We start from the raw sequence: 57671 nt of genomic DNA on the forward strand, positions 1-57671 counted from the left end.
AAAGGTATTCTAAGTGATGATGATTTAACTCGTGTTCAATATCGTGTTCTATTAAACGGTGGAAACTACTACCCTTCCGATGGAAGCTTTACAAAACTTGGTGCATCACCTCAGAATATCGAACTAGCAATTGGTAGTAAAGATATTAAGATTGATGATTGGAATACGCTTAAAGTAGAGTTCCAAGACTCTTTTGGTACTACTGATTATTGGTCAAGACAATTCATGGGAACATATTCAGGTCTTATGTTCAAAGATATATATGGTCAATACTTCTCTAATGAAATCGGTGAGGTTCTACAATACCTTGATTTTGGTATCATTATTGCAGGTCAAACTACACTTGAACATGAGGTCGTACTAAAAAACCAATATGGATACGATGTAAAAGATATTCATTTGTATGCAAATACAGCAAACTTCCCGACAGGAATGACTTGTGAGTTTAGTACAAGCTCTTCCCCTTTCACACCTCAACCTGATTTAAGACTAAGTGGTGTGCTAAAAAACAACGAAGAAATGCCATTCTTCATTCGACTAAAATCTGAATTAGGCGCAACACCTGACGCAAACGGTTCTTTTGATATTATCGTGAGAGCAGATAAAGCCTAATCACAAAAGGTTACGCAAAACAAACTTGCCAACATTGATTACATCACAATCAAAGAAGACAAAGGTAAGTTCTACTTCTAAACATGCACATATGCAAACGAAGCTTCCGCTAAACAAAAGATGAAAGACTTGAAAATTCTTTGGGTTGACTCAATAATAAAGCATAAATTAATTGAAATTTAAAAATCTCCTTAACGCTTTTGTTAAGGAGATTTTTTGTTTATTTGACAGAACCACTTGTAAAGACATTATCAGGATAATACATATTTTTCACAATTATATTAGAACCTAAACATTTTACAGCAGGACAATGACAATTAATACTATTAGAAATATTTGTATCCAACCATCTATTATAAATATTCTCCAATGATTCTGTTTTGATATTACCTAATGCAGAGCCATCATCTGAGAAATCTGATACTGATATATCACCTGTGAATATATTCAAGTTCATTCGAGAGCGACCATCCACATCATTTCTTACTGTGATATTTGGTGTTTTATTAATCTTTTCTAATAAAGCTAAATCACGTTGATCAGAGCTACAAGCATAGAAAGGCAATGTGCCAAATAGTACCCATATATCCTCATTTCTAAAATCAAGTATATTGTTCACTACTTCTCTATATTCATCAAGAATTATTGTTTCTAAATTACTTGCAAAATCACTAGAATACATAGGATGAATCTCATGTCGCTTACAAAGCATTTCATTAGCAACCTCATTATGAATCTTTTCAATGTAAGGAACCGTGTTGCGATTTAACATTGTTTCTGCGGATACAAACATACCACCCTTTGAAAGTTCTCTAGCATTATCAAAAATATTTCTATATAGTTCTGCTCTTTGTTGAACTGTTGGTTTTCTTTCCATTATCGCGAAACCTGTTTCAACAAACTCTTTTTCATCACACCAATTATGTGAAATGTGCATAACATCTAAGTATGGTGCAACCATTTCATAATGCTCCATAGGCAAAGTTAAATTAGAATTTATTTGAGTTTTAATTCCTCTACTTTTTGCATATTTAAGAAGTGGAAGTAAATTGTTTCTTATCCCACGTTTTGTTAATAAAGGTTCTCCACCTGTAAAACTCATTACTCTAAGTGTTTCTACAGTATCTAAATGTTTTATCAACTCTGATGTAGGAATAGCTTCATCTTCTTTTGTTTGCAATGTATAACCTACTGCACAATGAGCGCAACGCATATTACAAAGATTAGTTGTTGTAAATTCAATATTTGATAAAGTTAGTTTTCCATGCTTATCAATATCATGATAGCTTTCCCATTCATCATATGGTTTCTCTAGTGTTTTCATAAAAAAAAATCTCCCTTTCTATCCTATGATTTTCTCATAGATAAAGGAGATTTTAAAGTGCTAGTCTATATTATCTTCTTTTCCCTAAAATTTATATTGTATTTCAAAAGTTCCTTCTGTATCAATCACTTTAATATTATTTATTAATTTATTTGCTTCTTCTCTATTCATTAACCTAATACCTATTTTAAACACTTCATTAACAATATCTTTTTCTCTTATATGTTTACTACTATAAATATACACTTTCCTTTAGTAATCTTATCTTTGAATAAATTATATTTGTCCTCAGCTTTCAATTTTGCTCTCCACATATGAATTAAAATTGTCTCAATGGCTTCAAACCATAGTTTCAATTCCTAATAGTCTGTGACGTCTATAGTTATCAAAAGAGTAAAATGATAGTTCATAAACCTCAGTTTCATAAATAAAATTGATTCCCATGTATTAAATGCTGCGCGTAAGTTTTCGCTTTCATCGTTACATACAAGTTTAATTAAAAAAGCCATGTTCATTTACTTGAACATGACTTCTTTTTAATCCATATATACAAGGTGTCTTGATTATTTGCAGTACTTCTTTTTACGTAAATTCATAGAATTTATTCCCTAGTAATTTCGGAGCTACACTTGTTGATAAGTAGATTCAAATATAATACTAAAGCTAAGGTGTTCTTATTAACTCCTTTGCCATTAACTTAAAAGTATTTAAGCGACTTTCTAGTGCGTATTGGTTGCAGTTTAGCATCACTTCGTCAAATCTATATTGCTCTTGCTCTGCTACTAAAAATTCAGCGACTTCCTTCGGTGTTCCGACCAGATTGGCTTTTCGATTATTGGCGATTGTCATTTTATCCAACTCCGTAAGTGGGTAATCCTTTGCTTCCTCGGGTGACATCGCTTGAATAATTTGACCCTTCATGAGATGAAGACGTGTAATATCAATCGGTTTCGCCAAATATTCCGCTTCCTCTAACGTATCTGCAACCGTCGCAGCATAAGTAACGATAATTTGTGGCTTCTCCATATAATAGGAAGGTATAAAGTAATCTCTATACGTATCAAATATATCCTTTGACATATTGCCAGTGAAAAATTGTGCATATGAATAACCTACACCAAATCGACCTGCCTGCATAGCGCTTTGACCACTTGACCCAAGTAACCAAGCTTCAGGCAATTGGATATTCACTGGTGCCGCAATTACTTGATCATAGACATCTTCCCCTGTTTTTTGATTATTCATCAGCTTTAAAATAATCTCAAGCTTATCGTATTGCTCTGTAAATCGTTGTCTTCGTCCCTCTGCTAGTGCATAAATAGAGGCATGGTCACCACCAGGGGCTCTGCCGACGCCAAAATCAATACGATTCGGTGCTAAGCCACTTAATGTTTTAAAGACCTCTGCCAGCTTATATGGAGAATAATGCATCATCATTACGCCTCCAGTACCGATGCGAAGATGTTTTGTTTTCGCCGCTAGGAAAGCAGCTGTAACCTCTGGAGCTGAACTTGCCAGTGAATGGCTATTATGGTGCTCCGCTAACCACATTCGATGATAGCCAAGCTCTTCACCTAAAAGCGCTATTTGTTCTGTACGCTGAAAGGCCTCCTCAGCAGTATGACCTTTTGGTATAGGCATTTGATCTAATATACTTAATCTCATTGAAAACACCCTCTCTATCTAAGCACCCCTCTCTACTGTAATATAGTAAGCTCTTTATACAAAGTAAAAGACCTTACTCATAGGCAAGCCGCTTTGTATGCCATATGTCATAAACCATGCCAATAAGGAACCGTTTTTGTTCGGGACTCAATACAACATCATTAAATTTCATTGCATAAATAGAAAATTGATTTGTTTGTTCGTCCACTACGAACTGTAAAATAGCATGTCCTTTTTCATTTTCAAATGTAATATCACCTGATAATTCGACAACATGCTCGCCAGTTTTTGCCTGGTAATAGCGCCAATATGGTTCAAAAAATGCGTAATTAAATGCATTTCGAACAGATACATCTGAAAAATCCCCTAAATACCCTTCTTTTACAGTATCGATAAACTCATGATCAGTTATATCTTTTTTGGCATTATACACACATCCGACAAGTAGCCCCATACATACAACACAAACAAGTACTCTTACATGATTTCCTAAACTCAAATGTCATCACGTCCCCTTTACGCAAAAAACACTATCACCTACATAATACATCAAAATACATACATAAAGTAGAATATTTAAGCTTTTTGTAGAATTTAAAAATATCAAAAGAGATTGAATCCTCGAAATTAACAGAAAAAAATTATTGGAGCTATTTACAGTTACTTTTCATTTCGCTACTATCAAATTATTATTATAGAAAAGAGATGAACTGCTGTGCCTTTTGATTTAGATGTAGACATTTTACTCATCCTTATTTTTTTTGGCTTTCTAGCCGCATTTATTGATTCTGTTGTAGGAGGCGGCGGGCTTATTTCTTTACCAGCTCTTATGTTTGTTGGTCTTCCACCATCTACAGCCGTGGCTACGAACAAGTTAGCAGGCACTATGGGGTCATTAACGAGCACCATAACATTTTATCGCTCTGGTAAATTGGATATTAAAGCCGTTTACAAACTGTTCCCTTTTGTTTTTATAGGCTCCATGATCGGTGCATGGATTGTCCATCTTATGGATCCTAGTCTTCTAAAACCACTTATGCTTGTCATGCTAGCAGCTGTGGCTATTTATACTATTTTCAAGAAAGACTGGGGTAGCATTTCTACCTATAAAAAATTAACACCTAAACGTTACGCATTTTTTGTGGCGATTATTACATTAATCGGCTTCTATGATGGCTTTTTAGGTCCGGGGACAGGCTCATTTCTACTGTTTGCCTTTTTAATAGTTGGCTTCGACTTTTTAAAATCGGCAGGGAATGCTAAATTTTTAAATTTCGGAAGTAATATCGCAGCCCTTCTTATGTTTATATACTTAGGGCAAATAAATTATGCCTATGGTTTACCTATGGGACTTGCACAAATTGCTGGGGCAATAGTTGGTTCTAAATTTGCCATTAAACGTGGCAGCGGGTATGTACGTAAATTATTTATCGTTGTGACAATTTTATTACTTTTGAAAAATACATATGACTATTTTTCATGATTGATTCATTATATCTACAAATTTATTAATGTAGATCCATTATGCTCGGCATAATTGTTGCTGTCGCTTCACTAATTCGCACAGATAAACAATGCGTCTAGAATCCGCTTTGTGCTTATGCATGCAGATGTTTGGACAGCCATTGAAAGAAGTTATAATGAAGTCTCGTACTTATCAATATATCGACTAAATAGAAGCATGCTAAAAATACTGCATGCTTCTAAAATAATTTTGTTATCCAAACTTCCCCGTCTATAATTATTCTTGCTTACTAAAAATTCCGTAAGCAATAACTCCAAATAAATAGCCTATTCCAGCCCCTATAACAATTGTAAATACTAGAAAGTTTGGTTTGAAAAACATGCCAAAAACCACACCGAGAGCACTTCCAAAAATCATTCCCAATGGAATTAAACTATCTATTAAATCTTTAGCGTCGCTTGACTTTTTCATACCTAATGCTCCTTTCTGCTTTTATAATTGCGAAAAAATTTATCTTTTCCAGAGCCAAGATGGTGCTGCTCTATATCGAAGAACGGCGCCATTTAATTGTGTTTTCCACTCCCCTTTTCAATAGGCATTCCTCCTCTTCAAATCTGATTATAAGAAGTATAGCTTACTTGCTTGTATTTTCAATCTACTATATGTATGGGATAGTTCATGTAGAAAAAGGTCCATTGACACTTTCTCAGTTCGATACTATTTTAGGATATTTTCTTCGATTGCAATGCCAGTTATTTAGATCCTCCTCCGGGCAATTTTATTTGTAATTGTGACCAATTTACTTTTTCCCCTTTCTAAGCAATTGTAAAAGGTTTATAATTTGCTATGCTTTTTCATCACAATAAAATGTACAGAAAAGCGTAACTTTACAAGTGGAGGATTTCTTCATCCCCGCTGATGATTATCACAGAAGTTAATATAGGGTAAATTACCAATTGCCAATGACTTATCTTTGAAATTAACAGAAAAAGATAAGTTTTTTATGCTATCAACTTTTTTTCCCCTTTCATACGTCTATTAGTTGTATACAATTTGAAAATGTTAAAAAGGAGCTTCTTTGGACATGAAAACAAGAAATGCATTTCAACATGAAGAGGTGTTTGTCCAGTTAATTCGTGAACAGAAAGAGCGTTTTTATTTGCTCGCGTATAGCTATACGAAAAATGAACAGGACGCACTTGATGTTGTACAAGACAGTATTCAAAAAGCAATGCTTTCTCTAGATCGACTAGAAAATGTCGAGTATATGAAAAGCTGGTTTTATAAAATCGTCGTACGTACATCCATAGATTTTTTACGTAAGCATAAACGCTTACACGTGACAGACGATGATACATTGCAATATTTAACTCCTGCACAAGAGGATATTTACGAAAACGTTGATTTAGAGCATGCGTTAGATGAATTACCAATTATGTATCGTGAAGTTGTCATTTTACACTATTTTGAAGACTTAAAGCTCGCTGATGTTGCAAATATCCTTAACATTAAGCTGAGTACCGCTAAATCACGTCTTTATAAAGCGCTAAAGCTATTGAAAATACAATTAGAAGATGTGAAGGGAGAAACAGCACATGGATGAAAAAATAAAAGAATTAGAAAAACAATATAATGAGGTATCTATTCCAAAGGAGCTTGACTTTGTGGTTGAAAACGCATTAAAACAAGGTAAAAAGAAAAGAAAAAAACGAGCTCCACAATGGTTGCTAGGATCTGCGGCAGCTGCAATGCTTTTTACAGCTGGTTTAAATGTCAGTCCTGCAATGGCACGAACACTATCAGATATTCCTGTTGTTGGTAGTGTCGTAAAAGTCTTAACATGGACTGAATATAAAGTAGCAGATGACTCATATGATGCTGACATAAAAGTACCTTCTATCGAAAACCTAGACAATAAAGATCTTGCTACTACTTTAAATGAAAAATACCGTTCAGAAGGAAAAGCTCTTTATGATGACTTTATTGCCGAAGTAGGTGATTTAAAAGCTAAAGGTGGCGGTCATTTGGGCGTAGATAGTGGCTACGAAGTGAAAACAGATAATGATCAGATCTTATCGATTGGTCGTTATATCGTCAATACTGTTGGATCTTCTTCTACAGTAATGCACTACGACACAATTGATAAAAAAAATGATATTTTAATTACATTACCGATGCTATTTAAAGATGATACTTATCTTAAAACGATCAGTGAAAACATTAAGGAACAAATGCGCGAACAAGCTGCTGCATCTAACCAAGAAAAGGTGTACTGGTTAAAAGGAGCAGGTCTTCCTGATGAAGAAGTTTCAGATGAATTTACAGCTGTTAAAGCTGATCAACAATTCTATATTTCCAATGAAGGTAAGCTTGTTATCTCCTTCGATAAATACGAAGTTGCTCCTGGCTATATGGGTGTCGTGGAATTTAAAATCCCAACAGATGTCTTGAAAAATGACCTTGTAAGCTCTATGTATATTCATTAATCATTTGTAATGTAAAACTATAATCCGTAGGGGTTTTCTTTATCCTCTACGGATTATTCGTCTTTCCCAATCGGGTTTTTACAACATGCCATTATGATTCGAAAATATATTTCCAAAAGCGAGTTATTTGACATCTCATTCGTCAAATAACTCGCTTTTTTCGGCGATAAATTTTTCATGAATGTGATGGAATACGGATTTAAATTCTTCTTTTACAAGTAGTTGTTCATACTTATAATCCTCTCACTTTTTGTCTAAGCTAAAGTGTATCAATTAACGTTAGAGGGTTTTCATATGAAAGGTGTAGGATCAATTAGTATTTTACATGTTATTTTCTTATCTATGACTGTTATTGGCTTAAAAAATCACGTGACCATTATTCCCCCGCTACTAGATGTTGTAGGGAGAGATGGTTGGGTATCTGTCATAATGGCTGCAGTAATTCTATTCTTCTGGCTATTTTTGTTAGTTTATATTCAAAAAAAGACGAATCAGGAGCCTATTCGGGACTGGTTAGATGGGAAAATTGGAAAAACTGGCTCTACAATTGTCATATATATTATAGCTATATTTTTATTCATTCTCGCTGCCTTTACGATGGTTGAAACATTGCAATGGGTAAACACAACATTTTTACCTCAAACACCGGCCACTATATTATTACTCATTTATACAGTTCTTTGTATTTTTCTCGTTACAACAAGTTTACAAACCATCGTTATTTTAAATGTCTTTGTCTTATTTGGCGTAATAGTCTTTGGTTTTTTTGTAGCATTTACAAATATACAGGTAAAAGACTACGAGCTACTACGTCCTTTTTTCGAGCATGGCTTCCAACCTGTTATAAAAGGGATGGTTTATCCTGCATCAGGATTTATTGAATTAATAATACTTTTATTTTTACAGCATCAATTTAAAGATCGCATTCGTTGGTATCATTTTGGCATTATGCTTTTCATATTAATGGGGCTTACGCTAGGACCACTCATGGGCGCAATTGCAGAATTTGGTCCAACCGAAGCTGCAAAGCAAAGATATCCTGCCTATGAGGAATGGGGATTAGTATCGATTGGTCGCTATATTGAGCATCTTGACTTTTTCTCAATTTACCAATGGCTAACAGGTACATTTATACGAGTTAGCTTCCTCTTATATGTGATAGCAGATTTGTTCAAAATGACTGGTGATCCAAAGCAAATATGGAGAATGATCGCTCCACCCTTCTTTCTTCTATGTCTGCCGCTAATTATTTTAAATGAAAACATATTTTTGAAGGTGAAAGGGAACTATATATTAACAGTTACTTTTGTTTTCTTTTTTCTTTTGACAATTTTTTTCTTACTAGTAGCTTTCTTTTCAGGTAAATCTTCCAAAAAGGGGAAATCTGAAAAACAAGACATGGAAAGTGGTGAATCATAATGCCTCAGCAGGAGAAGGCGATCGACCTAAACACTTTAAAAAAACTATTTCAAAAATCAGCAGATATCCAATTTCAGGAGTATGTTTTTAATCAAAAAAAGGTTCATTTCATTACCTGTGATGCGATGATAGACCAGCAAATGCTCAACGAAGTCATTATTCGGCGTATTCAATTTCTTTATGATCATTTAGATGAACCTTCCTTTGAAGAAAATATTACAAATCAGCTTCACATCCCGACTCTCCAAAAGGTCAAAGATAAAGAAGAAGCCATTACCTTTGTCTATACTGGTTTCCTACTGCTTTATTTTGAAGAAGACGGACTTTTATATGCTAGTAATATCGCTAAAAAGCCTAATCGAAATCCTGAAGAAACTAGGATGGAAGTCCTCGTTAAGGGGCCTAGGGATAACTTTATTGAAGATATTCGCGTCAACATTGCACTATTGCGAAAACGTTTACCTACGAATTCATTTTGTGTTGAGAAAGTGGAGTTAGGAAAACGTTCAAAAACAACCGTTGCTATTCTTTATTTTGACGATATTGTCGATATGGATATTTTACACGGAATAAAAAAACAACTTGCTGCAGTCGATACAGATATTGTCTTTAGCGGGGACGTTTTAATGGAGAGAATTAATAAAAACTCTAAGCTCTTCCCAAAATTCGATTACACCGGACGACCAGATTATGCTATTCAAGCGCTAATTAGAGGACGTTTTCTCATGTTCGTCGACGGAGTAGCTTATGCCATGATCACACCGGTCAATTTATTTTTATTATTAAAATCCGCTGAAGATAATGAATATCCTATCATTTTCAGTTCTATAGAACGACTTTTGAGGATCCTTGGCATTTTAATTGGGTTGCTATTGCCTGCATTTTGGCTCTCACTGACGACCTATCACCAGAATCAGCTACCATTCCAACTTTTAGCAACAGTTGTCCAAGCAAAAACAGGTTTACCTCTCCCCTCCTCTCTGGAGATGCTAATAATGCTACTAATGTTTGAATTGTTTCGAGAAGCTGGCTTACGTCTGCCTTCCGTTATTGGAGGAACGATAAGCGTTGTTGGCGGTTTAATTATTGGTGATGCGGCCATTCGCGCAGGTGTAACAAGTCCAGAAATGATTGTAGTTATTGCGATTTCTACAATTGCATCATTTACTCTTGTGAATCAATCCCTTGTCACAACCATCAGTTTATTGCGCATTACATTCATTCTTGCCAGTGCTTTTTTTGGTTTATTTGGATTTTTCATCTCACTATACTTTACACTGCTTTACTTATGTAACATCCGGATCTATGGTTACTCTTACATGAATCTTGCAACAGATTTAAATTGGATGACTATTAAAAAATCGATATTCCGCTTATCACCAAAAGGTTACACTGAACGTAATAAAGAACTTGCACCCCAAGATAACACTCGTACTTCTATGAGTAAGAAGAAGAAGCAATGAAGATAAAAATTATTTTACTATCAAGCTTAGCTACTTCACTACTTCTTTCGGGGTGTTGGGATGCTACCGAACCTCAAAAAATGTATTATGTTGATGGACTTGGTATCGATTATAAAGATGGTCAGTACGAAATCTACTTGCAATTAATTAATTTCACCGATGTTGCAAAAACCGAATATCCTAACCCTCAGGTGGCACCAGCTGAGGTTGGACAATCTAAGGGAAAGACGTTGGAAGAAGCACTCTTTAAATTATTTCGTTCCATCGACCAAAACATATTTTGGGGGCATATGACCTATATTATTTTCTCTGAAGAAGCAATGAAAGATAAAAATACTGTCCCCATTATAGACAGTGTGTTGAGATATAGGGAAACAAGGTATCAAATATGGACCTATTGTACACAAGACCCTATTAAAGACATTCTTCTAGTAACGCCAGTTTTGAATAAGCCGCTTACAACGTCAAAGCTTAGTAATCCTTTAAATACAGAAGATAAAGAAACATTCGTCAAACCCATTAATCTCCGAAATCTAGTTATTGGCTTAAATGAACCGAACTACGAAATTGGCATCCCTTATGTAACCATTAACAAAAACTGGGGAACGGAAAATCGTCAAGAACAGGAAACTGCCTTTATAGGGATCGGCGTACTTTCCAAAGATGGGTTTAAAGGCTTTATTAAGAATGATGATGCTAGAGGAACGCAATGGATGCATGATAGAACGCAAAGAGGTGAAACTACCTTTAAGCTAGATGAAAATGATTATTTAACGACAACATTGGAAAAAATCAAGGTAGATATCAAACCAATTGTTAAAAAGGATCAAGTAACATTTGATGTAGAGATAACATTAAATGCAAGGATAAACGGTTTCAAAACTAATGTTTCAGAAGAAGAAATAAGAAAAAAATTAATAAAAGAAGTGAAAAAAGAAATTAGAACAACATATAACGAAGCACTTGCGAAAGATATTGATATTTATCGCCTTTCTGAACATCTATATCGGAAAAATGTGAAAGTATGGAAAAAGCTTGAGAAGGATGGGAAGATCCCATTAACACCTAGTTCTATTAGTAAATTAGATATAAACATTAACCAATTAAAATCCGGTCGTAAAACATTTACACGAACAATAAATCATTAAAATTAAAATATCCCTCAAAGGGGTCACTACCTATTTGAGAGGATATTTTAATTTATCGATTAAATCTGAATAGAAATTTATTCATTCTCATATTTCAAGGGTAGCATCTGTGACGCTATTCTCCAAGGGGTTGACCAGCCTCTACCACTATTAACTTATATAAGGAATACGTTTTACAAATGGCATTTTAAATTCCACTTTTGTTTATCTATGCCTTTTTGAATATCCTACCTATTTTCTTAGTTTGTTTCTTTACAATGCTCAAAAAAATATTTGAATAGTATACCTGTAGAATAGCTCAAATAGTCTTGCCCTGAGATCAATCATCAAATTTTTTTAACATAGCCTCACATTTTTATTTGCAATCGACAACCAGCATGTTATAATCCATGTATAAAGAATTGAATAGCTTTTGACAATTTTGTCAAAGGGGAGTAGCTAGCAGATGTGAACGAGCATCTGATTTCACATTCGTCATTACATGGTTATTTACCATCGGGTGTGAAGGCATATCTTGGCGAACAAGATATTTTCTGTATAACAGTTATCGCTTAGCAAGACCTTTGCCTATTTTTAGGCAGGGGTCTTTTTATTTTGCCTAAATAGCAAAGACTAAGTTAAAAGCAGTATGTTCATTTCTGTTCTAAGTATAAAGGAGGAAATAAATTTGGAGGCAATTTTATTAGAATACGCATGGGTACTCGTCGTATTAATTGTTCTAGAAGGTTTATTAGCTGCCGATAATGCAGTTGTTATGGCCGTTATGGTTAAGCATTTACCAAAGGCACAACAGCAGAAAGCACTGTTATATGGTTTAGTGGGCGCATTTGTTTTCCGCTTTGCTGCATTATTTCTTATTACTACGCTCGTTAATTTCTGGCAAATTCAAGCTCTTGGTGCTGCATACTTATTAATCATGTCTGGTAAGCATATTTATGATTCGCGGAAGGCTGCAGAAAATCCCGAAGAAATTCATGAGACTAAAAAACAATCTGGCTTCTGGATGACCGTCATCAAAGTAGAACTAGCCGATATTGCCTTTGCTGTAGATTCAATTTTAGCAGCTGTTGCCATCGCAGTGACACTACCTCATATTGGAAATTTTGATGTTGGCGGCATTAATGCAGGTCAATTCTCAGTGATGTTCCTAGGAGGTCTTATCGGTGTTGTTATGATGCGTTTTGCTGCTCGTTGGTTCGTAAAAGTTCTCGATAAATTCCCATCACTTGAAACAGCTGCCTTCTTAATCGTTGGTTGGGTTGGTGTAAAGCTAGCTGTTTTAACATTAGCACACGAAAAATTAGGCATAATCCCACATGAATTCCCACATTCAACGATATGGAAGGCTATTTTCTGGATTGTCTTAATTGGAATTGCCCTTGGTGGTTATTTAGTTGGTGTGAAAAACCAAAGAAAAAATGTCGAATAATCTGAAAAACATTACCTGGTCCTAGCGAAGACCAGGTTTTTTGTATGACCAAATCGAGGATAACTCGGCACCTAGTCAAGGAAATTCGAACCCACATTATGTTAATAATACAAATTTTTTATAATTGAATCTTTTTCTAAATTGAAACGTATGTTACTATATAAAAGTTATTTTAAAAAAGAAAGGATTATTTTCTATATGGCTTATGCTAAAAATCAAAACTTAAACAAAATTTTAAAACACTTTGCTTTTATGTGGGTGTTGACGGTTGTCGGAATGTACATAGCAACATTATTACCACCAGCGGTTGTCATGCCGCTATCTATTATTACTCTTATACTTCTTATCATCGCCTGCTTTGTGCGAAGTCTGAAGCTTGCTAATTCCATTATGTATGCAATCCCCTTTTTAATGGGAATTTTACTATTTTGGTCAACACAATTTTACATTGCGGAGCTAGGACAACAGCTTGTTTTACTTGTCTTCGTAGCGACAGTTGCTATTTTCATTGTACTAGCACTGATCGGTATAATGATGAATAAAGATATTTCTAATTGGGGAAGCTATTTATTCACTGTGTTAATCGTCGTAATTATATTTTCACTAGTCTTTATGTTCATCCCTGTTAGCAACATAGTCGGATTGATTATTGCGGGAATTACTGTACTACTTTTTAGTCTCTATACGGTTTATGACTTTAATAAAATTCGACATAATCACGTTTCAGATGCTGAAGTCGTTGGTATGGCTTTAAATCTATACTTAGATTTCATTAATTTATTTGTCAATCTTTTAGAAGTCATTTGGCGTTTAAAGAATGAATTTGATTAAACCCCCTAATTGAGAATAAAAATCAATTAAGCTTTGCCATACTGCCATTCTTCGCTGTATACTATAGGAGAAGCAGTAAATATTTACTGTAAAGGGAGGAAAATATTTATGTTATCTGAAAAACTACACACAGCACTAAACGATCAAATGAATTTTGAATTCTACTCTGCGCATGCTTATATGGCGATGGCGGCATATTGCACAGATCAAGATTACGATGGCTTTGCCAACTTCTTTTTAGTACAGGCTGAAGAAGAACGCTTCCATGCGATGAAATTTTATAATTTCCTAAGTGATATGGGCTACCGTGCAACAATCCATGGCTTCGATAGTCCAGATAATCATTTCGAGTCTATTTTACATGCCTTCAAAACTGGCCTTTCACATGAGAAAGAAGTAACGCGCCGTATTTATCATTTATCGGATATCGCTTTAGATGAACGCGAGCACGCGACTATGGCTTTCTTAAAATGGTTCATTGACGAACAAGTAGAGGAAGAATCAACGTTTGACACGTTAATTCGAAAAATCGAACGCATTGAAAATGACTCCAACGCAATCTTTATGCTTGACGCAGAATTAGCGACACGTTCATTTTCACCTGATGCTGAAGCATAAAATATAATTTTAAACAAAAAAGAATCTGTATGAGCAGATTCTTTTTTGTTTATTTCAGTGGAAAATCATTTTTTTGAGTTCCATCTATTAAAATTCCATATTTTTAGTCTTCGATAAGCAGCTTCTTGTACCGCTTTGCTTTCACTACAAAAAACATGTAGCAAGAAAAGAGAAACGCCGGCATTCAACGTTTCTCTTTTCTTTTATAATGGCTGAGGTTCTCGAACTTCTCCATCAAATGCAGCACGATAAATAGTATAGATGTCTGTTCGCTTAAGTGGCATCGGACTACGTGCTAGAATTCTTGTTTGCTTTGTCGCATCATCCGTTAGTAGTTCCAGTGCTATTTCAGGTATATTAAATCCCTTTAATGTTGACGGAATATTAACATCATGCACAAGTTGCTTCAATGCATCTACACATTTATAAGAAGCCTCTTCTTGCGATAAATACGCAGATGAAATACCCATTGCATCTAAAATATCTTTCATTCGTTTTTCACAACTTTGGCGAATATAGCCCATGACATAAGGTAATAATACTGCGTTCGAATCTCCATGAGCAATATGGAACTGTCCACCAAGAGGATAAGCTAAAGCATGTACTCCTGCAACACCAGCATTGAAAAAGGCTAATCCCGCCAAATAACTACCATAACTCATATCCGAGCGTGCCTGCTTATTTTGACCATCATGCACAGCAGCTCGGATAGAGCCACTAATTAATTTAATAGCTTGTAGTGCAAGTGCATTAGTTACTTCGTTTGCATTTACAGAAACATAGGCCTCAATTGCATGTGTTAAAGCATCTACACCTGTAGCAGCAGTCACTTTTGGTGGTAAGGAAATTGTTAACGCAGGATCTACAATAGCGACATCTGCTAATAAGTAATCATGTGTCACAACATCCTTCGTCGTTTCAAGTGACAGTACTGAAATATTTGTCACTTCTGAGCCTGTTCCAGATGTAGTTGGAATTAAAATTTTAGGTAATCCTTTATTTTCAAGATTTTTTGTTCCCGTTAAATTTAAGTAATCTGCCACTTTCCCATTATGTGTTGCTAAAACCGCAGCAAGTTTCGCTAAGTCTAATGCACTTCCTCCCCCTAAACCAATCACTAAATCAAAATGATGATTTCTAGTAAATTCAACTAGTTTTTCACCAATTGCGAGCGGTGGCTCAGGGGCAATATCGGTATAAATAGTTGTAGCGTAGCCATTTTCAAGTAAAGGCTTTTCAAGATGGTCTGTTAAACCTAACTCTTTTAAAAATGGATCTGTGATGATTAAAATATTATTTGCTTTCAATTTTTCTACTTCCGGTAGTAGCTGATTCAAGCAACCCCAACCTGTATAACTCGCAGGAGTAAAGGTTAATTTATGCATAATTGTTATACTCCTATCTATTCATAATAGCCTTCTGTCGATTTTCTAAATGACTTAAATTGGACTGGATCATGGCCAAACCACACTTGCGAATTTGTTTCATTTGCTAATCTTCTAATTCGTTCGACTGTAGAATTATAGCCAACAGAATCATATAGTATACCAGGCGGCTTGACAGGTGGACCAAAGCTTTCGGCACTGTAAATGGCATCCGAAGCTAATATAATCCCCCCGGTTTCTGGCATATTAATATGCAAACCTAGCATTCCCCAAGCATGACCGCTTCCAAAATTCAAAACTTGGATTCCTTCTGCAAGTTTTACATTATCCTCACCACGTTTAATTAATCGCCATTGTAAATTGTTTTTTATCCACATTTCAATGTCACCCCAAATATAGGCACCTTCTTTTACATTTCTTGCGTATGTTTGTAAAGTTCCATTGAATTCATCTTCCTGTACAATAATCGTTGCATTCGTAAAAAGCTCTAAACAGCCTGCATGATCTAAATGTAAATGTGAAGCTACAACATATTTAATATCTTCTGGACGCACATTTAACTCTTCTAATCGATGATGTAAATAGCATTCTTCTGGCATATTAATTGGAAATGCTTTCTGAGTAAATTCACCCCAACGTCCTTCAGATCCCATTGAATTTGGGTTACATGCTGTATCAAATAATATTTTCCCTTCTGGATGATCAATTAATACTGTATAAACTGGAAACTCTACAAATTCATTTGGCTTGTTTGGATAATCAATCGTTGCAGGATTATGCATGGCAATCATAAAGTTTTTATCCATTCGCATTGTTCCATTGTCCATAACATACAATTTCGGGTGTTGTTTGATAGTGTTCATTTACAACCATCTCCATTCGTGATTAATTATGCCTCGGCATAATTACGTCAGGAATCGGCTTTGTGCTTAGGCCTGCGTGAGGGGCGACACGATGTCGGTATTGCCACAGGACGTGGCGTTTTTACCGATGCAGGTCAGTTAGCCGTTATCGCATGGATGCGATGATTTTAGGCTAACATCCTATATGAACGCCATTCCGATTCCGTGACATCCGCCGAAGGCTTTAGGCCAACAAATGTTTTCTGTGCGAAAGCGTAGTGCAACGTAGCGGCAGCAGAGGGTTTTGTTTGTGCGAAAGCGCAGCGACAGCAACAATATGAAGGTGGTCACTCAGTCGTTGCCACAGGACGTGGCGTTCTTAAACTGAGTCCCTCTATTTTAGCGGGTGTCGAAACAACCGCTGAAAGAAGTTAATTATTATTCCAAATCACTAGCTTCATTTCTGTCATTTCCTCAACTGCATATTTGATTCCTTCACGACCGGTTCCGCTTTCTTTAACGCCACCATATGGCATTTGATCTACACGATATGTCGGAACGTCATTTATAATGACACCTCCAACTTGTAATTTCTTTGAAGCTTTAAAGGCCGTCTCGATGGAAGGTGTAAATATCCCTGCCTGTAAGCCATAATTTGAGTCATTAACAGCATCAATGGCTTCTTCTACTGATGAAACAGTATTGACAATAACTACTGGTGCAAATATTTCCTCACAAGATACACGGCTAGTAGAAGATACATTCAATAACACTGTTGGAAGTAAAATATTATTTTCAATACGGCCACCTGTCAGTACCTCCGCACCTTCTGCTACCGCCTCTTCAATCCATGTGACAGCACGCTGTTGCTCAGTTTCTGAAATCATCATCGCTAAATCTGTTGTTGCATCAAGTGGGTCCCCGATTGTTAAGCGCTCTACTTTTTCTTTTAGCTGCTCTAAAAATTCATCCATTATTTTTTCTTTTACATATATACGCTGTAGTGAGATGCAAACTTGACCTTGATTTGAAAAAGCACCCATAACAATGCGGTCCATAATTTTATCGAGTTGAACCCCTTCATCCACAATAACACCAGCATTCGAACCAAGTTCTAATGTGACTTTCTTTAAGCCAGCGCGATTGCGAAGGGAAATACCTACAGCTGGGCTCCCGGTAAACGTAATCATTTTCACTTTTGGATGTGCTAAAAATGCATCCCCTATTAGTTTTCCTTGCCCAGTAACTAAGTTAAATGCACCTGTTGGTAGATTTGTTTGTGCCAATAAGTTTGCTAGAAAATGAGCAGATAAAGCTGTTTGTGTCGCGGGTTTCAAAACAATCGTATTACCAGCTGCTAACGCCGGTCCAACTTTATGGGCTACTAAATTTTGCGGAAAATTAAAAGGTGTAATGGCCGCAATAACGCCCAATGGTTCACGTATTGTATAACCAAATCTACCTTCTCCGCTTTTAGATGCATCCATCGGAATCATTTCACCAGATAGTCGCTTCGCTTCTTCTGCTGCAAATTTGTAAGTTTCAATCGTTCGATCAATTTCAGCATAGGCATACTTTAACGGCTTTGCTGATTCTAGCGAAATAATGCTAGCTGCCTCATCTCGATTTTCTGTAAATAGATCAGATAACCGTTCTAAAATCTCTGCTCTTTGAAATGCTGTTAATGCTGCCATTTCGGATTCTGCTGCATAAGCACTTTCAATTGCATGCTGTACATCATCTTCAGTTGCCATCGCAAATTGTGCTACAACCTCTTTTGAGTAAGGGGCTTGAACCTCCATATACTCTTCTGTCATTTGCCATTGTCCATTAATAAATAAGCCCTTTTTCAAGACCTCACTCACTCCTCTCTCCAAATGGTTACGTATTCATTTTAGAAAATAAAAAAATGAATACGTAACCATTTTTGAGTAAAAAACAAACTGATGTACATCAGTTCATTTTTCACTCGTAGTATTTCTTGGGAAAAGTTTAACAGATTCTGTTTGTTGGATGCAAGTGCTTTTTTTCTCCATTACCTCAAATAATTTTTCAATAGCAATAAATCCGAGACTTTTCTCGGATTCTAAGCCTACTGTTGTTAATGCAATCGAATGGTGTTTACTAAGCTCCACATTATCAATGCCAATAACATTAAAATCTTTAGGAACTTGAAAGCCTCGTTCTAAACAAAGATTTAATATTTCAATGGCAATTGCGTCTGTTGCAGCACAAATAGCTGTAGGTTTTTTAGGAAGCTCAAGTATTTCTTCAAATGCTCGTTTAATATCGTTTTTGTTAGTATTTGTTAAAAACGCTGGGACTGTTTTCACATCTATACCGCTGTCCTTTAATGCATTTTTAAAGCCTTTGTACCTTCCATAAAAAGTACTTATTTCATGTGGACCACCAATCCAGCATATATCTTGATGACCTAAAGATAAAATATGATTCGTCGCTATATAACCAGCTTTCACATTATCAATTTCTACAAAATGCCTATTTTCCTGATGCTTGCGATTATACATAATAAATGGGATACCTAATTTTTCAAGCTTAAAAAATAAGTCATCTTCATATAACATAGACGATAAAATAATCGCATCAGCCTTCGTTTCCAAAACAGCAGTATAAATAGAATCTAAATTATCCTCCGTACCAAAATAAACATTTACTTTATAGCCTCGAGCATTAACATAATTAACGATTGCAGTTGTTGTATCGACAAAAAAAGGATTATGTAATGGCCCCGAAATCAATGTAATAATGCCTGTTTTTTTCTGAACAAGTGACCTTGCAATATCATTTGGAATATAGTTTAACTCTTCAATCGCCTTCATCACTTTTTCAATTGTTTTCGGCTTTACGAGTTCAGGCGTATTTAATACTCTTGAAACTGTTGTTTGAGAGACACCCGCATACTTTCCCACATCTTTTGAAGATACCAAAAAAACCACCCATTTCATCTTTGTAAGCCTATTTTATACTATTACAGATATTATGTTAATAGATAAGGATAAGTGCAAGTATCACTAATTTCTATTATTAGGAATTATTTTTCCGCTCATATGGCTTAGCTGCTTCACTAGCTTTGAAATTATAAACGGGTGTAATCACTTTTAATATATCCGCAGTTTCCTCTAGAACAGATGTAATTTCTGACATCGGTTTATATGCCATTGGGGCTTCGTCCAATGTTTCTTCGTTTACGGATGTTGTCCAAATACCTTGCATCGTTTCTTTAAAATCTTCCATATTTAGAGCTTCTTTTGCAGCACGTCGAGAATACATACGACCTGCCCCATGTGGTGCTGAGTAATTCCAATCTGCATTCCCTTTCCCCATACAAATGAGCGAACCATCTCGCATATTCATAGGAATAACGAGCTTCTCCCCTTTATTCGCTCGAACGGCGCCTTTTCTTAACGTCATTGTTTCCGTATCTATATAGTTATGGATCGTATCAAACGTTTCACTAAAATGCCAGTTCATATGCTTGGCAATTGTCCAGCGATTCATCCGAGCATATTGCTGAGCGATTTTCATATCGTGAATATAATCATGGAAATATTCGCCCTCTAAATAGGCTAAATCTTTTGGTACAATTGGATTTTGCTCTTTATGAGCTTTAATCATCGCTTGAATTTCTTTTTCGCGCCCCTGATCTTTCAGTTCGGCTATTTTTACTTTTAAAACTTCCCGTTGCAATGTTTCAAAAGCTCTTTTTTGATGCCAATTTGCTACCTTAGCTCCGACGTAACGCGAGCCAGTATGGATAAGTAAGTATTGTATACCTGCTTTATCTTTTGCAAGCTCTATAAAATGGTTGCCTCCCCCAAGTGTGCCAAGCGATAAATTTGTATAGTCATCCTTTAAGCCACTTGCTACAAACTGTCTCCCCTCGAATTCAGCAAAATAGCGTGCAGGAGATACTTCCTGATGGATATCCTTCCCGCTTGTATATGTGCTCGAATTGTAGCATCGAGTTTAGAAAAATCTATATCCACTTCATTTAACTCAGCTACAAATACCCCGCAACCAACATCAATGCCCACAAGGTTAGGCACTACACGATTTTGAAGCTGAATCGTTGTGCCAATAACACAGCCCTTACCTGCATGATAATCTGGCATAATCCGTACTTTTGTTCCTTCCATAAAAGCCTGATTTGCCAATTCTTTAATTTGATCGATAGCTGATTGTAATGCTGTATTTGAATAAATTTTCGCTTCCGTAAAACGTCCGTTAATTCGTATCATTTATATCCCTCCTTCTATTTGTACGAAAAAACATTTCATTTCGTTTCAATTTAATCCCAATTTTTAAAAATCAAAGGGTATCAATATTACTTGTTGTTGATTTCCATTCCGACTGAGCGCTTTCCTGAGGACGTCCGATGTGCCCCAAGGAGCCGTACAACCGCCACCCACTTTGTATACAAAGTATACGTCTTAATGTCATTCACAACTTTGGATGATGAGCCCAAAAAACGAAATACTAAAAAATGCTCTAAAAGTATAAATTACTTTTAGAACATTTCCTTTATTGTTTAATCTTCATACTGAATATCTAATTTTTTCGGAATTTCTGGTATATCGTTTGATTTTACATCTACTTCTGCTAAAGCTAACGGATAAAATGGATATTTTTTCTGAACATCGAAAGGAATTACAGCATTCTCCATTTTATTGTTCATCTGACTACGTGCAAGTAGGCCATTATTCGACAGATCAATGCTCATAATACTGTTAACCGTTTCTTTTAGCATTTCAATATCCTTTGCTTTAAGCGGCATTTGTTCGTCCATTAAAAACGGTTGAATATTGTCTTTAATATAGCCCTGCGCCTCCATCAAACAAGAAAATTCATTCAATTTATTTGCGTATAATTGTAATTGGGATTTTTCTTTTGAACGTTGTTGATTTAGCTCTAGTACTTTTTCCTCAATACGTGCTAAACGTATTTTCGTTAACTCCATAAGATAACTTTGTATGGAATGAATGGAATGAAGCATTAATTCCTCCGCTTCTTGCACTTTTTCATATTGCGCAATACAAGCCAATTGCTGCTCATTTAACTTGTTAACACGTTCCTTGAAAAATCCATTTTGTGTATGCTGACCAAAGATAGCCTTCATAAGACCTTTTCCGTGAATTTTTTTATGCTGCGCATCCAATCGATCATATTCACGTAAATATTCACTATGCATATTTCGATATTCTCGTAACATTTGTTGATACGATACAGCCTTTTCTGTAAAGCCTTCTACAATTTCATCCTGCAAATAATCAGTTTGTGAAATGATTTGTAAAAGTTGGTATAATGTTTGAACATTTTTAAATACATTGGCAACCTGTTCGTATTCTTGCTCATATTCGGTCACAATCGCTAAATCACGTTGATAGCGCGAAAATTCGTATTGTGTATCGCCTGTATACTTTTCAATGTTCTTAACAGCAGATTGGAATGGGTCTCTTTGTGGAATAACAGCTAATTCGAAGCGGAAGCGTTCAAGCCATTGCATGAAGCGAATTAAAATGCCATACGTTTTCTTATCACTATTTTCTGCAACTCGATGAATCTCTGAAATTAATTGCTCGTACTCACTTTTTTGCCAAAGCTCATCACTATTAATCTGTTTAGCTTCAATTGCTTCTCTTGCAGAGATCGCAACAAAATCACTTATTAAATGACCAAATCGTTCTCTCTCAGCATCAATAAACGCCTTCGTATTTTCATTTGAATCTATGGCATTAATGACACAAAGAGGCTCAACACCTTTGTTTTTTAACGTTTCCATTAATAATATTTCTGGATAAATAGCCATCGAACCTGAACGCAGCACCCAAAATATTTCGTCCACACGGTTCATCAATGCTTCTGGGAAGTAGGCCATTTCTCCTCCCCCTGCTTCCAATGAAACAGAATCAATAATTGTCACTGATTTTAATAAATCATTTTTTAAATATACTTCTAGATAATCTAAATGTTCTCGTAGTATTTGAGAGGCGAACGTATCGCCAGTCGTCAATAATTCTAGCTTACTCATATCGAATACGGCTATAACACCATCTAAAAAGTACGCCTTTATTTCCTCATGTTCACCGTATCGCAAAAATGTATTTACCCCAGTTGGATGCTGCTCACTAACAGGCAAAACTTGACGCCCTAGTAATCCATTTACCAATGTTGTTTTTCCGACACGCTCTTTCCCAACAATAAGAATCATTGTTTCGTTGTCAGCATCTTGAATGATACGATTTAAGTGTTTAGCTGTATCTTTTACATATGTATTTTGTACAATAATGCCATGTAATTGTCGCAAATGATCAACAAGCTGTGGCAAAATATTATTCGCTGAGGCTGTATATTCGATCGGCACATTATCAATATCTGTCATCCTCAATACCTCTTTTCTATGTATCTAAAGTTATTATAAATGAAAAGATTCCTTTATTAATACATAGTACTAAGAATTAATGATAAAAAAGGACAATATACTTAAATACAGCCGTCACAAATAGGTAAAAAATCTTATTCTATAAAACCTTCTATCGCAGATATTATTCCTCATTCAGACTAAAAGAAATAATAATTATAAGTATTTATTTGTAGTGAGTTGATCTTCTCTTTATTCTTCAACTCCAGCCATACGTGCATAAACTGCTCCAAGTGTTGGCATACCACCTTGTGCGCCGAATTTCTCCACTGATAACGAAGCAGCAATATTTGCAAAATACACTGCCTGATCTAATGATTGCCCTTCAACTAAAGCATAAGCGAGTGCACCGTTAAACGTATCACCTGCTCCTGTTGTATCTACCGCTCTCGTCATATAACCCGGAATATGAATAGGATATTCACCATCAAAATAGCGTGCGCCATCACTACCTAGCGTCATAATCATTTTATTAGGATATTTTTCTAAAACCTGCTCTATATTATCTCCAAAAATTTCGGCACACTCCGTTTCATTCGGTGTGATATAAGTAATATCCTCCATCCATTGCACATCAAAATTTGTGGCTGGTGCTGGATTTAATAAAACAGGTACATTTGCTTCTTTACAAAGTTGTATTGCATACGCGGTCGTTTCCCTTGGAATTTCTAGCTGCATAATGACCATCTGACTTTTTTGTATGACTTCTTTCGCTGCCTCTATATGTGCAGGCTTTAATTCATAATTAGCGCCAGGCACTACAATGATACGGTTATCATTATTATAGAGTAAAATATTAGCAATCCCAGTAGGTGCCGATACACTTGTAATAGCTTCAGTTTGAACATGCTCTTGTTGTAAAACAGTGCGCAATGTTTCACCAAAACTATCGGAGCCCACACAGCCGATCATTGTGACTTCACTTCCAAGACGTGCTGCAGCTATTGCCTGATTAGCCCCTTTTCCCCCTGGAATCGTTTGAAAATCTTTACCGAGGATCGTTTCTCCCTGCTTTGGAAAAATCCCCATTTGTACAACTAAATCCATATTTATGCTACCGATAACTGTAATCATTTTTATACCCTGCCTTCCATCTTATTTTTTCATTTTAACTGAGAAATCCGTAGAATGACAGGGCATACCATTAGGAAATTATGGAGTACTAATCTTCTTATAGATGTTCACCAATTGAGCACAAGCTTCAATTTAAAGTTTTCCCAATAAACCTTTCCTTGACTCCAATTCAATTTTTCTATCACAATCTTCACAAGAAAATTTGCCTTCCATATTTTGTTTATACAGTCTATATTTCTTTGATCCTTCTACAACCTCAAATGTTTTCTTACAAAAAATACAACGCAGCGAATAGCTAATCATACTATTTCCTCCTTTAAGCCGATATAGTTTTTTTGAGAATATAGAACAAAATATAATGAAATCGAAAATAAAATACTAATAATACCGAAAATAATTGCAGTCATTTGAAGCGTAAATAATTCTGCAAACAGTCCTAATAATAAGGTTAAGGAGATATGCAAAATATTTTGAAATATATTCGCAAAACTACCGAATCTACCCATTATTTCAGGCGGTACATTTTGCTGATAAAATGTTTCATAACCAGAATTACTAAATGCCATAAAAAATCCTAGAAAAACTAAACTTACAAATGCCAAAATACTTGATGTCGAGGCATAAAAGGCAGTGTAAAATAGCATTGTCAGAAACAAACCAAAAGCTATATATGATCGAGTGGACCATTTTTTGGCGAAGCTTGCGGCAACTATCCCACCGAAAACCGCTCCTGCTCCTGCACTACTCACAAAGGCCCCATATAAGCTATCAGATAAAGCTAAATCTTGCTTGATAAATGTGGCTTCTTGAGAATCTAACGCAAATGCAATCATTAATGCACTTTGAAAGAGTAAATATATCGTTATAAATAATAAATTTTGTCGAATGAAAGCTAGTACAGCTAGATAGTCACTTTTTAATAGTTGCCACGTAATACGTTGCCGTGAAATTTCCTTCAAATCATCTACATCTGGTAAAAAGGAGATGATCAAAGCACAAACCAAAAATGTAAAGCTATTGAGCCAAATCGTCACTGTTGTATTAAAAAGAATGATGAGGAGCCCTGCTAGTGCTGGACCTATTAAAAACGAGCCTGAATTGAACGTGCCAAGTATTGCGTGAAAACGTTGTCTATCTTTCGAAGGAACAAACTTTGTAATATAATATGTACTACTAGGTCCAAAGAAACTACTTGCTATATTCGCAATAAATAACAGCGTATAGATGAGCCAAATAGATTCCAGAAACGGCATACAAAAAACAATCAAGCCTCTGATAATATCCGTTGTAATCATCAACTTGCGTTTATTCATACGATCAATGAAAGAACCAGCTACCAAACTTGTTAAAACTCTTGCAATTGGTCCGACAATAAAGATTCCAGCCATCGCTGCCGGCGATTGTGTTAAATGCCAGACAAATAAATTGATCGCTACAAGATAAATCCAGTCCCCTAATTTAGAAAAACCTAAGCCCACAATTAACAAGCTGTATTTTCGAATGAGTTTTATGCTATTCCCCCCCTTATGTTAACTACTCATTATTACTCGAACCTTTTCACTTGCCATAAATGCCTTTCATAACAATTACTTGCTTGTTTATATGCAAGAAGAGTTCTATAAAGTTCAGCAAATAATGGTGCATAAAACAAAATTAAAGAATAATATTTTTGTTGTTCAAAATAACATAATGTTTTTTCTTCTAATGCTTTTAATGACAATTGTTCAATTTTCTCGTTAGAAATAAAACTAAGTACTTCAAATTGATATTTTTCATGCCTCTTTTGAAAAGATAAATCTTTAAAACATTCAATCATTTGCTTCATCTTTTCAAGGTTATTATGACGATATAAAGTTCGAATATAATTTACAACAGTAAGTGACTGACATTCAAAAATTAAAGATTTTTCATAATTCTCGATGGCTTGTTCAAATAATTCCTGGCATTCGTAGCAATAACCTAAATTATTATAAATAGAACTCATTTGATTTGGTGTTTGTAAATCTACAACATGTTCAACTAAATCTAAACTAGCTTCATATTCTTTAATTGCTTTTTCAAATTGATATAGTGAATTTAAAATAACTGCATTCATTAAATATAAATTCAATTGAAATAATGGTGCGTAATAATGTGTAAATACATTACTCGCAGCTTCAATATAATTAAGTGCTTCCTGATTTTGATATTCTCGGTTATAAGCAAACGCTAAATTATATAAACAATAGGCATGCTCGAAGCTTTTTCCATTTTTATAATATTGCTCGACATCAAACTGTTGATTCATGTTAATTAGTTCTGCATATAGTTCAGTTTTTAAATAATAATTACCGATTGTTAAAATATACATTTGCGTGATGCGATTGGATTCCCAATCAATAAACGGCATAATTTTTTCTAAAAGCTTTTCGGCTTCCATCATCTTGTTGTCAAAAAGGAAATAACGACAAAGTACAATTGCATATTTTAGTTGTATTTCATCTATATACTCAGTTTTTGGATATGCAATTATCTTCTCATATTCTTTTGAAGTTAATGGTCGATGAAGAATGATTTTCTCCCAAATCAGCTCCAACTGTTCATTTATCTGTTCTTGGTTTTCGGTATGTTGATGTAAATCAATATTTAATCGTTGTAGTAACAATTCATAAATTGCTTTATCAGCAACCACTAGACCATTTTCAATACGACTCAAATACGAAGATGTACATATACCTATTGCCAGATCATCTTGTTTAATCTGCTGTTTTTTTCGTTGATGTTTAATTAACTGCCCTATATTTCTAAAAAAGCTATCATTCATTTCCCCCACCTCTAATTTTATTTTATCAAAATATTGCATCAATTTATTGTGTAATTTTACTAAAAATAAACATTCGAATATTTAATATTTGAAACATATACACAAGAATATCGGTACTGGAGGGGAAGTGATATTTTCTTGGCCTCTTAATGTTTGTCCTTCGAATCATAATTCCTTTTCTCAGCATAAAAAAAACTGAAGACAACTAGTATGTCTTCAGTCTAAAACTCATCGCTACATCAATTAAAAAGCAATACGTTTTGCTTCATAAGCAGCGATTTGTTCTTCGTATTTAAAGGTAAGAGCAATCTCATCCCAACCATTCAGCAATGTTTTCTTATAGTAAGGATCGATGTTAAATTTATAAACTACACCATCTTCACCCGTTACTGTTTGTGCTTCCAGATTGACTTCCATCGTGTATGGTTTTTCTAAGCCTTTTGTTAAAATTTCATCACACTCTGCTTCAGTTAATTTGATTGGTAATATCCCATTTTTGAAGCAGTTATTATGGAAAATATCTGCGAATGATGGTGCAATCACTACATTGAAGCCGTAATCTAAGATTGCCCACGGTGCATGTTCACGAGAAGAACCACAGCCGAAGTTATCTTGTGCTACTAAAATCTTAGAGTTTTTGAATTCAGGTTTGTTTAACACAAAGTCTTTTATTTCATTACCCTCTGCGTCGAAGCGCCAATGGTAAAATAAATACTGTCCAAACCCTGTACGCTCAATACGCTTTAAAAACTCTTTCGAAATAATTTGGTCTGTATCTACATTTTTACGATCAAGTGGTGTTATCACACTTTTTACGATATTAATTGGTTCCATTTGCAATCATCCCTTCCGTGTAAATGGAATTTACACAGTTTCCTTTACGAATTCACGAACATCCACGAAATGACCAGCAATTGCTGCCGCTGCTGCCATTGGCGGTGAAACTAAGTGTGTACGAGAACCCGCTCCCTGGCGTCCTTCAAAGTTGCGGTTTGATGTTGATGCACATCGTTCACCAGCTGGTACTACATCATCATTCATCGCCAGACACATAGAGCAACCTGTCTCACGCCATTCAAATCCAGCATCTGTAAAGACTTTATCTAATCCTTCTGCTTCTGCTTGTTGTTTCGTCGAATAGGAGCCAGGTACAACAATCGCTGTTACATTTTCATGTACCTTACGTCCTTTGATGACATCTGCTGCTGCACGTAAATCACTAATGCGTGAATTTGTGCAGGAACCGATAAATACGTGTTGAATATCGATTGATGTTAATGGTTGACCTTCCTCTAAGCCCATATAAGAAAGTGCTTTTCGAAGAGCAGCTTTATCTGATTCATCCTCATAATCTGTTTGTGTTGGAACATGACTTGACACACCTGAACCCATTGACGGATTCGTTCCCCAAGTAATGATTGGCTCTATGTCTTCTGCTTGAATGATTCGAACTGTATCATATGTCGCATCTTCATCGGATGCTAAGCTTAACCAATAATTTGCCGCTTCCTCAAACTTTTCTCCTTGAGGTGCATGTTTACGTCCACGGATATAATCAACAGTCGTTTCGTCAGGAGAAATTAACCCTACCTTTGCACCCGCCTCAATCGACATATTACAAATTGTCATCCGTTCTTCCATAGAAAGATTGTGGATAGCCTCTCCAGTGAATTCCACAATATGTCCTGTGCCTACACCGATACCGAATTTAGAAATAATCGCTAGAATAATATCTTTTGCAGCTACACCTACTGGAAGCTCACCTTCAACACGAATTTCCATTGTTTTTGGCTTGTTTTGCCATAGGGTTTGTGTTGACAATACATGCTCTACCTCAGATGTACCAATACCGAAGGCAATCGCTCCGAACGCTCCATGTGTAGACGTATGAGAGTCCCCACAAACAATCGTTTTGCCAGGTTGAGTTAAACCTAGCTCAGGTCCAATTACGTGAACAATACCTTGGTCAGGGTGCCCCATTCCCGCAAGCTCGACGCCAAATTCTTCAGCGTTTTTAGCTAACGTCTCAATTTGATTACGTGCAATTGGATCATGAATCGTCGGTAGATTTTTTGTAGGCACGTTATGATCCATTGTCGCAAAGCTTAAATCTGTACGACGCACTTGACGTCCGTTCAAACGTAAACCTTCAAAAGCTTGCGGAGAAGTGACTTCATGAATTAAATGGAGATCTATATATAACAGGTCCGGTTTGCCCTCTTCCTGATAAACGACGTGTTTATCCCAAATCTTTTCAATTATATTTTTTCCCATTATCTTCACTCATTTCTTAAATGTATGTTGTCATAATGCTTTCTGAAACAAAGCTTGTATCTATTTCGTTAATTACTTTATCTGTCCATTCATTTGTCGACATTATACGAGCGCCGTCACGTGCAAGATCTGCAGTGAAATAACCATCATCAAATACTGCACTTACAGCACGTTCAATTTCTGCTGCTTCTTCTTTTAAGCCAAATGAATATTGTAGCATCATAGCAACTGAAAGAATTGTTGCTGCTGGGTTAGCGACACCTTGACCTGCAATTTCTGGTGCTGAGCCATGTACTGGTTCATATAGACCAAAATTATCTCCGCGAATGGACGCAGAAGGTAGTACGCCTAAAGAGCCTGTAATAACAGATGCTTCATCACTTAAAATATCTCCAAACATATTTTCAGTAACTACCACATCATATTGACTAGGATTTGTAATTAATTTCATAGCAACTGAGTCAACTAAATTATGCTCTACATGCACATCTGGATAATCCTTTTTCTTCGCTTCTACTACTTCGCGCCATAAACGACTTGTTTCAAGTACATTTGCTTTATCAACAGAGCATAATTTGCCTCCACGTAAACGTGCTAATTCAAAGGCATTTTCAACGATACGCTCAACTTCTGCAGTTGAGTAAACCGTTGTATCAATCGCGCCATTTTCAGTACGCATACGTGGTTCCCCGAAGTATACGCCGCCTGTTAATTCACGTACAATTATTAAATCGACATTTTCAGCTACTTCACGCTTTAATGGGGAAGCATCTAGTAAACTCGGGAACGCCTTTACTGGACGAAGATTTGCGAATAAGTCAAAATGTTTGCGAATACGTAGCAAACCTTTTTCTGGACGTAATTCAGGTGGGTTGTTATCCCATTTCGGACCACCTACCGCTCCAAGTAAAACTGCATCACTGTTTTCGCACATCTCAATTGTTTCATCTGGTAGTGGATTATTGTGTTGGTCGATGGCAGCGCCTCCGATTGTTGCATAACCTAAATGGAATGTATGGTTGAATCGCTTACCAATCACCTGTAATACACGTACAGCAGAAGCAACAACCTCTGGCCCAATTCCGTCACCAGGAAGTACTGTAATTTTTTTCTCCATCGTCAAAACACCTTTCTTTGTATAGCGTTGACTACGCTATTTTAGTAAGACTCCCACCTATTTTAATAGGTGAGGTCATCAATATTACGACTACACGTTATTGGCATAATTGCGTTTGAAATGTGCATTATGCTGATTCCATACACTACCATCAAAACCTGCGATATTTACACAGAAGCTTGAAGATCGATTAACTTACAGGCTGTGCACGAAGGCTTTGTATCAAATGACGGTTAATGGCATTTAAAAAAGCTTTTGCCGATTGCTTCCCAAATTTGTGCCGATATCTTTTTGTACACAGCAGGCTAATCCTGGTACGGTAGAGTTTTTCACTGTTCCTGCAATACGATGTACCGCATCAAAGTCACCGGGTGACGAAGCAGGAAAACCTGCTTCAATAATTGTCACTCCTAGGTGCTTCAGTTACTTGGCTATTTGTGTTGTATCGAAAATATTAATTTTTCGCACTTGTAGCCACTTCTCTCACAACTTTTTCTTTACCTTCATTGATGAATGGCATCATAGCACGTAGTTTAGCCCCAACTTCTTCGATTTGGTGATTTGCACCAGCTTCTTTGAATTTTGTATAGTCTGGACGACCGTTTTCGTTTTCTTGAATCCAGCGACGAGCGAATGTACCATCTTGGATATCCGTTAAAACATCTTTCATACGAGCTTTTACGGAGTCGTCGATAATACGTGGTCCTGCAACATAGTCACCCCACTCAGCTGTATCTGATACTGAGTAACGCATTGTTGCCATACCACCTTCAAACATTAGGTCAACAATTAATTTTAGTTCGTGAAGTGTTTCAAAGTAAGCTAACTCTGGTTGGTAGCCTGCCTCTACTAATGTTTCAAAACCTGCTCTTACTAATTGTGTAGCACCACCGCAAAGTACTGCTTGCTCACCGAATAAATCAGTTTCAGTTTCTTCTTTGAATGATGTTTCAAGTAAACCGCCACGAGCTGCACCGATTCCTTTACCGTAAGCTAGAGCTAAATCTTTTGCTTGACCAGTTGCATCTTGATGGATTGCGAATAAGCCTGGTACACCAGCACCTTCTTGGAACTGACGACGAACTAAGTGTCCCGGACCTTTCGGTGCAACTAAGAATACGTCCACATCTGCTGGTGGTGTAATTTGACCGAAGTGAATGTTGAAGCCATGTGCAAACATAAGTGCTTTACCTGCTTCAAGATGTGGAGCGATTTCAGCCTCATATACGGCTTTTTGACGCTCATCCGGAAGTAAAATTTGGATAACATCTGCTTCTTGCGCTGCTTCAGCAACAGTCTTTACATCTACTCCATCCGCTTTTGCTGCATCGAAAGATCCGCCTGGACGAACTCCTACTACTACATCGAATCCTGATTCTTTAAGATTTAAGGCATGTGCATGACCTTGTGAACCGTAACCGATGATTGCGATTTTCTTCCCTTTTAATACTTCCTCGTTGATGTTTTGATCATAATACATAGTAGCCATTGTTGTTTCCTCCTAATTTTTGTTTTGTTTTTTTAAACTTCGGATGCCAGTAAACCACTAAGGGCTATGTATCCAAAGCTTTCATTTTATATGCAAACTATTTTAAAATAGAGAGCTGCGAATTTGAGATTTTTTGTGTTTCACGAACAGATGCAGTAGCCCCTGTACGCGTTAATTCTTTAATACCATAAGGTCGAATAAGTTCAATAAAAGCATCAATCTTATCTGGATCTCCTACAACTTGATAGGTGACAACATTTTTCGCTGTATCAATAATTTGTGGACGGAATGGTTCAACAATTGAATTCATTTCCAGTCGTAAATTTGGTGGTGAAATTACCTTTACAAGCGCTAACTCACGTAGCACGATTGATTTATCTGTTATGTCATTGACCTTTAACACATCAATTTGCTTTGATAATTGCTTCACTAGCTGTTCAATTTTACGCTCATCCTCTACGTTTACAACAAAGGTCATTTTCGAAAAGTTTGGCTGTTCAGTATGACCAACTGTGATTGATTCAATATTGAATTGACGCTTCATAAGTAAACCTGTTACACGGTTTAAAACACCGCTTTGGTTAATCACTGTTACTGTAATTACTCGTTTCAATTCTTTTTCACCCCAATCATTTCATGTAAGCCTTTGCCTGGTGCTACCATTGGGTATACACATTGAAGTTGTTTTACACGACAATCAATTAACGCCGGCTCATCAGAAAGTAGTGCCTCGCGGAAAATACTTTCAGCTTCATCTATTGTGTTAATTCGATAGCCCTTCAAATTATATGCATCAGCTAATTTAACAAAATCTGGTTGAATCGGCATAAGTGAAGATGAATAGCGCTCCTCATAAAATGTTTCTTGCCATTGGCGAACCATTCCTAAACAGCTGTTATTTATAATCACAATTTTTACCGGTAAGTTGAATTCTTGCAGGATAGAAAGCTCTTGCGCAGTCATTTGGAATCCTGCATCACCTACAATGGAAACAACTTTTTTGTCTGGCTTCGCAAACTGGGCGCCAATTGCAGCTGGGAAGCCGAAGCCCATCGTACCAAGTCCACCAGACGTTACCCATCCATGATCATTGTTTAATCGATAATATTGTGCAGCCCACATTTGATGCTGACCAACATCTGTCGTGACAATTGCATCACCTTCAGTAATTTTATGCACAAGCTCTAATGCTTCCTGCGGTAATACTTCTTTGTCCCCCGGCTCCTTGCTGTACCATAATGGATATTCCTTTGTATGATTATTTAAGAATGTTAACCATTCTGCTGTATCCGGACCATCGAAGTCTTTTTTCAATAATGCTTTTAAAGCTTCTTTAGCATCTGCAACGATTGGAATGTCTGTCGGCACGTTTTTTCCAATTTCCGCTGGATCAATATCGATGTGTATGATTGTCGCATTTGGAGCAAATGTCGCCAAATTACCAGTTAAACGGTCATCAAAGCGAGCTCCGATATTCAACAATAAGTCTGATTTTGTAATAGCTGTATTCGCTGTTACAGTTCCATGCATTCCTGCCATACCGATGAATAATTCATGCTCTCCATGGATTGAACCAAGTCCCAGTAAAGTGTTTGCTACTGGAATTTCGTATTTTTCAGCGAATGCTGTTAACTCTTCTTTGGCATCTGCAAAAAGAACACCAGCTCCAGCTAAAATAACTGGTTTTTTGGCCAATGAAATCGCCTGTTTAGCCTTTTGAATTTGTAAATAATTTGGTTTGTACGTTGGCTGATAACCTGGTAAATATATTTCTTCCGGAGCCTGTGGTGGTGTCTCTACATCAAATAGCATTTGAGATACGTTTTTCGGAAAATCAACTACAACAGGACCCTTTCGACCAGTACTTGCAATATGGAATGCCTCTTTAACAATACGCGGGATATCATTAACATCCTGCACCTGATAATTGTGCTTCGTAATCGGTGTCGTAATCCCCATAATATCCGCTTCTTGGAAAGCATCTGTACCAATTACAGCCGTTGAAACTTGACCTGTGAAAACAACTAATGGAATAGAATCAATCATCGCATCGGCAATACCAGTTACTAAGTTCGTTGCCCCTGGTCCACTAGTTGCAATAACAACACCAGGTTTATTGGAAACTCGTGCATAACCTTCCGCAGCATGAATTGCACCTTGTTCATGTCTAGTTAAAATATGACGAATCGGATTTTTATAAATGGCATCATAAATTGGTAGTACCGCTCCACCTGGGTAACCAAAAATAATTTCAACACCTTGCTCATGGAGTGCCTGAACTAATACGTCGGCACCATCTTTCGCTTGATAGGTTTGTTCAGCTTTTGCTGATGTTGCTAATTCTTCTTTTTCATTGATAGAAACATTCGTACTCATCAAATATGCCTCCTTCTTATCATTCAATTTCACATCAGTAATGCGCATCATTGAAGTGTTACTAGCTGGTTCTCTCCTTGAAAAGAGATGACAGACTCTTTCAAACGTCGTTTAAAAAAATAAAAAGCCCTTTTCTCCACACGCAAAGAACTACCTTGCGTAGGGATGAAAAAGACTTTCCATGGTACCACCCTTTTTTATAGCAAATAATTGCTACCTCGCGAATAAATGTAACTATTTATGCACCCATGCGAAATCACTCGCATCCAAGACGATGTCATAAATCATTTATTCATTAATAACGAGCACTTTCGATTATGCCCGGAGCTATCTAATTGCGTACACGCGTTTAATAGCTCACTCCGAGGGGATGTCGGATCTAGTTGTATCGCCGGCTTCCAGCACGACCGGCTCTCTGGTAAATACAAGGCTCTAGAACCTTTAACCTCATCAACGTTTTAACTTTTTAAATTTTCATAACGCCACCTGTAGAGGCGCTTGTTACTAATTTTGAATATCTTGCTAGCCAACCACGCTTAATTTTCGGCTCAAATACCGGTAATTTTGCACGGCGCTCCGCTAATACTTCATCTGAAACTTCTAAATTGATCGTACGATTTGGTAGATCAATTGTGATCACATCGCCATTCTCTACTAAAGCGATAGGACCGCCTTCTGCTGCCTCTGGTGAAATATGTCCGATTGAAATACCGCGAGATGCACCAGAGAAGCGTCCATCCGTAATTAACGCAACCTTTGTACCAAGACCGCGACCTTGAATTGCAGAGGTTGGTGCTAGCATTTCAGGCATCCCAGGGCCACCTTTTGGTCCTTCGTAGCGAATGACGACTACATGACCCTCTTTTACAGTTCCGTTATCAATATTTTCCTGTGCAGCATCTTGTGAATCAAAGATGATTGCTTCACCTTTGAATACTTTGATAGAAGGGTCTACAGCTCCTACTTTAATAACTGAACCGTCTGGCGCGATATTACCAAATAAAACCGATAAACCACCAACTGGGCTATAAGGATTATCTTTCGTACGAATTACTTCATCATTTGTAATATGATAATCCTTTACAAGTTCGCCCATTGTCACTCCTGCAACTGTTGGTCGATCTGGGTGAATAGCACCTGGAATAGATACTAATTCATTAATAATGGCACTAACGCCACCCGCTTTATTTATATCATCCATTGAAATATCTGAAGCAGGCATAATTTTCGCTAGATACGGAACACGCTCTGCTACTTTATTAATATCTTCAATGTTATAATCGATTTCAGCTTCATTGGCGATTGCTAATGTATGGAGGACTGTATTTGTCGAACCACCCATCGCCATATCAAGTGCAAATGCATCATCAATTGCTTCTTTAGTAATAATGTCTCGAGGCTTGATGTCCTCTTTGATCATATGGACTAATTGTTTAGCAGCTTCTTTAATAAGCTTATGGCGCTCATCAGAAGTAGCTAGGATTGTTCCATTACCAGGTAAAGCTACTCCTAGCATTTCCATTAAGCAGTTCATAGAGTTTGCAGTAAACATTCCTGAACATGAACCACATGTTGGGCATGCATTGTTTTCAATATCTAACAGCTCTTCAGATGACATTTTGCCTGATTTAAGAGCTCCTACACCTTCAAAAACTGAAGTTAATGAAAGTTGCTTGCCAGTAGCAGAAGTACCTGCCTCCATTGGACCACCAGATACGAAAATTGATGGTACGTTAGTACGAACTGCTGCCATTAACATCCCCGGTGTGATTTTGTCACAGTTAGGAATATAAAATACGCCATCAAACCAGTGTGCATTAATAACTGTTTCAGCAGAGTCTGCGATAATTTCACGGCTTGGTAACGAGTAACGCATACCAATGTGCCCCATTGCAATACCATCATCTACACCGATTGTGTTAAATTCGAATGGAATTCCACCCGCTTCAATAATGGCCTCTTTGACAACATCAGCAAATGTACGTAAATGAACGTGACCTGGTATAATGTCGATATAAGAATTACAAACCCCGATAAATGGCTTGCCTAAATCTTTCGCTTTTACTTTGCCTGTTGCATATAAAAGACTTCGATGTGGCGCACGATCTACGCCTACTTTAATCATGTCACTTCTCATTTTAAACGCCCCTCATTTATTGCTATGTTCGTTGCTATATACGAAATGTTCTGTCTATTTTATTTTTGCGTATATGTTAATCGCCTAAGGCAACTAATTGATGTAACGAACTTGTTAAATTGTTGTTATCATAGTACGAAAAAAAGGTCTCGTCAACAGTATTTTTTGAATTATCTAAACAATTTAAATAATACACAAAATTTGAAATCGTTTTCATGCTGACTAATTGTCGTTTTTATCTCGCTTCCGTGAATATTTTGACATTTCGTTCAAATTTTAATTTTTTTAATAATCTTTTAACACTTTTGCTTAATCTATCAAAAGAGATGAACTGCAATTAAAGAAATAGCGCTTATAATGTAAATAATTTTCTTAAGTACCCTGTCAAAAACACATTATCAGGATCACATTGACTTCGAATGGCTAAAAATTTTTCAACATCCGGGTATAGCTCGTATACATAATTAGCAGCTAAATGATTTAGTTTGCCCCAATGTGGTCGCCCCTTATATTTCTTCATCATCGTATGGACCCATTCAAAATAAGGCCCTTCCTGCATTCCTTTATACATATGAAAGGCAATAAACGCTGATTCTTGACCTTGGGTAGGACTTAAAAAACCTGCTTCACCTGCTGTTGTACGACATTCTAACGGAAAATGCACATTAAAAATTCCACTTTTAAAAGTTGCATGGATCTCCTCCATACATGACTCAAATTGCATTAATGGAATAGCATATTCACTTTCTTGAAACTTTACGCTACGTGGAGACGGATAAATTTCATAGCTTATCCCCATTTTCTCCCCTTCTACAACATTTGCTGCAGCTAACTTACTCATAGCACCACTAAACGATGGTTTCCATTTACAAAGTTCTGACATAGCAAAAAAAGCACCGTTCTCTACTATTTGAAGTTTCAATGTTTCAATTCTTTTACTCCATTCACTCTGATAAACAGGCTCTATAGCGTTCATACGCTTTACTTGAATTGTTTCACTACTAGGGAAATAAAACCACTCAACATGTCGATGCAGTCGAATATCTTCAGCAAATTTCGCCAGCCCATTTGCTAAAGTATCTCTTGTGCTTACATAATGTAAACTGTAAAGAGGGATTACTTTGATCGTCACTTTCACAAGCACACCAAGCATCCCTAATGAAACATGTAAAGCTTCAGATAAATCATCCATTCCTCTCATATGTTCCCTATAAGTACCTGTACCATCTACAAAACCCCACTTTATTACAGCTGAGGATAACGAGCCGAGTGTTACACCAGTTCCATGGGTCCCTGTTGACACTGCTCCTGCAATCGTTTGCTCTTGAATATCGCCCATATTTATTAGAGCAAAGCCATGCTTCGCAAGTAATGGGCCTATTTCATATAAATATGTTCCGGCCCAAAGAGTCGCTTCTTGTTTCTCCTCATTCACCGCTATAAGCCCACGCATATTATGTAAAGACAATGCTATATGCTCAGGCATCGCAACAGCACTAAAGGAGTGAGCTGCACCTGTGACACGAATCGTTTTTCCAAATTCACGTGCATGCCCCACGATATTTGTAACCTCTTCAATCGATCGTGGTAAGTACATCTCAGATGGATAAGAGATTACATTACCTGCCCAGTTTGTCCACTTCTCACCATTTTTCCACTTATCTATAGAAAACACTGTCCATCCCCCCTATAGGTTGTATAAGCTCCTACATACTTGTCTCCTCTAACTCCATGTAGTTCTTGAAATCTTTCGCAAAGTTCTCCAGCCTTCGCGTGCCGGAAATAAAGCGTGTCCCCTACATGAACATTTTTATGTTTTACCTTAACGGGTGTCTGAACTTCTCCTGCGCCTTCTAGGTTAAGATATGAAAAAAAGGTTGGGTCATAGAATACCGGTAAGCGATCAGCACTAATTGCCCCTGACGCCGTATAGCCTCCGCCGTGACAAACAACAATATTTTTTTCTGGCTTTCTTGTGACACTTAAAGCAAATCCAGCTGCCTTTTCCAGCTGTAAATGCGAAAATTGATCGAATAAAGCAGGTGCATAAAATGCAGAGCCAACCGTAATTTCTGTTACCTCCTTTTGTTGTGCTGTGTATGCCATACTTCCTGAACCGCCACCATTTACTAAGTGCAAGCTTGGAAAATATGCTTTTATATGTGCAATGGCTAATCTACGAAACTGAGTAACTTGCTTTTTAGCTTGCAATTGCATAGCTTCAATAAATTTTCCTTTCACAGCATTAGCTGGACGATTACCAACTCCTGCAATTTGAGCCTCGTAGCCCATCGCTCCAACTACTTCAATAAAAGCTTGATTTTTAATATATTCGAGGAATGGTGTTAGTGTCTCAAGTGAATGGAGCGAAGAGCGTTTTGTACCAAAATAAAGCATCTTAAAATCAGTGGATACATTAATATCAATACATACTCGCACACGAACGCCAAGCTCTCGCCCTAGTTCCGCCAAAAATCGGACATGTTCCCATCTATCGACCATAAAAGTGACAGTTTTTTCTGCTTTTACGAAGTGCAATAACTGACGTACAGCAGCCTCTTCCATCACCGGATATCCGAGCAGTAAATCATCAAAATGCTGTTGAAGTAAAAATATTGTTTCTGACGCAGTAAATGTCATAAATCCCTTCACATTGGGGAGATTATTTTGTATATAGCGTAATATCTCGATAGAACGAATCGATTTCGTAGCAATACGTATATTTTTCTGTCCACAGGAGTCATGAACAGTCGCTATATTGTGATCCAGTGCATCAAAGTCCAACCAAGCAAAAGGGCGCTCTAGCTCATGGAACGCTCGATCAAATCTAATGGTCATCCTACCCCTCCTTTGTTTGTATTTTGTCTTTGACATTTACCGTAGAAATTCCATTTAATTCTATGCAAATTCTATGAGAACAAATAAAAAACAACCGTGGACATGTAATAAAATATGCCTTCACGGTTGTTTTAATAATGGACAAGCATTTAACTCACCTTTCTATTTTTTAAGAGATTACGAGGAGAATATAAAATCCGCTGCTAAATTTAATAACACTAGCAGATGCAAGCCTGCAATAAGAAATCCTTGGCGATTTAAACGTTTCATAGCTGTCATATTCATATAGACCACTCTCCTTTTTTCACATTATACGCTCAGAAAAATCAATTTTCAAACTATTCGTAATATTAAATTTGATTCATTTTTCTGACAAACAGGCCCAAATATGGCATGATAATAAGTGAAATTATACCTATAAGGAGTGTGAAAAGGTTGAAAAAGGCTTTATTAGTAATTGATTATACGTATGATTTTGTCGCTTCTGATGGAAAACTAACATGTGGAGAGCCCGGTCAAGCATTAGATCAAAAAATTTCTTCTTTAATTCAACAATTTATTGCTGAAAAAGAATTTGTTGTTTTTGCGAATGATTTACATGAGGAAGATGACCCATTCCACCCTGAAACCAAACTCTTTCCTCCTCATAATATTCGTGGCTCTAAAGGACGCCATTTATACGGGCAAGTTGGTGAACTGTATAACCTTCACAAAGATAAAGTGATGTGGCTCGATAAAACGCGTTATAGCGCATTTGCCGGAACCAATTTATCGATTTTATTGAATGAGCGAGGGATTAAAGAAATTCATTTAGTTGGTGTTTGTACTGATATTTGTATTTTACACACTGCGGTTGATGCTTATAATTTGGGCATTTCAACGATCATTTATGCAGATGGTGTTGCAAGTTTTGATGCTGCAGGTCATGAATGGGCATTGCGTCATTTTGAATATACATTAGGTACAACTGTTATTAAGTAATCCATTTCGCGTTAGCGTAATTGTAGTTTCTTCGCTACAGAAAACACTTACAAATGTTTTTTGCACAAAAATGAGGTATCAGCATAAGCTAAATAGAGATAAAACCTTCTTGTGAATTTGTAATAATTACTAAAGAAGCGAGGCGCGTTTAATATACTCCATTCAGGGCATAACTAAGCAATCGCCATTATATCTTAGTTTAAGGAGATGAAAAAAATGATTAGCTTCATTTGGTATTTAATCATCGGCGGAGTTTTAGGTTGGTTAGCTGGCGTAATTTTAGGTAAAGATGTACCTGGCGGCATTATTGGAAATATTGTTGCAGGGGTTGTCGGTTCGTGGATCGGTAGTATGGTTCTTGGCAACTGGGGTTGGCGAGTTAGTAATTTTTACGTATTCCCAGCATTAATTGGTGCTGTCGTGCTGATCTTCATCGTAAGCCTTATTTTAAAAGGTATGCGTAAAGCAACCTAAATATGTAATAAAGAGCCATCATTTTTGATGGCTCTTTACTTGTTGTAAAAAAACATTTCGGAGGTAAATGTTGTGGTTGATTGGAGTGGAGACTGCACGACTCCTTGGGGATCAGCAATAGAGGAACGGAAATCAACCATTCATTTTGCCGAAAGAATAAAGCCATTATATACGAGCAGTTACTTTTCTTTATATAGGACTACTTCTTTAAGCTCATCATGATAATCATTATACAAATTGAAATAATGTAACACCTTATCAACATATTCCTCACTGTGATTGTATGTATAGACCGCCTGCTGAATATGACCATCTGCTGCACCATTTTTCGATAAATAATTCGCGGCACTAAATATAGCGTCCTCAATATCATAAGGATCTGCTATACCATCTCCATTTGCATCTACTCCGTATCCACCATATTTTTGAATGATTTCTGGATTCATTAATTCAGACTTCGAAATATCCCCTTTCCCTAACCCCGAGCAGGATGAATGTTTCCAGCCGACAAATGTACAAGGCATAAATTGCAAATGCCCTTCTGCACCAGCTGATGAAACGAGCGATTTCATAGTAGAGAAGCGTGTTTCAATTCTATGATGGGCGGCCAGCAACGTCCAAGGCACACCGTATTTCTCTTCCGCTGCTACATAGATGGGAATATATTTCTCAGGAATGTTCAGATCGAAATTTTGTTGAATTTCTTCTAGTTCTTTTTGCTTTGCTAATTTTTCAAATATAGTTAATGTTTGTAGCTCCTTCCATGCAAAAAAGGCGAAAACACAAACAGTTATCGCAATTGGTATTAGTAAAGCTATCATGCCTAATTGAACGGAAGGCGATAGCTTCGGTTGTTTTTTCTTCTTTTTATTCGCCATATGTCACACCTAATCTCTCTAATACTATTTCTATTTTACCAAAATTACCGTTATATGTAGTAGATTTTTCCGAATATATTTACCACTATTTTAGTAGTTGAAAAGATAGGGAAAAATATAGTAAAATATAATTCGATTAATTTTATGGATAATTATAGGGAGGAATTTGTTTTGTGGAAAGACTTTAAAGAGTTTGCTATGAAAGGCAATATTGTCGATCTAGCAGTGGCAGTAGTAATCGGTGGTGCTTTCGGTAAAATTGTTACCTCCTTAGTTGAAAATATCATTATGCCATTAGTCGGTATCTTAACTGGTGGTATTGATTTAACAAAAAGCTTTAAGTATGGTTCAGGTGAAGCTCAAATTCAGTTAGGCGTATTTTTACAGTCGATTCTTGACTTTTTAATTATCGCCTTTGCAATTTTCATGGCATTACGAATTATGACCAAACTATCTCGCAAAAAAGAAGAGGCTGTTGTGGAAGAGCCAGCACCAGAATTAGATTCTAAAGAAGAGCTTCTAAAAGAAATTCGAGATTTATTAAAAAAAGAACAAGCTTAAACCATATTCAAAAAAATCTGCCCATTACCACGGATAAGCCGAGGTAATGGGCAGATTCTTTTTTATTGAAGAGATTTATTTATGGACGCAAACTCCATGGTTCAAATACGCCCACATGTTTTTCCGGTATTTCTTGTTTTATTGCATCAATAATTCCTTTTGCAATTTCACTATTTGTTAGCCATCTTGAAGAGTTGTTCTTTTCTATGACAAATCCAAGTTTCACTTCTCGATAAACCATGGTAAATAACTTTTTATACCGTCATTTTTTATGAAAGAGCTACTGCCTTTTATATGGTATAAAATCTTATTTTTTGTAGTAGGAATTGCTTCTAAAAGTGACTCCCACACTCTTTTATCAGAGCCATGAATCCAAGCAATAATACAATCAAAAGATCCATTATTTTACTGAGACTCTGTTAAGAAGGCCAATTTAAAGCGATTGTAATTCGTATAATCAACTAATATGGCTGACAATTTCGAACCATTTTTATTTTCATCTATCAAATTTTGCATTTTCTTTTGTTGTCTCCCGATAACGGTTACATGATTACCTTGCTGTATAAGCCATAAAGAAACATCCTTTAGCATTCCTGTCCCACCTATCACTAACCATTTTTTCATTTTATTTTCCTCCCTCACTTATCTCCTACTATTCCTAGATGATTAAATTTAAATAATCTCTCTAATTTTCTGAAATCATCTTGTTCTTCTTTAGTATACATGTTAAATTGGTAACTATTATTGAGAATATTGGGACAAGAAGTTCTAATCTTTTAGATATTTTGACTCCCCATTATTATGATGAAGAAAAGAGTGACGACATGACAAACAGCAGAAGTATTGAAACAAAACTTGTACAACTTGGCAATTTAAGTGATCCGTTAACAGGTGCTGTTAACCCACCAATCCATTTATCGACAGCTTACAAACATACAGGTATCGGTGAATCCACTGGTTTTGATTACACACGAACAAAAAATCCAACTCGTGCCCTATTAGAAGCCGGAATTGCGGATTTAGAGGGCGGAGATATGGGCTTTGCCTGTAGCTCTGGTATGGCGGCGATTCAATTAGTTTTATCATTGTTTAAGCCTGGTGATGAATTAGTGGTGCCTGATGATTTATATGGTGGTACATATCGACTTTTTAATTTCTTTGAAGAAACATATAATATTAAGCCTGTCTACTCAAAATTCGAATCGGTTGAACAGGTAGAAGCATTAATCACCGACAATACGCGTGCCCTATTTATTGAAACGCCGACAAATCCGCTTATGCAGGAATTTGATTTGCAATTATATGCGGAATTAGCTCACAAGCATGGGGCATGGTTAATTGTCGATAACACGTTCTATACACCTTATTTCCAACGTCCAATCGAATTAGGTGCAGACATTGTCATTCATTCAGCAACTAAATATATTGGCGGTCATAATGATGTGTTAGCTGGTTTAGTTGTCGCTAAGGGCGCTGAATTAGCAGAACGCATTGGCTTTATTCACAATGGTAGCGGTATGGTATTAGGTCCGATGGATTCCTGGTTACTTATTCGTGGATTAAAAACATTGCATCTTCGATTAAAGCAACACGATGCAAACGCAAAAGCAATTGCTGCCTATTTAGAAGAAGAAGAGCTTGTAACAGACGTGCTCTACACAGGAAAAGGTGGTATGCTTTCATTCCGTTTGAAAAAGGCCGAGTGGATAGATCCATTCCTTCGAAACTTGAAATTAATTACATTCGCTGAAAGTCTTGGTGGTGTTGAAAGTTTTATTACATATCCTGCTACTCAAACACATGCGGATATGCCTTATGAAGAGCGCATTGAACGTGGTGTTTGTGACCGATTACTCCGCTTCTCTATTGGCGTTGAAGAAGCTGAAGATTTAATTGCGGATTTAAAACAAGTATTCGATACCCTTAGAAAAGAGGCTTAATGATGAAACAGCATATTGAAACAAGCTTAATTCACGCAGGTGTTCGTGACGGTTATGAAAATAAAAAAGGTGCAGTCAATGTACCTATGTATTTATCATCTACTTTCCATCAGGAGCGTATCGATGAATTCGGCGAATATGATTATGCACGTTCTGGCAACCCTACGCGGGATGCATTAGAAAAAGCAGTAGCAGAGCTTGAAGGTGGGGTCAGAGCTCATGCATATTCTTCTGGAATTGCCGCAGTATCTGCAGCATTAATGCTATTATCACAGGGTGATCATATAGTCATTACAGAGGATGTTTATGGAGGAACATACCGCTTCGTCTCAAAAGTCTTACCACGCTTCGGTATTTCACATACTTTCGTCGACTTCACAGATTTAGCGGCGATAGAAGCAGCCATTACACCAGCTACAAAGCTACTCTATATGGAAACACCGTCGAATCCAACACTTGGCATCACAGATATTCGTGGAGTAGTAACACTTGCCAAGCAGCATAACTGCTTAACGTTTTTAGACAATACCTTTATGACACCTTTACACCAACGTCCACTTGAACTAGGTGTTGACGTTGTTATTCATAGTGCTACAAAGTTTTTATCTGGGCATTCCGATATTATTGCAGGATTAACAGTCACTGCTGATGAAAAGATCGGTCAGGATCTTTACTTTATCCAAAATTCATTCGGCAATATATTAGGTGTACAGGACTGCTTTACTTTATTGCAAAACATGAAAACAACAGATGTGCGTTTTAGTCGATCTACTCAATCGGCACAAAAGATTGCGGAGTTTTTAGACACAAATGCACTCGTCGAGCAAGTATACTACCCTGGGCTTGCATCACATCCTGGTTATGAAATTCATCAAAATCAGTCAACTAGTACAGGTGCAGTATTATCCTTCCGCCTACCAAACTATGAAGCCGCAAAAGTACTTGTAGAAGCGATGAAAATTCCAGTGTTCGCTGTCTCTCTAGGTGGCGTAGAATCGATTTTATCCTACCCTGCTAAAATGAGTCATGCAGCAATGGAGCCTGAGGAACGTGCAAAACGTGGTATTACTGATGGTTTATTACGTTTCTCAGTAGGGCTTGAGCATGTTGACGATCTGATTGCAGATTTCGCTCAAGCATTAGAGGTTGCCGCAAAGACAATATAATAGAACAAACGCGTTTCCTAAATTCGGAAACGCGTTTTATTTATTATGGACCTTCTAGATGATTCAATTGTTCACACGAGCTAGTACTCGATATAAATAATCTCCATGTCCCTTTGCTAGTGTTACTTCTTGTTCATCTGATATCCAGTAAAATGAAAATTCTAAGTCTGCCTCGTTTACACCTGTCGGACAATGCCTCCATGAATCTCTTTTTTCATTTGCCGTTAAATGATAAAAATAGCGCTTTTGTAATACCCCTGAATGATGATTAAAATAATCTTGGGCAATTAACCCCTTCACTACTAAATAGTTTAACCCCGTCTCCTCAAACATCTCCCGTGTTACTGCTTCTAGCGGTGTTTCCCCTTCCTCTACCGTGCCTTTCGGAATTTGAATCCCTGCTCCTGCTATATTTTGCTCAAATACTAGCACTTGTAACTGACCCTCATGCTCTCTCGTAATATAGCCAAATGCTTTTTCAATAACTTGCATGAAGTCATCCCCCTTCTCGTGATTTACGTTACAATAAATAGAAAAATTGGAATTGTAGGTGAAAAAGTATTGAGTTCAATTATTATACGACATATGCAAAAGAATGACATCATTTCTGTGCAAGAAATTGCCAAAAAGAGTTGGCACCAAACATATGAAGGAATTATCCCTCATGAGGTTCAAGATCGTTTTTTACAAGCCGCTTATAGTAGAGACCGATTGCAAGGTCGTTTGGAAAAAAGTTTATTCTTAGTTGCTATAATTGGAGAAACGATTGTAGGCTTTGCCAATTTTTCAAATGTTGTAAATGGAGAGGCAGAACTGTTCTCAATATATTTACTTCCTGAAACCCAGGGCAAAGGAATTGGTACAGCTCTATTACAGGAAGGGATCAAAATGCTTCCAGATTTAACATCCCTTTTAGTATGTGTAGAAAAGGAAAATACGATTGGTATGAACTTTTACGAGGTTAAGGGCTTTAAAAAAATAGAGGAATTTGACGAGTTATTTGATGGACACTTCTTGAAAACAGTTAAACTTTGCTTAACTCTTACTGCTTAGTGCAACGGAGTTAAAACTTACTCCGTTACACACTTTATATGTAATCTATGCAAGATGGATTGGCTCGGATTGGATGACAAGTGCTGTCAAGCCTGATTGACTCCCAGATTCATGTGCCTCTTCTGTTTGCCAAAGAACACCTTCCCCAGCCTTTAAAATTATTTTCTCTTGGTCCTCACCACAAACCCATCCTTCACCTTGAATTACAATAAATAACTGTGGTACGGGCGCCTCGTGCATCCCAACAACACCACCAGGTTCTATATAAATGAAGCCAATATTAGCAGGCTCCACCGTTTTCATGATTTTCGTATAAAAAGCATCTATCGATTGATAATTATTGATTTGATTGGCCAATTCTTGTGTAAAATTATATTTTTTCATGTAATTTGCATGCTCCTTCCTCTTATTTAAAAGGAAAAATTTTTTATTTGCGAACCATTTTATACATTAAAATAAATTCTACAATAGCTGCTCGACATCATCATAGGTAAGTCGGAATATTTTTGTATCAGCCGTAATACTCATAAAATACTCTTTTACGTTTTCTAATCCGAATTGCTGTTCAACGGCTGACCATTCATCAGGCGTTAGGAAAATAAAGCCTAGTGTATCTGAGCCTATTGATTCCATCCACATGCGTATTTCATAATCAGGCTGTAAAATCTCGTTTAAGGCAATGATAGTTGGATCACAGCTATCATCCGTCTCCATCACCACAAGGGATTTTTTATCACCATAGATAATATATAAATCAACACCTCTCTCATTGTTTACAACATACTCATACGTTAACTTCCCTGTGTGTAATAGTTTCTCGCTATAATGGACAATATCAGCATTGTCTTCACACCAGTCAATCCAAAAAACGTGTTCCTCTAATAGTTCATCATCAAGATTCGTTAAATAGTTTTGAATAAATGTAATATCACGCATTCCATCAGTCTCCTTTAAAAGCACTGTAAAACAACCCATGCTTTATCGAATTGTTTATTTTTACAATCTTCCTCACGTATCCAGAAGTACAATCTGCCACTATCGCCCCACATAAGCCCTAGATCATCCTCCGTATCAAATTGGAGTAATAATCGCCAATCAGTTGCGCCTTCCTCTAATTCCTTTCGTAAAGGATCGCTATATCCTGTTGAGTCTCCACAATATAAACCATTTGTCACCAGTTGGCATTCTAAATACATATCACCTTGAATCGCATCTGGATATCCGTCTATCCGGTGAGTAGCCATAGACAAATCACCTTCCTCCATCCACTCATATTCAAAATCTCTGTATTTATCAGCTTCTTCTTCACTTAATATCTCTTCTAAATACATCGAGTATGGCGAATCCCATGATGGAAGTGTCAATTCATTCTTGAATTGTAGCGCCGCGCTGTCGATGTTACCATGCTCGAGTAATGATACAGGAATTTCCATTCTATTCAGGCTACTAGTCTCTTGAGAGAAATAGAAAACTTTAAAGCCATCATAATCTTTCGGATCGTATCCCCAAGGTTGCTCGACAGCATCATAGAAAAAGGATAGCACACCATCCACAGGTAATAAGCTGTTTGTATCATAAGCCTTGATTTCTACTAGATTTAGTTGGCAAAGAAAATACAACGCTCTATTGTCGTTTGTATGTGGCCATGAGAAATCAGATGGTACATCCGGACAGCCACCAACTTTGGAGACGCCAATCTGTATTTTTTCTTCAGGTATTTGATTTACCATCATTCGAATGGATTCCTTTGCGAGAGGTAATAATTCCTCCGTTTTATGCTCTAGGCCAAATTCCTTTAATCCCTTTTTTAGTTTTTCTACGCTGCTCATTTACTTTCCCCTCCTAAAATTGTATTTATTTTTCATATATTCATTTTATCAAAACAAGAATGAAAAACCCCGTAAACAACAAACAAAAAAACCCAGAATATGTTCTGGGCTTGATGACACTTACTTTTCTAGCATGATTAAAACTGTCGGGCTTTTGCTTCACTTCTCAAGATACGGTTATGGAGAGTAATCTCCGTTTCACCATTTACTTGAGATTTTGAATGCTTAATCCTTGACCAGTTGCGGTGGATTTTTTGAGATTTTGGGTCTAAATGTTCGAACCTACTCATTCGCGCCATCCTCCTCATCAATATTAGATTTCATAAGTGAAACCTTTTTTAGTATGACCTTGCGATTTAAAATTATTCAGTTTTCTATCCCCACACTTCTTGCAATGTACTTCTAAATAACACATCTAATTTTTGTGTAGGATCATCGACTTTAACGTGAAGACTCTTACAGTATGTCTCAATATGTTCTATTTCTTTATCTAAATACTCATTAATACTTTCAATACGTGGCTCCATATTTAGTTCGTCACCAGCCATTTTCCTCTGCAAAAGTTGCTCAATTTCGGCTTTTAAAGGACCTTCAGAAATAATTGCATTTAACAATTCCTGAAAATCAATTGGTGGAACCGTATTGTTTTTCTCTATCCATTTACATGCTAAAACTGGTCTGAGGACATAGAAATATTTTTTTATTTTCACTTCTGATTCCTGTAAATACTCTCGATAATTGTTTTTAGCCATGTTTAAATAGTGATATAAACTTGCATTCGGATAAAAAACTTCACTTTCCAGTAATAGTACATTGTCAATAAATGAATATTGTTGGTCATACACAATATTGCTTCGTAACCATTCTAATAGAGGTGGATTACTTTTGCGAAATAGCCTTAATGCCTTTGTTATTTCCCATCCACTAATATCCAACAAATTATTAATAGGTAATTCTATAACATCCCTCTTAGCACCAATTCCTTGAGGGTCAATTGAAAGATACCACTGAGGTTGATGAATATATATGAAACGAACATCATAATCGCTATCCTTGGAAGGAAATCCCCAAGCACGACTACCTGATTCTACTGCATATAAAATTTTCACTTGATACTCTTTTTCAATTTCTTTTAATTTACTTAGTATAATTTCCTTCATGTAAATACCACTTTCCAAATTTAGTCTTCTAAAGCATCTGGTTTGAATCAACTTTACCAGTATAATCACATACTCTCAGTTGGTTTCGACCGCTTTCCTTTGCAATATAAAGTGCTTGATCCGCCTTGTCAAGTAACTCATAAAATGTTGAAATGTTTTTAGAATGACCGTACCCTGCGATGCCAATACTCACTGTCACATTGATCTCAACATCGTCCGCATAATAAGGATGATGTTCAACATGCTTTCGAACTCTTTCCGCTATCTTTACTGCGCTCTCTAACGTAGTATTTGGAGATAAAATGACAAACTCCTCTCCCCCATATCTTGTAATAATGTCGATTCCTCGCACAGAATTTGTAATGATATTTGCGACGTGTTTTAGAACTTCATCACCGATTAAATGCCCATATGTATCATTGACCTTTTTGAAAAAATCAATATCAATCGCTATACATGAACAATGATTTTGTTCCTCTAAACATTTTTGAAAAACAAGCTCCCCATGTTCAATCAAATAACGGCGATTATACAGCTTCGTCAACTGACAAGTAACTGATAATTCTTTCAGTAAGATAGTATCTGTTTTCACCTTAGCACTCATTTCGTTGAAGGACGAACAGAGCTCCTGAAATTCATGTGCATAAGGTGCCAGCTGTTGTTCATCTATTTGATAATCATAAAATCCTTGTTCTACTTTTCTAACGCCTGTAAGAAGCTGTTGGATTGGTTCTTCAATTTTTTTAGAAAGATGTAACATCATTTTAATCGTAAAAAACGAACCTACAACTAAACATAAGGTTATCAATAAAATTCTAATGATTAATGGCTGATACGCCTCAAACAGACCTATTTCTGAGATGATAAACCATTTTCCTTCATTTATAGGCTTACTTTTAGCAAGAACTCGCTTATTATTCGCATCTTTATAAAGCTCTAGGTCACTTATTGTATTTTTTTTAGCTGCGTTCAAGATATGCTCATCCACTAAATATTTGCTAGAAGTCCGGTGCTGTTTATTATTAAATTCGGTGAGCATAGTACCTTTCTGATCTATTATATAAGCTTTTCCTAAAAAGCCAACTCTTGATTCATGTAGCAGTTGATCGATTGTGTCTAAATTTACTGCACCAAAAACTACACCATTGAATTGTTGTTGTGCATTTAGAATCGGTGAAGCAAATACAAGAATAGGCTTCTTCGTAACTTTACTAATTAAAATATCTGTTATATATGGTTGTTTCGTTTTTGTAGCAACCTGAAAATACTTACGATTCTTTACATCCATTCCAACACCAACACCAGTTGTACTATATTTAGTAACTGTATCAAATTGTACGATGCCTTCTCTATTAACGAATATTAAGTCTGTAAAATCTGTTTTTTCTTTAAAATCTAGAAAAAAAGCTTGCGATTTTTCATAATTATAATTCTTTACAAAATCTAAATTAGCTATTGTATGTATATCACTGGATCGTTCTGATAACCAGCTTTCAAAAAAATATGTTTGAGCATCCAAATAATGCGTCATCTCTTCATTCTGATGCTGAATAGTTTGCCGATATTCAATGTAAAGCGTTGGAATAAAAATACATAGACCAATAATAAAAGTAATCCATAAAAGCGCTCGATGTAGCTGACCTTTTATCGCGTTTGGTCGTGGAAATTTTTTCAAAACCCTCAAAGCACCAACCTCCAAATTAATCTAAACATTTCCTAAAAATGGGCAATAAATAGTATTTTATTCATTAAAAATACCACAACCGAATGATTGTGGCAGTGAGAAATTTAACTTTTTTCAGCAAATGTTTTGGTAGTAAAAGTAAAACGTCAGCTACAGAAGTCTCCCACCTCTATAAGCGGTGAGATGAATGCGTGTTTCATTTACTTTTCAGCGGGTGTCCATACATCTAAATGAAAGAAGTTTGCCTCCGGCAGATGTCACGAAATCAGAAAGGAGTTCTTAGGGGATGTTAGCCTAAAATCATCGCATCCATGCGATAACGGCTAACTGACCTGCATCGGTAATTAACGCCACGTCCTGTGGCACTACCGAAATGACCGACATCGTGTCGGCCCTCGTGCAGGCCTAAGCACAAAGCCGATTCCGGACGCAATTATGCCAAGGCATAATTGATTAGTTGATAAAAATTATTGCAATAAAATTTGGAGAATTGTTATAAATACAGCCACAACAATGGGCACTATTTTTAAAGAGGTATAGCCGACTGAAGATGTACATATTGGCTCTAACGGATCCTTCGTTGGTGAAGCTAAATATTGAAGAAAACGTTGCCAGCGACTTTTCTTGTATGTCATTAGCTGCTTAGGTATCTCCACTTTATCTTGATCTAAGTTGTCTTTTAACCATTGTTCCTTTTGAAATTCATCCTTAAGCATCGAAATCCTCCTTTAGCTCTTCCTTTAAAGTCTTTATCGCATTATGTAGCCTTGATTTAACTGTACCAAGGGGAATGGACAAAATTTGTGCAATTTCCTCCTGCGGTAAATCATGATAATAGACAAGCAAAATAACAGCCCGTTGCTTTTCGGGTAATTGAAGAATCGCTTCTTGTATCGTTAATTTCTCGTCAGCAGACATTCGATGACTGGACGTCGGTACTAAAAACGGGAACAGCGTACGCCATTTTTTGCGCCGATTCAATTTATTAATCATTAAGCGATAGGCGATTTGAAATAAAAATGCTTTCACTGTACCCTTTTGCTCATCAAAATCTTCTTTTATATATTGTAAACGCTCAAAGGTATCTTGCACAATATCAATGCTTAGCTGATCTTCTCGAGTATAGCGAAATAAAAAGCAGTATAATGGCTCATACAAACGACTATAGAGCTGTTCAAAGCCCTCGACATCGCCGTTTTTATAGGCCTCCATCCACTCTTCATTACTCATCATCTTGCTCATCCCCCCAATGAGCCTTAATGGACTTTAATGTCATAGAAAGACGTGAAACTAAGTATCCAACTATTACAATGACCCATGTTGACGATTGATTTGCAAAAAACTGCAAATATGGATTTTCGATTGTTTGAGAGGAAGTCAAAAGTATGAAAACTGCCTGCACACAAAGTATTGTATAAATGGCTAAAACGAGCGTTAAAGTATCAAATACATTCCAACGTAAATAAATTGTTGTTTTTTTATAATTAATTTTTCTATTTTCGCGTACAACATATTTTTTATCCATCGGGATTGTAATTCCCAAAATAATAATAGTCAAAACTACATTTGCAATTAAAGATACAATAAATCCAATTCCCATAAAATCACCTACTTACTGGTATATACTTTCTTAGCGATGGCTGCTAGCACCAAGCTAAGAATTGTTAAAATCATAAAATACTGATATTGCGGAAGCCAAGTTTCGCCTATTAAATTTAAAGACACTTGCAAGCTATCAAATAAATATAGCATCGGATTCCAGATTAAGAAAATAAAATAATCCTGGGGGTTTTTTTTAGCTAATGTTAAAAACATCGTTGACATTTGTATTGAAAACATAAATATCAACATAATCGGTTGCAACATACTTGTTGCCACTTTTTCATTTTTAAATAGACCGGCCAATATAAAACTCAATGGATATAATGCCAGTAACACAAAGTTACTCATTAAAATAATTAGCAAAAATGAAGATAATGAAATATCAATAATAAAAGAGTAGCCAATGAGTAGCAACACTAAGAATAGATTTAATAAAGTAAAAACACCGATTCCCATCCCTATAAAGTAAGTGTGTGGCTTAATGCCTGTACGCTGCACCCATTGGAGGGTTTTATTGGCTTTCATATCTGTTAAATAGATTGTAGCACTGGAAAAACAAAAGAAGAAGATTAACATTATTATAGAAATCGGTAAAAACTGACCTTTAATCAAAAAATCTAATGATTCTTCAGTCATCGCGCTTTTAGCAAAAAATGATATTCCTAAAAAGATATAAGCTGGTAACAAATTCCCAATAGTCATTCCTAGGCTACGAATATTTTCTAACATATACATGCGTGCAATTTGCTTCATCATCCTGCTCTTCCTCCTAAAATTTGGCCTGTCACTTCATAGTAGAGACCTTCGATTCCCGGCAATTTCGCCTCTGCGTATTTTCTATAAAGTTCATCCTGTGTGCTATTTTCAATGAGTTTTCCGTCTTTTAAAATCACTACATAATCAAATAAAGATTCTAATCCTGCTACCTCATGGCTAATAATAATAATCATTTTGTTACGTTGACGAATTTCACCTTGTAAGTAAAACATCAATTGCTTTTTCTTCGTTAAATCTAAATCAGCAAATGGCTCATCTAAAATGATAATTGGTTTATTTAATAAAAATGAAAGGAAAATCGATACTGCTTTTCTCTGACCGCCTGACGCATGTTTCAATAAGATGTGGTCATAAGTCGGTAACCCTAATATTTCATATAGCTCTCCCAAATCAACTTTATTGTTCGTCAATTTAGTAAAAAGAGTGATCACTTCACGAATTTTCAGATGCTGATAACTCGAAAAAAATTGGTACTGTAGCGCAACTTGTTCTTGTACATGTTGAGACGCTTCATTGAATACAATAGTACCTGCATCAGGTTTTACATCTCCAGCTATACATTTTGATAATGTAGATTTACCCGCTCCATTTTGACCTAATAATAAATAACTATACCCCATTTCAAATGTGGCCGACACACCATCCAAAACGTTCACACCATTATATTTTTTCACAATATTCTTCACTATAAGCTCCAAAATAATCCCTCCTTATTTCTATGTTCACTGACTATACAAACGGTAAATGGAAAAGGTTCATTTTATTTTTAAAAAAATGAAATAAAATTATATATTTCTATAAAATTATTTTTTATGTAAAATACATAATTATTGGGAATTAAGTAAAGGAAAAGGAATATTATCTTAATATGGCTCTGACACAAGATGTTTGATGAGCGGTTAAGGCAAGAAATTTTTATCTTATTTTCCCTACAAGATTAATAATACTAACTTAAAAGGAGTTACCTAAGTGCGCGATTTTGAAGAACTTAAGTATTTTTTAGAACCTCATTTTGGTTTAAAAATAGGATGGGAGCTAATCGAATACGCTGTTATTGAACATCGACAATTAAGTAAAAAAGAACGATCAAAATTCAAAAAAGAACTTTTATATATGAAAGAACTGCTAGAACAAAAGCAATATGAAAAAATACAACAAATTATTAAGAGGAATAATTTAGAAGATACAAAGCTTTACAATATTGATACAATACAAAAATTTATTGATAAGGTTTTACCTATTATAGAGAAATATGAATATAAAAAAGGGATCCCTTATGTCCCCTTTAAAGCTTTAAACTATTTGTTTGATACAATTATTACTCCACCTAAAACAAAATTATCTTTCGACTTTATTGCTATAGATATAAAAAGAGAAGGAGATACATTTATTCATCATATCTTGCAAGATTTAAAATATGTAAAAAAAGCCTTTATGGAGAAAGATGAAGCTAATATTCAAAAGTTACTACAACTTTCTAGAGATAAAGGGATTACTATTTTTGAATCACAAGATCGAGATAAATTTATCGAAGTAGTAACGTACGAATTAAGTTATTAAATAAGTGTGTAATTGGCAAGTGCTATTTCAGTTGGACACAATATGCCTTACCTTTCGGGTACAGCAAAAAGACCTCTCACGGTGGGAGGTCTTTTTGTTAGTTAGGATTTTATCATTTTCCAAAATTCCGTTCCATAGCTATTATTAGTAAATTCAACAGGTATTTGTGTTTTTGCCAAGTTGTCTCCGACTTCTATCTTGTTTACCTGATTTTGTAATGGTGAGCCAAATGAAAATTCCAGTTGTAAGTCAGTAAGGTTAAACATAATTGAATGCACGGTTCCAAAGCTTTCGTTGTAATTATGGACGGATAATCCTTTAGGGAACTCTGTAAAAAGAAGCTCTTGGATTTCATTAACAGATCTTTTGCCACTTCCTTCAATTTTCCCTCTAAAATATCATATCTTAATTGAGAATGTTCGAGCTTACCAGGCTCCATTTTTTGTATTGAAGAAAATAGACCATGATTAGTGGCAATAAGATAATCTAGTTCTGCACGTTTCACTTCTTTTATTCCGTCATATGTTCCAATCAATGCTGCGTCGCCATTTGCATCAGCTATCAGTAAATTCATATTCGTTCCTACTGGCATATTGTTTACCATATAAATAGCTTCTTCTACATTTTTACAATTTTCTAATAGAGCTCTGACAATAACCATAAACTGAAACCCAGGTACTACTGGTGGTCTCATACCAGGATATTTGCCAATGGGCATACCACACGATGCATACGCAACACATAGCCCTTTCTCATTTAAGCCTTCGCTTCGACCGAATGTAGAAACAGAAAATCCTGTATGAGTATATTTCCCTTCGACGACTGTCGTACATAAACGCATATCTGAAATAGAGGGCGATAAATCATAATTTCTTATGACATATGTTTTACCATCCGCCATTTTTCCAGGCAAAATAGCCCCTAAACTACATCCTCCAGGAATTAACCACGCATTTTGATAAAAATGTAGTTGCTCGGGCTTATAGCCAAAGCCTTCCAATTCTTTATTTAAACTTGGGCAATACTGCTCTATTTGTGCTTTCATTTGAAAATAAGCTTTGTCCGAAGCTAATTTTTCCGTAAAGAATAGAGATTTCGCAAAAGGGTTTTTTTGAAATTCTCGCGCTTGTTGATGTCCAATCTCATACGAACTACCTTTAAGAAATGCAAACTGTCCTGTATTTGTTGTCATTGATGTACTCCATTCTGTATGTTACTAGCAAGACGTTGTTACCTTGCTAATTACAGAATAAAGTCTCCATTTACTGGAGACTTTAGCTAGTTTCTTATTTTCACAAACACTGTTGTCAAAAAATCGTTTGGATGGATCTCAATATTTGGCCTAATATTAATTGGATTTACTACTTCAGATGGAATTAACCCCTTTATGTATTGCTCCATAAACACCCCTTCTGTCTCAAGAGATTGCTCCGTCATCCATTCCTGCAAGCGACTATAGCCAAAATTCAACTCTGAATACGGTCCCTTTACATTTATACAAGCATATCTGCCTGCTGGTATTAGTTTAATATAATTTGCCGGTTGAGTTACTTTTACTGGCAACAGTAGTTCAACATCTGCTACATTTTGCTTCCTATCCTGTTGATGAAAAATTGCAGTAAGCTCCCCAACTACCTCTAATTGATATGCATAAATTCGTTCAAATAATTTTTGTACTAGCCTGTCCATTTCAATAATATTGATTTTCCCCCGAATGAAAAGCACCTGTATTTCTGGTCGTTCTTCTATGTAACAACTTGATAATGTTGGCTTTGGATTAAATGTCTCAGCGTTCTTTATAGAATTTTTTACTTGGACAATATTTTGAATTTGTTCAGCGATTATTTCTTGTTGGTGCTCTAACTCCTGAACTTTATTATGTAATCTTAGCTCTAAATCTTGCTTATCATTTTCCCTTTTTATAACCTGTTCAATTTCTTTTAATGAAAAATGACAATCTTTTAGAACCTGAATAGTATTCAGCTCTTTCATTTTATCGTAATCATAATAACGATAGCCGGTCACTTCATCTATAAAGGATGGTTCGAGTAATCCAATATCGCTATAGTAACGAATAGTCTTTACAGGAACATTACACAGATTCGAAAATTTCCCAATACTATACAAAAAAGCACCTTCTTTTCAATTTAGTTTTGATTCATCATGCTATTTCATTCACCTTGAATGAATGGAAGTACACCCTCTTTGCATAGTTATTGTACGATAAAATCGTAGTAATTGTTTCAAATTTAATGTATGTGAGGTGGTGAACGCCCCGCTTTAAGTCTCATTAATCAGCTTTCACTCTTATGTATACGTTTTAATAACTATAGCGATAACTTGCTCAAATACAAAAGGTGAAAGGATGCCTAAAAACGAAAAGAAGTGTGTTCATGATTTGAACATACTTCTTTTCGTTGTATACTAACTTGTTTCATATGCGCATTACCTTGTTCCCGTGGGAATTTACCTTGCTTCTGGGGTATTTATCCTACTTCCGCGGGTATTCACCCTGCTTCCGCGGGTATTTACCTTGCTTCCGCGGGTATTCACCTTGCTTCCGCGGGTATTTACCTTGCTTCCGCGGGTATTCACCTTGCTTCCGCGGGTATTCACCCTGCTTCCGCGAGGATTCACCTTGCTCCCGCGGACTTACCTTGCTTCCGCATATTTCTCTTTCTCGCTGTCAGACATCATATTATAGCCTGCTAGTAAAAATGCGCCTTTTCCTTGTGATAAAACAATTGCAAGATTAGGAACAGAATAGTTATG

Annotated in this window: 58 protein-coding genes and 1 pseudogene (1 of these 59 running past the window's edge); 17 read left to right on the plus strand and 42 right to left on the minus strand. The window is 36.3% G+C overall.

Going from position 1 to position 57671, the window contains the following annotated elements; all coding sequences use genetic code 11:
• Window positions 1–612: hypothetical protein (locus AC3WSK_RS07305; protein WP_492535002.1), on the plus strand; the 612-nt coding region annotated here is incomplete at its 5' end.
• 220 nt (window positions 613–832) lie between these two features.
• On the opposite strand, the gene yfkAB is transcribed toward AC3WSK_RS07305, so the two are convergent.
• The 3 genes from yfkAB to AC3WSK_RS07320 all read right to left on the minus strand — a co-directional run bounded on the left by yfkAB (window position 833) and on the right by AC3WSK_RS07320 (window position 4100).
• Window positions 833–1936 carry a radical SAM/CxCxxxxC motif protein YfkAB gene (gene yfkAB / locus AC3WSK_RS07310; protein WP_427483711.1) on the minus strand — a complete coding sequence of 368 codons (1104 nt, stop codon included), beginning with the start codon at window positions 1934–1936 and terminating at the stop codon, window positions 833–835.
• Window positions 1937–2599: 663 nt separating this feature from the next.
• Window positions 2600–3601 carry an LLM class flavin-dependent oxidoreductase gene (locus tag AC3WSK_RS07315; RefSeq protein WP_492412270.1) on the minus strand — a complete coding sequence of 334 codons (1002 nt, stop codon included), beginning with the start codon at window positions 3599–3601 and terminating at the stop codon, window positions 2600–2602.
• 73 nt (window positions 3602–3674) lie between these two features.
• Complete coding sequence (locus tag AC3WSK_RS07320) at window positions 3675–4100, minus strand: hypothetical protein (protein WP_427483713.1); 426 nt, start codon at window positions 4098–4100, stop codon at window positions 3675–3677.
• 216 nt (window positions 4101–4316) lie between these two features.
• On the opposite strand from AC3WSK_RS07320, the gene AC3WSK_RS07325 reads away from it, so the two are divergent.
• Window positions 4317–5084: a sulfite exporter TauE/SafE family protein gene (locus tag AC3WSK_RS07325; RefSeq protein ID WP_492412268.1), complete on the plus strand. Its 768-nt coding sequence runs from the start codon at window positions 4317–4319 to the stop codon at window positions 5082–5084.
• A gap of 258 nt (window positions 5085–5342) precedes the next feature.
• On the opposite strand, the gene AC3WSK_RS07330 is transcribed toward AC3WSK_RS07325, so the two are convergent.
• The gene (locus tag AC3WSK_RS07330; protein ID WP_427483715.1) at window positions 5343–5537 is read right to left on the minus strand and encodes a hypothetical protein; all 195 of its coding nucleotides are present in this window, start codon (window positions 5535–5537) and stop codon (window positions 5343–5345) included.
• A gap of 613 nt (window positions 5538–6150) precedes the next feature.
• Here AC3WSK_RS07330 and sigV point away from each other — a divergent pair.
• The 8 genes from sigV to AC3WSK_RS07370 all read left to right on the plus strand — a co-directional run bounded on the left by sigV (window position 6151) and on the right by AC3WSK_RS07370 (window position 14460).
• Window positions 6151–6669 carry an RNA polymerase sigma factor SigV gene (gene sigV / locus AC3WSK_RS07335; protein ID WP_079562091.1) on the plus strand — a complete coding sequence of 173 codons (519 nt, stop codon included), beginning with the start codon at window positions 6151–6153 and terminating at the stop codon, window positions 6667–6669.
• Window positions 6662–7552, plus strand: a complete 891-nt coding sequence (gene rsiV / locus AC3WSK_RS07340) for an anti-sigma-V factor RsiV (RefSeq protein ID WP_492412265.1) — start codon at window positions 6662–6664, stop codon at window positions 7550–7552. Before sigV ends, rsiV begins: the two co-directional genes overlap by 8 nt.
• Before the next feature lie 294 nt (window positions 7553–7846).
• Complete coding sequence (locus tag AC3WSK_RS07345) at window positions 7847–8971, plus strand: endospore germination permease (RefSeq protein WP_079562089.1); 1125 nt, start codon at window positions 7847–7849, stop codon at window positions 8969–8971.
• Complete coding sequence (locus AC3WSK_RS07350) at window positions 8971–10434, plus strand: spore germination protein (RefSeq protein WP_079562088.1); 1464 nt, start codon at window positions 8971–8973, stop codon at window positions 10432–10434. Before AC3WSK_RS07345 ends, AC3WSK_RS07350 begins: the two co-directional genes overlap by 1 nt.
• Window positions 10431–11582: a Ger(x)C family spore germination protein gene (locus AC3WSK_RS07355; RefSeq protein ID WP_427483716.1), complete on the plus strand. Its 1152-nt coding sequence runs from the start codon at window positions 10431–10433 to the stop codon at window positions 11580–11582. Before AC3WSK_RS07350 ends, AC3WSK_RS07355 begins: the two co-directional genes overlap by 4 nt.
• A 667-nt stretch (window positions 11583–12249) precedes the next feature.
• A complete protein-coding gene (locus AC3WSK_RS07360) occupies window positions 12250–13011 on the plus strand; it encodes a TerC family protein (RefSeq protein WP_079562086.1) in 762 nt (253 codons plus the stop codon).
• A 198-nt stretch (window positions 13012–13209) separates the two neighbouring features.
• Window positions 13210–13842, plus strand: a complete 633-nt coding sequence (locus AC3WSK_RS07365; protein WP_427483717.1) for a Bax inhibitor-1/YccA family protein — start codon at window positions 13210–13212, stop codon at window positions 13840–13842.
• Between the two features lie 108 nt (window positions 13843–13950).
• A complete protein-coding gene (locus tag AC3WSK_RS07370) occupies window positions 13951–14460 on the plus strand; it encodes a ferritin (RefSeq protein WP_427483718.1) in 510 nt (169 codons plus the stop codon).
• A gap of 203 nt (window positions 14461–14663) precedes the next feature.
• On the opposite strand, the gene AC3WSK_RS07375 is transcribed toward AC3WSK_RS07370, so the two are convergent.
• The 20 genes and pseudogenes from AC3WSK_RS07375 to AC3WSK_RS07470 form a co-directional block, all read right to left on the minus strand.
• On the minus strand, window positions 14664–15845 hold the full coding sequence (locus tag AC3WSK_RS07375) for an iron-containing alcohol dehydrogenase (RefSeq protein ID WP_492412261.1): 1182 nt from the start codon (window positions 15843–15845) through the stop codon (window positions 14664–14666).
• A gap of 17 nt (window positions 15846–15862) precedes the next feature.
• A complete protein-coding gene (gene ahlS, locus AC3WSK_RS07380; protein ID WP_492412259.1) occupies window positions 15863–16708 on the minus strand; it encodes an AhlS family quorum-quenching N-acyl homoserine lactonase in 846 nt (281 codons plus the stop codon).
• Between the two features lie 410 nt (window positions 16709–17118).
• Window positions 17119–18540 (minus strand): aldehyde dehydrogenase family protein, encoded by a 1422-nt coding sequence (locus AC3WSK_RS07385; RefSeq protein ID WP_079562081.1) that lies wholly within the window; start codon window positions 18538–18540, stop codon window positions 17119–17121.
• 105 nt (window positions 18541–18645) lie between these two features.
• A complete protein-coding gene (locus AC3WSK_RS07390; protein WP_492412290.1) occupies window positions 18646–19644 on the minus strand; it encodes a LacI family DNA-binding transcriptional regulator in 999 nt (332 codons plus the stop codon).
• A gap of 88 nt (window positions 19645–19732) precedes the next feature.
• Window positions 19733–20632: an RtcB family protein gene (locus AC3WSK_RS07395; RefSeq protein ID WP_492535010.1), complete on the minus strand. Its 900-nt coding sequence runs from the start codon at window positions 20630–20632 to the stop codon at window positions 19733–19735.
• Complete coding sequence (locus AC3WSK_RS07400) at window positions 20572–20946, minus strand: RtcB family protein (protein WP_492412257.1); 375 nt, start codon at window positions 20944–20946, stop codon at window positions 20572–20574. The genes AC3WSK_RS07395 and AC3WSK_RS07400 overlap by 61 nt, the downstream gene beginning before the upstream one ends.
• Window positions 20947–21236: 290 nt before the next feature.
• Window positions 21237–23087: a dynamin family protein gene (locus tag AC3WSK_RS07405; RefSeq protein ID WP_492412255.1), complete on the minus strand. Its 1851-nt coding sequence runs from the start codon at window positions 23085–23087 to the stop codon at window positions 21237–21239.
• Between the two features lie 231 nt (window positions 23088–23318).
• Window positions 23319–24200, minus strand: coding sequence for a ribokinase (gene rbsK / locus AC3WSK_RS07410; protein WP_492412253.1), 882 nt, complete (start codon window positions 24198–24200; stop codon window positions 23319–23321).
• Between the two features lie 299 nt (window positions 24201–24499).
• A complete protein-coding gene (locus AC3WSK_RS07415; RefSeq protein ID WP_492412251.1) occupies window positions 24500–25678 on the minus strand; it encodes an MFS transporter in 1179 nt (392 codons plus the stop codon).
• A gap of 65 nt (window positions 25679–25743) precedes the next feature.
• Complete coding sequence (locus AC3WSK_RS07420) at window positions 25744–27003, minus strand: helix-turn-helix domain-containing protein (RefSeq protein WP_492412249.1); 1260 nt, start codon at window positions 27001–27003, stop codon at window positions 25744–25746.
• Between the two features lie 243 nt (window positions 27004–27246).
• A complete protein-coding gene (gene leuD, locus AC3WSK_RS07425; protein WP_492412247.1) occupies window positions 27247–27837 on the minus strand; it encodes a 3-isopropylmalate dehydratase small subunit in 591 nt (196 codons plus the stop codon).
• A gap of 30 nt (window positions 27838–27867) precedes the next feature.
• Window positions 27868–29277: a 3-isopropylmalate dehydratase large subunit gene (gene leuC / locus AC3WSK_RS07430; protein ID WP_492412245.1), complete on the minus strand. Its 1410-nt coding sequence runs from the start codon at window positions 29275–29277 to the stop codon at window positions 27868–27870.
• Window positions 29278–29293: 16 nt separating this feature from the next.
• Window positions 29294–30394, minus strand: a complete 1101-nt coding sequence (gene leuB / locus AC3WSK_RS07435; protein ID WP_079562073.1) for a 3-isopropylmalate dehydrogenase — start codon at window positions 30392–30394, stop codon at window positions 29294–29296.
• Window positions 30395–30676: 282 nt separating this feature from the next.
• Window positions 30677–30817: pseudogene (locus tag AC3WSK_RS07440) on the minus strand (hydroxymethylglutaryl-CoA lyase-like TIM-barrel protein); the annotation flags it as partial.
• Between the two features lie 31 nt (window positions 30818–30848).
• Window positions 30849–31883 (minus strand): ketol-acid reductoisomerase, encoded by a 1035-nt coding sequence (gene ilvC, locus AC3WSK_RS07445; protein WP_197144330.1) that lies wholly within the window; start codon window positions 31881–31883, stop codon window positions 30849–30851.
• A gap of 97 nt (window positions 31884–31980) precedes the next feature.
• On the minus strand, window positions 31981–32496 hold the full coding sequence (gene ilvN, locus AC3WSK_RS07450; protein ID WP_079562071.1) for an acetolactate synthase small subunit: 516 nt from the start codon (window positions 32494–32496) through the stop codon (window positions 31981–31983).
• Window positions 32493–34259: a biosynthetic-type acetolactate synthase large subunit gene (gene ilvB, locus AC3WSK_RS07455; RefSeq protein ID WP_492412242.1), complete on the minus strand. Its 1767-nt coding sequence runs from the start codon at window positions 34257–34259 to the stop codon at window positions 32493–32495. Before ilvB ends, ilvN begins: the two co-directional genes overlap by 4 nt.
• A gap of 466 nt (window positions 34260–34725) precedes the next feature.
• Entirely contained in the window at window positions 34726–36396 is a 1671-nt protein-coding gene (ilvD, locus tag AC3WSK_RS07460; protein ID WP_079562069.1) for a dihydroxy-acid dehydratase, read from the minus strand.
• A gap of 352 nt (window positions 36397–36748) precedes the next feature.
• Window positions 36749–38071, minus strand: a complete 1323-nt coding sequence (locus tag AC3WSK_RS07465; RefSeq protein ID WP_079562068.1) for a D-arabinono-1,4-lactone oxidase — start codon at window positions 38069–38071, stop codon at window positions 36749–36751.
• Window positions 38059–39234, minus strand: coding sequence for an amino acid deaminase/aldolase (locus tag AC3WSK_RS07470; RefSeq protein WP_079562067.1), 1176 nt, complete (start codon window positions 39232–39234; stop codon window positions 38059–38061). Before AC3WSK_RS07470 ends, AC3WSK_RS07465 begins: the two co-directional genes overlap by 13 nt.
• Before the next feature lie 435 nt (window positions 39235–39669).
• On the opposite strand from AC3WSK_RS07470, the gene AC3WSK_RS07475 reads away from it, so the two are divergent.
• Together AC3WSK_RS07475 and AC3WSK_RS07480 are read left to right on the plus strand one after the other, a co-directional pair.
• Window positions 39670–40215: a cysteine hydrolase family protein gene (locus AC3WSK_RS07475; protein ID WP_079562066.1), complete on the plus strand. Its 546-nt coding sequence runs from the start codon at window positions 39670–39672 to the stop codon at window positions 40213–40215.
• A gap of 216 nt (window positions 40216–40431) precedes the next feature.
• Window positions 40432–40689, plus strand: coding sequence for a GlsB/YeaQ/YmgE family stress response membrane protein (locus AC3WSK_RS07480; protein ID WP_079562065.1), 258 nt, complete (start codon window positions 40432–40434; stop codon window positions 40687–40689).
• Between the two features lie 179 nt (window positions 40690–40868).
• On the opposite strand, the gene AC3WSK_RS07485 is transcribed toward AC3WSK_RS07480, so the two are convergent.
• Window positions 40869–41567, minus strand: a complete 699-nt coding sequence (locus tag AC3WSK_RS07485) for a lytic transglycosylase domain-containing protein (RefSeq protein WP_079562064.1) — start codon at window positions 41565–41567, stop codon at window positions 40869–40871.
• Window positions 41568–41738: 171 nt separating this feature from the next.
• Here AC3WSK_RS07485 and mscL point away from each other — a divergent pair, with 171 nt between their 5' ends.
• Window positions 41739–42128, plus strand: a complete 390-nt coding sequence (gene mscL / locus AC3WSK_RS07490; RefSeq protein WP_079562063.1) for a large conductance mechanosensitive channel protein MscL — start codon at window positions 41739–41741, stop codon at window positions 42126–42128.
• Window positions 42129–42207: 79 nt separating this feature from the next.
• On the opposite strand, the gene AC3WSK_RS07495 is transcribed toward mscL, so the two are convergent.
• Together AC3WSK_RS07495 and AC3WSK_RS07500 are read right to left on the minus strand one after the other, a co-directional pair.
• A complete protein-coding gene (locus AC3WSK_RS07495) occupies window positions 42208–42369 on the minus strand; it encodes a Rossmann-fold NAD(P)-binding domain-containing protein (protein WP_170938984.1) in 162 nt (53 codons plus the stop codon).
• 164 nt (window positions 42370–42533) lie between these two features.
• The gene (locus AC3WSK_RS07500) at window positions 42534–42752 is read right to left on the minus strand and encodes a Rossmann-fold NAD(P)-binding domain-containing protein (RefSeq protein WP_492412237.1); all 219 of its coding nucleotides are present in this window, start codon (window positions 42750–42752) and stop codon (window positions 42534–42536) included.
• A 200-nt stretch (window positions 42753–42952) separates the two neighbouring features.
• Here AC3WSK_RS07500 and AC3WSK_RS07505 point away from each other — a divergent pair, with 200 nt between their 5' ends.
• The gene (locus tag AC3WSK_RS07505) at window positions 42953–44068 is read left to right on the plus strand and encodes a methionine biosynthesis PLP-dependent protein (RefSeq protein ID WP_079562061.1); all 1116 of its coding nucleotides are present in this window, start codon (window positions 42953–42955) and stop codon (window positions 44066–44068) included.
• Window positions 44069–44070: 2 nt separating this feature from the next.
• Window positions 44071–45234: an aminotransferase class I/II-fold pyridoxal phosphate-dependent enzyme gene (locus tag AC3WSK_RS07510; protein WP_079562060.1), complete on the plus strand. Its 1164-nt coding sequence runs from the start codon at window positions 44071–44073 to the stop codon at window positions 45232–45234.
• Window positions 45235–45297: 63 nt separating this feature from the next.
• Here AC3WSK_RS07510 and AC3WSK_RS07515 read toward each other — a convergent pair whose 3' ends face one another.
• Window positions 45298–45726, minus strand: a complete 429-nt coding sequence (locus AC3WSK_RS07515) for an NUDIX hydrolase (RefSeq protein ID WP_079562059.1) — start codon at window positions 45724–45726, stop codon at window positions 45298–45300.
• Window positions 45727–45819: 93 nt separating this feature from the next.
• Between AC3WSK_RS07515 and AC3WSK_RS07520 the strand changes: the two genes are divergently transcribed.
• Window positions 45820–46287, plus strand: coding sequence for a GNAT family N-acetyltransferase (locus tag AC3WSK_RS07520; RefSeq protein ID WP_492412285.1), 468 nt, complete (start codon window positions 45820–45822; stop codon window positions 46285–46287).
• A 45-nt stretch (window positions 46288–46332) separates the two neighbouring features.
• Here AC3WSK_RS07520 and AC3WSK_RS07525 read toward each other — a convergent pair whose 3' ends face one another.
• From AC3WSK_RS07525 to AC3WSK_RS07575, 11 genes are all read right to left on the minus strand, one after another.
• A complete protein-coding gene (locus tag AC3WSK_RS07525) occupies window positions 46333–46671 on the minus strand; it encodes a cupin domain-containing protein (RefSeq protein WP_079562058.1) in 339 nt (112 codons plus the stop codon).
• Window positions 46672–46749: 78 nt separating this feature from the next.
• Complete coding sequence (locus AC3WSK_RS07530) at window positions 46750–47223, minus strand: hypothetical protein (protein ID WP_492412234.1); 474 nt, start codon at window positions 47221–47223, stop codon at window positions 46750–46752.
• A 14-nt stretch (window positions 47224–47237) separates the two neighbouring features.
• A complete protein-coding gene (locus AC3WSK_RS07535; protein ID WP_492412232.1) occupies window positions 47238–48116 on the minus strand; it encodes a YwqG family protein in 879 nt (292 codons plus the stop codon).
• 137 nt (window positions 48117–48253) lie between these two features.
• Window positions 48254–48406 carry a YpzG family protein gene (locus AC3WSK_RS07540; RefSeq protein WP_068984661.1) on the minus strand — a complete coding sequence of 51 codons (153 nt, stop codon included), beginning with the start codon at window positions 48404–48406 and terminating at the stop codon, window positions 48254–48256.
• Window positions 48407–48490: 84 nt separating this feature from the next.
• Complete coding sequence (locus AC3WSK_RS07545) at window positions 48491–49276, minus strand: nucleotidyltransferase domain-containing protein (RefSeq protein ID WP_492412229.1); 786 nt, start codon at window positions 49274–49276, stop codon at window positions 48491–48493.
• 28 nt (window positions 49277–49304) lie between these two features.
• Window positions 49305–50960 (minus strand): sensor domain-containing diguanylate cyclase, encoded by a 1656-nt coding sequence (locus AC3WSK_RS07550; RefSeq protein WP_492412227.1) that lies wholly within the window; start codon window positions 50958–50960, stop codon window positions 49305–49307.
• Between the two features lie 467 nt (window positions 50961–51427).
• The gene (locus AC3WSK_RS07555; RefSeq protein ID WP_079562053.1) at window positions 51428–51676 is read right to left on the minus strand and encodes a hypothetical protein; all 249 of its coding nucleotides are present in this window, start codon (window positions 51674–51676) and stop codon (window positions 51428–51430) included.
• The gene (locus AC3WSK_RS07560; RefSeq protein WP_079562052.1) at window positions 51669–52202 is read right to left on the minus strand and encodes an RNA polymerase sigma factor; all 534 of its coding nucleotides are present in this window, start codon (window positions 52200–52202) and stop codon (window positions 51669–51671) included. The genes AC3WSK_RS07555 and AC3WSK_RS07560 overlap by 8 nt, the downstream gene beginning before the upstream one ends.
• Window positions 52183–52560: a group-specific protein gene (locus tag AC3WSK_RS07565; protein WP_079562051.1), complete on the minus strand. Its 378-nt coding sequence runs from the start codon at window positions 52558–52560 to the stop codon at window positions 52183–52185. Before AC3WSK_RS07565 ends, AC3WSK_RS07560 begins: the two co-directional genes overlap by 20 nt.
• Window positions 52561–52568: 8 nt before the next feature.
• Window positions 52569–53318: an ABC transporter permease gene (locus AC3WSK_RS07570; protein WP_492412224.1), complete on the minus strand. Its 750-nt coding sequence runs from the start codon at window positions 53316–53318 to the stop codon at window positions 52569–52571.
• Window positions 53315–54037, minus strand: a complete 723-nt coding sequence (locus AC3WSK_RS07575) for an ATP-binding cassette domain-containing protein (protein ID WP_492412222.1) — start codon at window positions 54035–54037, stop codon at window positions 53315–53317. The genes AC3WSK_RS07570 and AC3WSK_RS07575 overlap by 4 nt, the downstream gene beginning before the upstream one ends.
• Window positions 54038–54308: 271 nt before the next feature.
• On the opposite strand from AC3WSK_RS07575, the gene AC3WSK_RS07580 reads away from it, so the two are divergent.
• The gene (locus tag AC3WSK_RS07580) at window positions 54309–54899 is read left to right on the plus strand and encodes a hypothetical protein (protein WP_079562048.1); all 591 of its coding nucleotides are present in this window, start codon (window positions 54309–54311) and stop codon (window positions 54897–54899) included.
• A 202-nt stretch (window positions 54900–55101) separates the two neighbouring features.
• On the opposite strand, the gene AC3WSK_RS07585 is transcribed toward AC3WSK_RS07580, so the two are convergent.
• From AC3WSK_RS07585 to AC3WSK_RS07595, 3 genes are all read right to left on the minus strand, one after another.
• Window positions 55102–56091 (minus strand): C45 family autoproteolytic acyltransferase/hydrolase, encoded by a 990-nt coding sequence (locus AC3WSK_RS07585; protein ID WP_492412219.1) that lies wholly within the window; start codon window positions 56089–56091, stop codon window positions 55102–55104.
• Between the two features lie 86 nt (window positions 56092–56177).
• A complete protein-coding gene (locus tag AC3WSK_RS07590) occupies window positions 56178–57026 on the minus strand; it encodes a MerR family transcriptional regulator (RefSeq protein ID WP_492412217.1) in 849 nt (282 codons plus the stop codon).
• A gap of 525 nt (window positions 57027–57551) precedes the next feature.
• Window positions 57552–57671, minus strand: the 3' portion of a protein-coding gene (locus AC3WSK_RS07595; RefSeq protein ID WP_492412215.1) for a DUF3784 domain-containing protein. The gene runs 9 nt beyond the window's last position; the window shows 120 of its 129 coding nt (coding positions 10–129); its start codon lies off the right edge, out of view; its stop codon occupies window positions 57552–57554.

This window comes from Lysinibacillus sp. EB271-A1-10B, assembly GCF_058791335.1.

Coding starts and splice junctions, on each gene's coding strand:
- AC3WSK_RS07525 (WP_079562058.1), bottom strand. CDS start 46,671: ATGAAAAAATATAATTTTACACAAGAATTGGCCAATCAAATCAATAAT.
- AC3WSK_RS07505 (WP_079562061.1), top strand. CDS start 42,953: ATGACAAACAGCAGAAGTATTGAAACAAAACTTGTACAACTTGGCAAT.
- AC3WSK_RS07545 (WP_492412229.1), bottom strand. CDS start 49,276: ATGAAGGAAATTATACTAAGTAAATTAAAAGAAATTGAAAAAGAGTAT.
- AC3WSK_RS07555 (WP_079562053.1), bottom strand. CDS start 51,676: ATGCTTAAGGATGAATTTCAAAAGGAACAATGGTTAAAAGACAACTTA.
- ilvB (WP_492412242.1), bottom strand. CDS start 34,259: ATGAGTACGAATGTTTCTATCAATGAAAAAGAAGAATTAGCAACATCA.
- AC3WSK_RS07540 (WP_068984661.1), bottom strand. CDS start 48,406: ATGAGTAGGTTCGAACATTTAGACCCAAAATCTCAAAAAATCCACCGC.
- AC3WSK_RS07365 (WP_427483717.1), top strand. CDS start 13,210: ATGGCTTATGCTAAAAATCAAAACTTAAACAAAATTTTAAAACACTTT.
- AC3WSK_RS07345 (WP_079562089.1), top strand. CDS start 7,847: ATGAAAGGTGTAGGATCAATTAGTATTTTACATGTTATTTTCTTATCT.
- AC3WSK_RS07405 (WP_492412255.1), bottom strand. CDS start 23,087: ATGACAGATATTGATAATGTGCCGATCGAATATACAGCCTCAGCGAAT.
- AC3WSK_RS07535 (WP_492412232.1), bottom strand. CDS start 48,116: ATGAGCAGCGTAGAAAAACTAAAAAAGGGATTAAAGGAATTTGGCCTA.
- AC3WSK_RS07495 (WP_170938984.1), bottom strand. CDS start 42,369: ATGGTTTATCGAGAAGTGAAACTTGGATTTGTCATAGAAAAGAACAAC.
- leuC (WP_492412245.1), bottom strand. CDS start 29,277: ATGGGAAAAAATATAATTGAAAAGATTTGGGATAAACACGTCGTTTAT.
- AC3WSK_RS07500 (WP_492412237.1), bottom strand. CDS start 42,752: ATGAAAAAATGGTTAGTGATAGGTGGGACAGGAATGCTAAAGGATGTT.
- AC3WSK_RS07515 (WP_079562059.1), bottom strand. CDS start 45,726: ATGCAAGTTATTGAAAAAGCATTTGGCTATATTACGAGAGAGCATGAG.
- AC3WSK_RS07510 (WP_079562060.1), top strand. CDS start 44,071: ATGAAACAGCATATTGAAACAAGCTTAATTCACGCAGGTGTTCGTGAC.
- ilvC (WP_197144330.1), bottom strand. CDS start 31,883: ATGGCTACTATGTATTATGATCAAAACATCAACGAGGAAGTATTAAAA.
- rsiV (WP_492412265.1), top strand. CDS start 6,662: ATGGATGAAAAAATAAAAGAATTAGAAAAACAATATAATGAGGTATCT.
- AC3WSK_RS07560 (WP_079562052.1), bottom strand. CDS start 52,202: ATGAGCAAGATGATGAGTAATGAAGAGTGGATGGAGGCCTATAAAAAC.
- rbsK (WP_492412253.1), bottom strand. CDS start 24,200: ATGATTACAGTTATCGGTAGCATAAATATGGATTTAGTTGTACAAATG.
- leuB (WP_079562073.1), bottom strand. CDS start 30,394: ATGGAGAAAAAAATTACAGTACTTCCTGGTGACGGAATTGGGCCAGAG.
- AC3WSK_RS07315 (WP_492412270.1), bottom strand. CDS start 3,601: ATGAGATTAAGTATATTAGATCAAATGCCTATACCAAAAGGTCATACT.
- yfkAB (WP_427483711.1), bottom strand. CDS start 1,936: ATGAAAACACTAGAGAAACCATATGATGAATGGGAAAGCTATCATGAT.
- ahlS (WP_492412259.1), bottom strand. CDS start 16,708: ATGAACACTATCAAACAACACCCGAAATTGTATGTTATGGACAATGGA.
- AC3WSK_RS07470 (WP_079562067.1), bottom strand. CDS start 39,234: ATGACCATTAGATTTGATCGAGCGTTCCATGAGCTAGAGCGCCCTTTT.
- AC3WSK_RS07375 (WP_492412261.1), bottom strand. CDS start 15,845: ATGCATAAATTAACCTTTACTCCTGCGAGTTATACAGGTTGGGGTTGC.
- AC3WSK_RS07420 (WP_492412249.1), bottom strand. CDS start 27,003: ATGAATGATAGCTTTTTTAGAAATATAGGGCAGTTAATTAAACATCAA.
- AC3WSK_RS07350 (WP_079562088.1), top strand. CDS start 8,971: ATGCCTCAGCAGGAGAAGGCGATCGACCTAAACACTTTAAAAAAACTA.
- AC3WSK_RS07355 (WP_427483716.1), top strand. CDS start 10,431: ATGAAGATAAAAATTATTTTACTATCAAGCTTAGCTACTTCACTACTT.
- leuD (WP_492412247.1), bottom strand. CDS start 27,837: ATGGAACCAATTAATATCGTAAAAAGTGTGATAACACCACTTGATCGT.
- AC3WSK_RS07480 (WP_079562065.1), top strand. CDS start 40,432: ATGATTAGCTTCATTTGGTATTTAATCATCGGCGGAGTTTTAGGTTGG.
- AC3WSK_RS07330 (WP_427483715.1), bottom strand. CDS start 5,537: ATGAAAAAGTCAAGCGACGCTAAAGATTTAATAGATAGTTTAATTCCA.
- sigV (WP_079562091.1), top strand. CDS start 6,151: ATGAAAACAAGAAATGCATTTCAACATGAAGAGGTGTTTGTCCAGTTA.
- AC3WSK_RS07565 (WP_079562051.1), bottom strand. CDS start 52,560: ATGGGAATTGGATTTATTGTATCTTTAATTGCAAATGTAGTTTTGACT.
- ilvD (WP_079562069.1), bottom strand. CDS start 36,396: ATGAGAAGTGACATGATTAAAGTAGGCGTAGATCGTGCGCCACATCGA.
- AC3WSK_RS07370 (WP_427483718.1), top strand. CDS start 13,951: ATGTTATCTGAAAAACTACACACAGCACTAAACGATCAAATGAATTTT.
- AC3WSK_RS07485 (WP_079562064.1), bottom strand. CDS start 41,567: ATGGCGAATAAAAAGAAGAAAAAACAACCGAAGCTATCGCCTTCCGTT.
- AC3WSK_RS07530 (WP_492412234.1), bottom strand. CDS start 47,223: ATGCGTGATATTACATTTATTCAAAACTATTTAACGAATCTTGATGAT.
- AC3WSK_RS07570 (WP_492412224.1), bottom strand. CDS start 53,318: ATGATGAAGCAAATTGCACGCATGTATATGTTAGAAAATATTCGTAGC.
- AC3WSK_RS07400 (WP_492412257.1), bottom strand. CDS start 20,946: ATGATACGAATTAACGGACGTTTTACGGAAGCGAAAATTTATTCAAAT.
- AC3WSK_RS07585 (WP_492412219.1), bottom strand. CDS start 56,091: ATGACAACAAATACAGGACAGTTTGCATTTCTTAAAGGTAGTTCGTAT.
- AC3WSK_RS07520 (WP_492412285.1), top strand. CDS start 45,820: ATGCAAAAGAATGACATCATTTCTGTGCAAGAAATTGCCAAAAAGAGT.